The sequence below is a fragment of the Thioalkalivibrio sp. AKL8 genome (assembly GCF_000380525.1).
Classification (GTDB): domain Bacteria; phylum Pseudomonadota; class Gammaproteobacteria; order Ectothiorhodospirales; family Ectothiorhodospiraceae; genus Thioalkalivibrio; species Thioalkalivibrio versutus.
In genome coordinates, this window is record NZ_AQYF01000001.1 from 1 (window position 1) to 57,362 (window position 57,362).

51 protein-coding genes, 1 tRNA gene and 1 pseudogene (1 of these 53 running past the window's edge) are annotated in these 57,362 nt (G+C 65.8%); 34 read left to right on the top strand and 19 right to left on the bottom strand.

The genetic code is table 11. The features are described from left to right. Window positions 1-274 (top strand): transposase (locus G335_RS0100005; protein ID WP_026148227.1); only part of this gene is annotated, 274 nt, incomplete at its 5' end. A gap of 42 nt (window positions 275-316) precedes the next feature. Here G335_RS0100005 and G335_RS0100010 read toward each other — a convergent pair. Both G335_RS0100010 and moaD read right to left on the bottom strand, forming a co-directional pair. After that, entirely contained in the window at window positions 317-754 is a 438-nt protein-coding gene (locus G335_RS0100010) for a molybdenum cofactor biosynthesis protein MoaE (protein WP_018175527.1), read from the bottom strand. Between the two features lies 1 nt (window position 755). After that, entirely contained in the window at window positions 756-989 is a 234-nt protein-coding gene (gene moaD, locus G335_RS0100015; protein WP_018144868.1) for a molybdopterin converting factor subunit 1, read from the bottom strand. 45 nt (window positions 990-1,034) lie between these two features. Between moaD and moaC the strand changes: the two genes are divergently transcribed. The 7 genes from moaC (at window position 1,035) to G335_RS14110 (ending at window position 6,913) form a co-directional block, all read left to right on the top strand. Then, complete coding sequence (moaC, locus tag G335_RS0100020) at window positions 1,035-1,523, top strand: cyclic pyranopterin monophosphate synthase MoaC (protein WP_018144867.1); 489 nt, start codon at window positions 1,035-1,037, stop codon at window positions 1,521-1,523. Then, complete coding sequence (locus tag G335_RS0100025; protein ID WP_018175528.1) at window positions 1,520-3,700, top strand: AsmA family protein; 2,181 nt, start codon at window positions 1,520-1,522, stop codon at window positions 3,698-3,700. Before moaC ends, G335_RS0100025 begins: the two co-directional genes overlap by 4 nt. A 51-nt stretch (window positions 3,701-3,751) precedes the next feature. Beyond that, the gene (gene mutY / locus G335_RS0100030; RefSeq protein WP_018175529.1) at window positions 3,752-4,810 is read left to right on the top strand and encodes an A/G-specific adenine glycosylase; all 1,059 of its coding nucleotides are present in this window, start codon (window positions 3,752-3,754) and stop codon (window positions 4,808-4,810) included. Then, window positions 4,794-5,069, top strand: coding sequence for an oxidative damage protection protein (locus G335_RS0100035; protein WP_038032041.1), 276 nt, complete (start codon window positions 4,794-4,796; stop codon window positions 5,067-5,069). The genes mutY and G335_RS0100035 overlap by 17 nt, the downstream gene beginning before the upstream one ends. A gap of 111 nt (window positions 5,070-5,180) precedes the next feature. Continuing rightward, window positions 5,181-5,256, top strand: a tRNA-Phe gene (locus tag G335_RS0100040). A 30-nt stretch (window positions 5,257-5,286) separates the two neighbouring features. Beyond that, window positions 5,287-5,823 (top strand): peptide deformylase, encoded by a 537-nt coding sequence (gene def, locus G335_RS0100045; RefSeq protein WP_018175530.1) that lies wholly within the window; start codon window positions 5,287-5,289, stop codon window positions 5,821-5,823. Between the two features lie 616 nt (window positions 5,824-6,439). Then, window positions 6,440-6,913, top strand: coding sequence for a hypothetical protein (locus tag G335_RS14110; RefSeq protein ID WP_155986092.1), 474 nt, complete (start codon window positions 6,440-6,442; stop codon window positions 6,911-6,913). A 976-nt stretch (window positions 6,914-7,889) separates the two neighbouring features. On the opposite strand, the gene G335_RS0100060 is transcribed toward G335_RS14110, so the two are convergent. Both G335_RS0100060 and G335_RS14115 read right to left on the bottom strand, forming a co-directional pair. Beyond that, window positions 7,890-8,447: a zinc ribbon domain-containing protein gene (locus G335_RS0100060; protein WP_018175533.1), complete on the bottom strand. Its 558-nt coding sequence runs from the start codon at window positions 8,445-8,447 to the stop codon at window positions 7,890-7,892. A 93-nt stretch (window positions 8,448-8,540) separates the two neighbouring features. Then, the gene (locus tag G335_RS14115) at window positions 8,541-8,828 is read right to left on the bottom strand and encodes a hypothetical protein (RefSeq protein WP_155986091.1); all 288 of its coding nucleotides are present in this window, start codon (window positions 8,826-8,828) and stop codon (window positions 8,541-8,543) included. Window positions 8,829-9,741: 913 nt separating this feature from the next. Between G335_RS14115 and G335_RS0100065 the strand changes: the two genes are divergently transcribed. Beyond that, window positions 9,742-10,155: a (deoxy)nucleoside triphosphate pyrophosphohydrolase gene (locus G335_RS0100065; RefSeq protein WP_026304726.1), complete on the top strand. Its 414-nt coding sequence runs from the start codon at window positions 9,742-9,744 to the stop codon at window positions 10,153-10,155. Continuing rightward, window positions 10,152-13,352 (top strand): DEAD/DEAH box helicase, encoded by a 3,201-nt coding sequence (locus G335_RS0100070; RefSeq protein WP_018175535.1) that lies wholly within the window; start codon window positions 10,152-10,154, stop codon window positions 13,350-13,352. Before G335_RS0100065 ends, G335_RS0100070 begins: the two co-directional genes overlap by 4 nt. 49 nt (window positions 13,353-13,401) lie before the next feature. Here G335_RS0100070 and G335_RS0100075 read toward each other — a convergent pair whose 3' ends face one another. The 4 genes from G335_RS0100075 to G335_RS0100090 all read right to left on the bottom strand — a co-directional run bounded on the left by G335_RS0100075 (window position 13,402) and on the right by G335_RS0100090 (window position 15,975). Continuing rightward, entirely contained in the window at window positions 13,402-13,767 is a 366-nt protein-coding gene (locus tag G335_RS0100075) for a nucleotidyltransferase substrate binding protein (RefSeq protein WP_017941922.1), read from the bottom strand. Next, the gene (locus tag G335_RS0100080) at window positions 13,764-14,108 is read right to left on the bottom strand and encodes a nucleotidyltransferase family protein (RefSeq protein ID WP_018175536.1); all 345 of its coding nucleotides are present in this window, start codon (window positions 14,106-14,108) and stop codon (window positions 13,764-13,766) included. The genes G335_RS0100075 and G335_RS0100080 overlap by 4 nt, the downstream gene beginning before the upstream one ends. 66 nt (window positions 14,109-14,174) lie before the next feature. Beyond that, a complete protein-coding gene (gene galE, locus G335_RS0100085; protein WP_018175537.1) occupies window positions 14,175-15,155 on the bottom strand; it encodes a UDP-glucose 4-epimerase GalE in 981 nt (326 codons plus the stop codon). Between the two features lie 43 nt (window positions 15,156-15,198). Further along, window positions 15,199-15,975, bottom strand: coding sequence for a YdcF family protein (locus G335_RS0100090; RefSeq protein ID WP_018175538.1), 777 nt, complete (start codon window positions 15,973-15,975; stop codon window positions 15,199-15,201). 250 nt (window positions 15,976-16,225) lie between these two features. On the opposite strand from G335_RS0100090, the gene G335_RS0100095 reads away from it, so the two are divergent. The 5 genes from G335_RS0100095 (at window position 16,226) to G335_RS13460 (ending at window position 23,663) form a co-directional block, all read left to right on the top strand. Further along, window positions 16,226-16,873, top strand: a complete 648-nt coding sequence (locus G335_RS0100095; protein WP_018144849.1) for an XrtA/PEP-CTERM system exopolysaccharide export protein — start codon at window positions 16,226-16,228, stop codon at window positions 16,871-16,873. 159 nt (window positions 16,874-17,032) lie between these two features. Next, window positions 17,033-18,427, top strand: a complete 1,395-nt coding sequence (locus G335_RS0100100) for a TIGR03013 family XrtA/PEP-CTERM system glycosyltransferase (protein ID WP_018144848.1) — start codon at window positions 17,033-17,035, stop codon at window positions 18,425-18,427. A gap of 7 nt (window positions 18,428-18,434) precedes the next feature. After that, a complete protein-coding gene (gene prsK / locus G335_RS0100105; RefSeq protein ID WP_018144847.1) occupies window positions 18,435-20,483 on the top strand; it encodes an XrtA/PEP-CTERM system histidine kinase PrsK in 2,049 nt (682 codons plus the stop codon). Window positions 20,484-20,544: 61 nt separating this feature from the next. After that, the gene (gene prsR / locus G335_RS0100110) at window positions 20,545-21,882 is read left to right on the top strand and encodes a PEP-CTERM-box response regulator transcription factor (RefSeq protein ID WP_018144846.1); all 1,338 of its coding nucleotides are present in this window, start codon (window positions 20,545-20,547) and stop codon (window positions 21,880-21,882) included. A gap of 11 nt (window positions 21,883-21,893) precedes the next feature. Further along, on the top strand, window positions 21,894-23,663 hold the full coding sequence (locus tag G335_RS13460) for a tetratricopeptide repeat protein (protein ID WP_231368430.1): 1,770 nt from the start codon (window positions 21,894-21,896) through the stop codon (window positions 23,661-23,663). On the opposite strand, the gene G335_RS0100120 is transcribed toward G335_RS13460, so the two are convergent. From G335_RS0100120 to G335_RS0100155, 8 genes are all read right to left on the bottom strand, one after another. Then, entirely contained in the window at window positions 23,645-24,607 is a 963-nt protein-coding gene (locus G335_RS0100120; protein ID WP_026182054.1) for a PEP-CTERM sorting domain-containing protein, read from the bottom strand. The two genes, G335_RS13460 and G335_RS0100120, sit on opposite strands and share 19 nt — an antisense overlap. Window positions 24,608-25,090: 483 nt before the next feature. Next, window positions 25,091-27,349 carry an RND family transporter gene (locus G335_RS0100125; RefSeq protein WP_018144843.1) on the bottom strand — a complete coding sequence of 753 codons (2,259 nt, stop codon included), beginning with the start codon at window positions 27,347-27,349 and terminating at the stop codon, window positions 25,091-25,093. Then, window positions 27,349-29,061, bottom strand: coding sequence for a LysM peptidoglycan-binding domain-containing protein (locus G335_RS0100130; protein WP_018175540.1), 1,713 nt, complete (start codon window positions 29,059-29,061; stop codon window positions 27,349-27,351). The genes G335_RS0100125 and G335_RS0100130 overlap by 1 nt, the downstream gene beginning before the upstream one ends. Next, window positions 29,039-29,854, bottom strand: coding sequence for an outer membrane lipoprotein-sorting protein (locus tag G335_RS0100135; protein ID WP_026304727.1), 816 nt, complete (start codon window positions 29,852-29,854; stop codon window positions 29,039-29,041). The genes G335_RS0100130 and G335_RS0100135 overlap by 23 nt, the downstream gene beginning before the upstream one ends. 4 nt (window positions 29,855-29,858) lie before the next feature. Further along, window positions 29,859-30,761, bottom strand: coding sequence for a ThiF family adenylyltransferase (locus G335_RS0100140; protein WP_018175542.1), 903 nt, complete (start codon window positions 30,759-30,761; stop codon window positions 29,859-29,861). Then, window positions 30,758-31,636: a PEP-CTERM/exosortase system-associated acyltransferase gene (locus G335_RS0100145; protein ID WP_018175543.1), complete on the bottom strand. Its 879-nt coding sequence runs from the start codon at window positions 31,634-31,636 to the stop codon at window positions 30,758-30,760. The genes G335_RS0100140 and G335_RS0100145 overlap by 4 nt, the downstream gene beginning before the upstream one ends. Window positions 31,637-31,638: 2 nt before the next feature. Then, complete coding sequence (locus G335_RS0100150) at window positions 31,639-32,355, bottom strand: acyl-homoserine-lactone synthase (RefSeq protein ID WP_018144838.1); 717 nt, start codon at window positions 32,353-32,355, stop codon at window positions 31,639-31,641. Window positions 32,356-32,483: 128 nt separating this feature from the next. Beyond that, a complete protein-coding gene (locus G335_RS0100155) occupies window positions 32,484-33,056 on the bottom strand; it encodes a PilZ domain-containing protein (RefSeq protein WP_018144837.1) in 573 nt (190 codons plus the stop codon). Window positions 33,057-33,423: 367 nt separating this feature from the next. Between G335_RS0100155 and G335_RS0100160 the strand changes: the two genes are divergently transcribed. The 14 genes and pseudogenes from G335_RS0100160 (at window position 33,424) to G335_RS0100225 (ending at window position 50,879) form a co-directional block, all read left to right on the top strand. Then, complete coding sequence (locus G335_RS0100160; RefSeq protein ID WP_018144836.1) at window positions 33,424-34,944, top strand: XrtA system polysaccharide chain length determinant; 1,521 nt, start codon at window positions 33,424-33,426, stop codon at window positions 34,942-34,944. Between the two features lie 115 nt (window positions 34,945-35,059). Beyond that, on the top strand, window positions 35,060-35,956 hold the full coding sequence (locus G335_RS0100165; RefSeq protein ID WP_018175544.1) for an XrtA-associated tyrosine autokinase: 897 nt from the start codon (window positions 35,060-35,062) through the stop codon (window positions 35,954-35,956). A 22-nt stretch (window positions 35,957-35,978) separates the two neighbouring features. Then, on the top strand, window positions 35,979-37,454 hold the full coding sequence (locus G335_RS0100170) for a TIGR03016 family PEP-CTERM system-associated outer membrane protein (protein WP_018175545.1): 1,476 nt from the start codon (window positions 35,979-35,981) through the stop codon (window positions 37,452-37,454). 3 nt (window positions 37,455-37,457) lie between these two features. Further along, a complete protein-coding gene (locus G335_RS0100175; protein WP_018169317.1) occupies window positions 37,458-38,537 on the top strand; it encodes an XrtA/PEP-CTERM system-associated ATPase in 1,080 nt (359 codons plus the stop codon). Window positions 38,538-38,552: 15 nt separating this feature from the next. Beyond that, on the top strand, window positions 38,553-39,458 hold the full coding sequence (locus G335_RS0100180; RefSeq protein WP_018175546.1) for an XrtA system polysaccharide deacetylase: 906 nt from the start codon (window positions 38,553-38,555) through the stop codon (window positions 39,456-39,458). Next, window positions 39,442-40,509 carry a FemAB family XrtA/PEP-CTERM system-associated protein gene (locus tag G335_RS0100185; RefSeq protein ID WP_018175547.1) on the top strand — a complete coding sequence of 356 codons (1,068 nt, stop codon included), beginning with the start codon at window positions 39,442-39,444 and terminating at the stop codon, window positions 40,507-40,509. The genes G335_RS0100180 and G335_RS0100185 overlap by 17 nt, the downstream gene beginning before the upstream one ends. 77 nt (window positions 40,510-40,586) lie before the next feature. After that, window positions 40,587-40,865: pseudogene (locus tag G335_RS0100190) on the top strand (GxxExxY protein); the annotation flags it as partial. A gap of 50 nt (window positions 40,866-40,915) precedes the next feature. Beyond that, window positions 40,916-42,166: a TIGR03087 family PEP-CTERM/XrtA system glycosyltransferase gene (locus tag G335_RS0100195; protein ID WP_018175549.1), complete on the top strand. Its 1,251-nt coding sequence runs from the start codon at window positions 40,916-40,918 to the stop codon at window positions 42,164-42,166. Further along, window positions 42,156-43,706 (top strand): exosortase A, encoded by a 1,551-nt coding sequence (xrtA, locus tag G335_RS0100200; RefSeq protein WP_018169312.1) that lies wholly within the window; start codon window positions 42,156-42,158, stop codon window positions 43,704-43,706. The genes G335_RS0100195 and xrtA overlap by 11 nt, the downstream gene beginning before the upstream one ends. 47 nt (window positions 43,707-43,753) lie before the next feature. Next, window positions 43,754-44,878 (top strand): TIGR03088 family PEP-CTERM/XrtA system glycosyltransferase, encoded by a 1,125-nt coding sequence (locus G335_RS0100205; protein WP_026304728.1) that lies wholly within the window; start codon window positions 43,754-43,756, stop codon window positions 44,876-44,878. Between the two features lie 249 nt (window positions 44,879-45,127). Further along, window positions 45,128-47,023, top strand: coding sequence for an XrtA/PEP-CTERM system amidotransferase (locus G335_RS0100210; protein ID WP_018175551.1), 1,896 nt, complete (start codon window positions 45,128-45,130; stop codon window positions 47,021-47,023). Window positions 47,024-47,036: 13 nt separating this feature from the next. Continuing rightward, the gene (locus G335_RS0100215) at window positions 47,037-48,254 is read left to right on the top strand and encodes a TIGR04063 family PEP-CTERM/XrtA system glycosyltransferase (protein WP_018169309.1); all 1,218 of its coding nucleotides are present in this window, start codon (window positions 47,037-47,039) and stop codon (window positions 48,252-48,254) included. Beyond that, entirely contained in the window at window positions 48,244-49,503 is a 1,260-nt protein-coding gene (locus G335_RS0100220; RefSeq protein ID WP_018175552.1) for a glycosyltransferase, read from the top strand. Before G335_RS0100215 ends, G335_RS0100220 begins: the two co-directional genes overlap by 11 nt. A 2-nt stretch (window positions 49,504-49,505) precedes the next feature. After that, window positions 49,506-50,879 carry a phenylacetate--CoA ligase family protein gene (locus G335_RS0100225; RefSeq protein WP_018175553.1) on the top strand — a complete coding sequence of 458 codons (1,374 nt, stop codon included), beginning with the start codon at window positions 49,506-49,508 and terminating at the stop codon, window positions 50,877-50,879. Between the two features lie 234 nt (window positions 50,880-51,113). On the opposite strand, the gene G335_RS0100230 is transcribed toward G335_RS0100225, so the two are convergent. The 3 genes from G335_RS0100230 to G335_RS0100240 all read right to left on the bottom strand — a co-directional run bounded on the left by G335_RS0100230 (window position 51,114) and on the right by G335_RS0100240 (window position 53,841). Further along, complete coding sequence (locus tag G335_RS0100230; RefSeq protein WP_018175554.1) at window positions 51,114-51,431, bottom strand: HigA family addiction module antitoxin; 318 nt, start codon at window positions 51,429-51,431, stop codon at window positions 51,114-51,116. 9 nt (window positions 51,432-51,440) lie between these two features. Next, window positions 51,441-51,734 (bottom strand): type II toxin-antitoxin system RelE/ParE family toxin, encoded by a 294-nt coding sequence (locus tag G335_RS0100235; RefSeq protein ID WP_018175555.1) that lies wholly within the window; start codon window positions 51,732-51,734, stop codon window positions 51,441-51,443. Window positions 51,735-52,011: 277 nt separating this feature from the next. After that, a complete protein-coding gene (locus G335_RS0100240) occupies window positions 52,012-53,841 on the bottom strand; it encodes an asparagine synthase-related protein (RefSeq protein ID WP_043689659.1) in 1,830 nt (609 codons plus the stop codon). A 331-nt stretch (window positions 53,842-54,172) separates the two neighbouring features. Between G335_RS0100240 and G335_RS0100250 the strand changes: the two genes are divergently transcribed. The 5 genes from G335_RS0100250 to G335_RS0100270 form a co-directional block, all read left to right on the top strand. Beyond that, entirely contained in the window at window positions 54,173-54,424 is a 252-nt protein-coding gene (locus G335_RS0100250; protein WP_018169304.1) for a phosphopantetheine-binding protein, read from the top strand. A gap of 9 nt (window positions 54,425-54,433) precedes the next feature. Then, complete coding sequence (locus G335_RS0100255; RefSeq protein WP_018169303.1) at window positions 54,434-55,237, top strand: hydrolase 2, exosortase A system-associated; 804 nt, start codon at window positions 54,434-54,436, stop codon at window positions 55,235-55,237. Next, a complete protein-coding gene (locus tag G335_RS0100260) occupies window positions 55,234-56,121 on the top strand; it encodes a hydrolase 1, exosortase A system-associated (protein WP_018175557.1) in 888 nt (295 codons plus the stop codon). The genes G335_RS0100255 and G335_RS0100260 overlap by 4 nt, the downstream gene beginning before the upstream one ends. Further along, window positions 56,121-57,140, top strand: a complete 1,020-nt coding sequence (locus G335_RS0100265; protein ID WP_018175558.1) for a glycosyltransferase — start codon at window positions 56,121-56,123, stop codon at window positions 57,138-57,140. The genes G335_RS0100260 and G335_RS0100265 overlap by 1 nt, the downstream gene beginning before the upstream one ends. An 80-nt stretch (window positions 57,141-57,220) precedes the next feature. Then, on the top strand, window positions 57,221-57,362 hold the beginning of the coding sequence (locus G335_RS0100270) for a GNAT family N-acetyltransferase (RefSeq protein WP_018175559.1). 683 nt of this gene lie beyond the right edge of the window; the window shows 142 of its 825 coding nt (coding positions 1-142); it begins with the start codon at window positions 57,221-57,223; the stop codon falls past the right edge of the window.

Genomic DNA, 57,362 nt, shown 5'->3' on the forward strand with positions numbered 1-57,362 from the left:
GGTCCTGGAAGAATCGGGGACCACGGTCCGGCGGCCCTCGCGGTTGGCGAAGATCGGTTCCAGCCGACTGCGCAAGGCGCTCTACATGGCGGCGGTGGTGGCGACCCGGTACAACCCGGACGTGCGACACCAGCATCAACGTCTGCTGACACGCGGCAAGGCCAAGATGTCGGCGATCGGGGCGGCCATGCGCAAACTCCTGCACATCGCCTTCGGTGTGCTCAAATCCCAAACCCCGTATCAAGCCCGCCATGAAACTCCTTGCACCCCGTAGGGCAAGACGGTATCTACCGGGGATGCGAACAGGGCGGTGGGGTCAGAAGCCCGGGGTGTTTTTCTCCACCCAGCGGCTGCTGCCGTCGGTGAGGGTCTCGCGTTTCCAGAACGGGGCCTCGTGCTTCAGGCGTTCGAGGATGTCACTGCAGGCGTCGCGGGCGGCGATGCGGTGGGCGGACCAGGTGGCCACCAGCACCAGGGCATCGCCGGGACGCACATCGCCGACGCGGTGGGCCACATGGCAGCCCAGCAGCGGCCAGCGCGCCTCGGCCTCGGCGACGATGCGCTCCAGCTCGCGCTCGGTCATCCCCGGATAGTGCTCCAGGAACAGGCCGGTCACGTCCTCGTCCTCGTTGAAGTCGCGCATGCGGCCGACGAAAACGCTGGCCGCGCCGCGGGCGTTCGCCGGGATGGATTGCTCGGCCTGGCGGACGACCTCCCAGGGGTCGAAGTCGCGGGTGTGGATCTCGACCGCCACCCTAGCCCCCGGTCACCGGCGGGAAGTAGGCGACCTCGTCGCCATCGCGCACCGGGGTCTCCAGGCTCGCCTGTTCCTGGTTGACCGCGGCCATCAGGCGTTCCGGGGGGGCATCCTGGTGCAGGTGCCGCCACAGCTCGCCGACGGTCAGGCCTTCTCCGGGCAGGGCCACTTCTTCGCCCTGGCGGCCCAGTTCCTCGCGCAATCGCGCGAAATAGTGAACGCTTACGGTCATTCCGGCCCCTGTAAACATGACTGCGAGTCAAGCATTATAGCCGGCATGAACGAATTCACTCACTTCGATGCCGAAGGCCATGCGCACATGGTCGATGTTGGCGAAAAGTCCGTCACCCATCGCGTGGCGATCGCCGAGGGCCGGATCCACATGCAGCCGGACACCCTGCAGCGCATCCGCGAAGGCCGCCATGCGAAAGGGGACGTCCTGGGTATTGCCCGCGTGGCTGGCATCATGGGGGCCAAGAAGACCGGCGACCTGATCCCGCTTTGCCACCCGATCGGCCTGACCCGGGTGGCCCTGGATCTGGAGACGGAAGACACCGCCGTGCGCGTGCAGGCCACCTGCGAGGTGCACGCCCAGACCGGGGTGGAGATGGAGGCGCTGACCGCCGTATCCACTGCGCTGCTGACGGTTTATGACATGTGCAAGGCCGTGGATCGCGGCATGCAAATTGATGGTGTTCGCCTGCTCGAGAAACGCGGGGGCCGCAGTGGCACCTGGCGGGCCGAACCGAAAGGAGATTCCGAATGAAATGGATCAAGCGCCTGCTGGGCCTGATCGCCGTACTGATCCTGCTGGCCATCATCGTGGCCGCCTACCTGCTGATCACCTTCGATGCCAATGATTACAAGGAGCGCATCGAAGCGGAGGTGCAGGAAGCGACCGGGCGCGAGCTGACCCTCTCCGGGCCGATCGGCCTGACCCTGTTCCCCAGCCTTGGGCTGCGTCTGGAAGAGGTGCGCTTCGGCAATGCCGAGGGCTTTGGCGACGAGCCGTTCGCCGAGGTCGACGTGGTGGATGTCGCGGTGGCGGTGATGCCGCTGCTGCGCCGCGAGCTGGAGGTCCAGCGCGTGCAGGCCGACGGCGTGCGTCTGAACCTGGCGCGTGACGAACAGGGCCGCAACAACTGGGACGACCTGCTGGATCACGCGGGCGCCGCCCGCGACGAGGCCGTGGGTGCGGATGACGACGAGCGCACCACGACCGAGACCCGGCTGGCCCTGCAGCGCATCGACGTGGCCGGAATCTCCCTGACCAATGCCCGGGTGCACTGGGATGATCGCGAGACCGGCATGCAGGCCACCCTGGACCCGTTCGAGCTGCAGATTGGGCGCTTCCGCCCGGGCGTCGAGACGCGGCTGGATCTGGAAGCGGTCGTGCGCGCCGAGGGCGGCGATCTGGCCGAACCCGTGGAGCTCGCGCTCGACCTCGGCGGGCTGATGAACGTCGACCTGCTCAACGAGCGCTACTCCGTGCGTCGTCTGAACGCCACCCTGGGCCTCGACGGTGGTGGCTTGCCGCGCGCCGTGGGCATGACCCTGGAAACCGATGTCGCCCTGGAAATGGCCGACGCGATGTCCCTGCGCCTGGAGCGTCTGACGCTGGGTGTCGCCGGCGTGCGCATGACCGGGTTTGCCGAGCTGTCCGAGCTGGATGGCGAGCAGCCGCAGATCCGGAGCGAGATGCGCACCAACACCTTCAACCTCAAGGACGTGTTGACCGACCTGGGAATGGACGCCCCCAGAACCAGCGATCCGGATGCCCTGGCCCGGGTTGCCCTGGACCTGTCCGCCCACGGCAGCTTCCAGGCGTTGAACATGGACCCGTTCCTGATCACCGTGGATGACGCCATGCTGAGCGGTTCCGCGGGCTGGGATGGCCGCGGCGAACGTCCGCTGATTACCTTCGATGTCTCCGGCGAGCGCCTGAATCTCGACCGCTACCTGCCGCCGGAAGTGGAAGAGGCGCGCACGGAAAACGGCAATGGCAATGGCGAAGCCGACGAGGATATCGCCATCGAGTTGCCGCTGGAGGCCCTGCGCAGCGTCGATGTGGATGGCAGCGCGGCGCTGGGCCGCCTCGACGTGATGGGCATGGTCCTGCGCAACATCGAGCTGCAGATCCGCGCCGAGGCGGGCGACTGGAATATCCAGCCCCTGAATGCCGCGGCCTACGACGGCGAGCTGAGCAGCCGCCTGCGCCTGGACGCGCGCCACGATGCCCCGCGCTACGAGCTGGCAGCCGACCTGCAGGCCCTGGATATCGGGGCCCTGCTGGAAGACTTTCAGGGCGACGATGCGCGCCTGATGGGTACTGGCAACCTGGAGCTGGACATTGCCACCCGGGGCGAGCTTCTGAGCGAGCTGAAGGGTGCCCTGAACGGCTCCGGCAACATGCGCTTCGAGGATGGCGCCGTTCGCGGCATCAACGTGGCCCAGATCATCCGCCGGGCCGAGGCCCGTCTGCGCGGGGAGTCGCTGGAGGAGGAAGAACCCAACCAGACCGATTTCAGCGAACTGACCGGCAGCTTCACCATTCGCGACGGCATCGTGCGCAACGAGGACCTGGCGGCCAGCTCGCCCCTGCTGCGGGTGAGCGGCGAAGGCCAGGCCGACCTGAACGACGACACCCTCGACTACCGCGTGAACAGCACCGTGGTCGGCACGCTGGAGGGCCAGGGTGGCCGGGAACTCGACGATCTACGCGGCGTGACGCTGCCGATCCGCATCAGCGGCACGTTCACCGACCCGAGCTTCCGTCTCGACCTGGAGGACGCCCTGCGGGACCGTTACGAGGGCGAGGTCCGCGAACGCGTGCAAGAGGAAGAGGATCGTGTCCGCGAACGCCTGGACGAGGAAGAAGAGCGCGCCCGCGAGCGCATTGAGCAGGAGTCCGACCGGCTCCTGGATCGCTTCCGCAGTCGCTGATCACCCGCGGCGCCCGCCCCCGGTGCGGGTGCCGCCATGGTCGATTCGCCCATGAACGCCTTCGCCGAGCGGCTGCTCGCCTGGTTCGATCGCCACGGCCGCCAGGACCTGCCGTGGCAGCATCCGCGCACGCCCTATCGGGTGTGGGTCTCCGAGATCATGCTGCAGCAGACCCGGGTGGAGACCGTCGTCCCCTACTTCCTGCGCTTCATGGAGCAGTTCCCCGACGTGCAAAGCCTTGCCACGGCCCCGCAGGACGCTGTGCTGCACCAGTGGTCGGGGCTTGGCTATTACGCCCGTGCGCGCAACCTGCACCGCGCCGCACAGGTGGTGGTCGAGGAACACGGGGGCGTATTCCCCGCCGAGCGCGCGGGCCTGGAACAACTGCCGGGCATCGGGCGCTCCACCGCCGCCGCCATCATCGCCCAGGCGCACGACGTGCCCGAGGCCATCCTGGATGGCAATGCCAAGCGCGTACTCGCCCGTCACGCGGCGATCCACGGCTGGCCGGGCAGTACCGCCGTCCAGCGCGAACTGTGGGCCGAGGCCGAGGCGCGTACCCCTGCCACACGCTGCGCGGATTACACCCAGGCGATCATGGACCTGGGCGCCCTGCTCTGTTCTCGCAGCCGCCCCGCCTGTGAGGCCTGCCCGGTGCACGCGGACTGCGGCGCCGCGCAGCAGGGCCTGACCGGCATGCTGCCTTCGCCCCGGCCGCGCCGCGATCTGCCCACACGCACGCGTTGGGCCGCCTGTCTGCGGGCGCCGGAGGGTATCGCGTTGATCCAGCGCGAACAGGACGGTATCTGGGGCGGGCTCTACAGCCTGCCCGAGGCCGAAACCGCCGAGGCCCTGGAAGACTGGGTGCTCGTTCAGTGGCCCGGTGCTACCCCGTCCGGTGCCGATCACGGGCTCCAGCACAGCTTCAGCCACTACCGCCTGGATCTGCGCATCCGGCCCTTCGACCTCCCGGCTGGCGCGTGTGGGATCATGGAAGGGAACAGGGTGATTTGGTATAAACCCGGCACATCACGGGCGGTCGGCATCCCGGCCCCCATCCAGCGTTATCTGCACGACGACAAGGATCCCGGCAATGGCACGAACCGTTAACTGCGTGAAACTCGGCAAAGAGGCGGACGGGCTCGACTTCCCGCCCTATCCCGGCGAGATGGGCAAGAAGATCTACCTGAACGTGTCCAAGGAGGCCTGGCAGGCCTGGCTGAGCCACCAGACCATGCTGATCAACGAATACCGCCTGACCCCGGTCGACCCCAAGGCGCGCAAGTTCCTCGAAGAGGAAATGGAGAAGTTCCTGTTCGGCGACGGTTCGGAAAAGCCGGAAGGTTTCGTCGACCCGAACGCCTCCTGAGTCGCAGTTTTCCGCGGCTCGTATCGATCTGGCGGTCCCGCGCGCTTGACGTGGGGCCGCCGGACGGCTTTAATACCGCCCTTCGTCCGCAGGACGATTCCCCCGAAGTATGGCCGGGTAGCTCAGTCGGTAGAGCAGGGGATTGAAAATCCCCGTGTCGGCGGTTCGATTCCGTCCCCGGCCACCATTATTTCCCCCTTGTGGCACCATCTTTCCCATGAGCGTTCGCCATATCCTGCGCATGGGACACCCCGACCTGCGTCGCGTCTGCGACCCGGTACCCGAATCCGATTTTGACAGGCCCGACCTGCACGCCCTGGTGGACGACCTCGTCGACACCATGCACGCCAACGAAGGGCTCGGCCTGGCCGCCGCCCAGATCGGTGTGCCTCAACGCGTTGCCGTGATCGAGATCGAGCCCGGTAACAGCCGCTACCCCGATGCTGTGCCCACCGGCCGCCTGGTTCTCGTCAACCCGGCCGTGACCGTGCTCGACCCGACGCCGCAGCGCTACTGGGAAGGCTGCCTCTCCGTACCCGGCCTGCGTGGCGAAGTTGCGCGACCGCGGCACATTGCCGTGGACTACCGCGAGCCGGACGGAACGCCGTGCCATCTGGAGCCCGAAGGCTTTCTCGCCACCGTCTTCCAGCACGAGATCGACCACCTCGACGGCAAGCTCTACATCGACCGCCTCACCGACACCACGCGCCTCGCCTTCCTCGACGAATACCGCGAATTCCACGCCGCTGACTGACGGTGCGGATGATGAACTGCTACCGCTTTACGTTCGCACTTCCAGGCGAACCATCCACTCCGTCCTGGATTCCGGGACGAATCTCTATACGCAACTGATTTGCCGCTCAAAAAGGCTTAACAATCTGGTCTGGAGCCGGTGAAAGACCGTTTTTTCGCGCAAGATGCGGCGAGAGTGACCCGTCAGCCAGGACGTGGCGTTTAAGCGGTTAAAATCGCTGGCAAGCCCGAAATAAGGGATAAGGATGGATTGCGTTCATGGATCAGCAGCTTATTGTGGTCCGACCCTATTAGCCGGGAACGGCGTGGTGGGATGCTTCAGAGAGGGACGCCGCAGGGCAAAAGGCAAGGTTTGACCCCGTGGTCCACGTATGCGCTCAGCCCCTATTCCAGCTCGAAGGCACACTCATAGCCCCATAGGTAGCATGTCCACCACGGCGGTCGCTCCTGCTCCCCGTTGTCGGGCAGTTCACGAGTGTTCATTGGGCGGGACACCCGTTGCACGACTGGATCAGTTCCATGCAGACCGGGTTGCTCGGGTTTTCTAGCTTCAACGCGTATGCTTTCTCATGGAGAGTTCATCCATTGAGACCCACATAAAGAACCTAGGAGATCGCATGAAAAACCGGGCCCCTGTAGCAGTTGGTCTCGCCTTGCTTCTTGCTGCGTCAGCTCCACTGCACGCGGCAAACGAGTTTCAGTCGAGAGGTCATATACAAAACGATCGTGGTCAGAACTGCACCTACATTCAGACGACCGACCACAAGAGTAGATACTTTCACGAAACATTAACGGGTCGAGTTGGCACAATTACCTTTGACGATCCGGGGTGCATGTCAGAACACGACGTGGGGATGGATACTAATCTGATGATGATCAATAACATCATTTCTCGCTGGTACTCGCATCGTGATGCGGACTTTAAGACGAGAGCCGATGAGCTTTACCCGGGGAGCATGATGCAGAAAAGAGGATACTGCATTCAGTCGAACAAATACCCGGCTATCGGGATTACAGTGGATTATGAGATTCGTGACGCATCGATTGTACGTGTGAAGCACGGTAGCAGCGTCCAGGGGTGCACGCGCTAGCAGGTTGTTGAGTTTCAAAGGGGGGGGGGTAAAAGTGAAGCGTATAATGACATTGGTGGTATTTTCTTTTTCGGTTACCGCACTTCCTGCTTGGGGAATGCAAGGAACTACGAATGAAGGTTACGTTGCATGCCTTCAGGAGCAATGGATCCAAGATATGGTGTCATTCGTAGGTGCAGACGATATGGGCAGCTTCGAGGCCTACATAGAACAGGGGCGCTGCGTGGTCATGCAGGGAGGCCAAAAAGTAACCGTCACTGATAGCCCCGGGATGTTTGGCGGCCGAACGGGATTTGTCTTTCGAGGTACTAAGTTGTGGACCTTGAGGGAGGGGATTAGCTACGGGCAGTGAGAAAGGTCCAAAGAAGTCTCCCCGGGACGGCCCAGCGGGAGGTTACCCGCGACTTCCTCTGGCCTCCCTCCAGATGATGCCGGGGCCCATGCTAAGAATCCCCGCCGTTACCGCCCCATCGGGCGGCTTCACTGGCATACGCAACCGTCCCTCGTTTAGGCGCCGCAGGGCTACCAGGTGAAGCGCGCGGCCACATTCGGCTGCACCGACGGGCCGATGTTGCCCTCGATCTGCGCCACGTCGAGGGCGTGAAGACCAGATTGGCACGACGAAAGAGCGAGATGACGAGGCTGTTTTGGTTTATGCTGGTTAACGGTTGGTTTATCGCGTAGGGGGGGAGAGCCCTAGGTAGGCCGCCGAAGGCAGTTAAATTGAATTTCAAGGGGGAATGAGTATGAGGATCTTGATTCTAGCCGCTGTAGCAGTGTTTATGAGTCTTCCAGCATTGGCTGGGTCTGGCCCTGTAACCATGGGGTCTGGCTATCAGACTGACACCGTGTTTCATGGTGGCGGTTGTCGGAAGAGTTCACCGCCCGGCCAGTGCTGTCATAAAAATCATTCGACGGGAAGAGTGCACTGTCACTAAGGGCAAAAGGCAAGGTTCGACCCCGAAGTTCACGAAGTTCAGATCTGCTTCAGATACGTTATCAACTCTCTGGCCGCCTGCAAGGCGGCCTCAGCCTCGTCTTTGTTCGCGTGTCCGCCCCTGTGGACTATAGAGTTCCGTTTCTCGGAAGCGCTTTTGAACCGCGGCCAGAAGTACTGTCCCTCGAGTTCCACACCGGTGAGCGCGTTGTAGAGCTTTCGGTGCTTATCGTTCGCAAGGTTATGTCCGTTCATCAGGCCATCTACGGCTTCGCCCAGGGTCTCCAGATTCTTGGCCGAGTACGCAGCGTCGAAAGCGCGTTCGGCAGCAACCTCACAAGCCATTAGCAACGTCACGATCGAAATGTTGAAGTGCCCCTGATCAATCAGGCTCCGAGCAATGGTCAGCAGCGCGTTTGGGTACGTGACGACGGTAGCGGTAACGCTAGCTGAAGCGGTGACCGAATCCGTTATCTCAACTGAAAAATTCCTGCGAGTCGAGCCGCACCTGGGACAGGGCTGACGCTTCTCGACAGAAGTGCTACCCAGCTCAGTGAGCGTTTCACCACAATTCCCACAGACAGTCGAATCTGCCATGGCTTCCTTCCTTCTATAAAAGGGACGACTGGGCCTGTCCAAAACTTCACGGAACAGCTTGCCGAAAATGTTTGATAACGCGTCTGTCTGGGCCTAACGTCCGAACTCAGGTGACCGCTGGCGCGTCGCTCCTATCGTCGCGCTGCGCCAGCGGTCACCTGAAGTGCCGTGTTGGGGCAATTGTTTATGCTTCGCAAGATACTCACCGGCTTTGCCACTCTCAATCGCCTCAAATATGTGTTCTTTCGCTTCGTCAATAGTGGAGAAAACCAATTTTCCTTTGGCGCCATTCATCGCAATACGATATGAGCCATCACTTGACATTATAACGACGGAAATCTTTTTTGTTTGATTTTGTGTATATTTCCGCTTAATTTCCATCTGCTTGATTGAATGAATCGTCTTTTTCTGTCTTCATGGCGTTTTTTTGAGTCGGCGAGGTTCGAAGCGACCTCTGTGTCCGTCGAGGAGTCACAACAGTATGTTCCGACCTTCATAGTGCCCCATCTGTCATGAAACACAAAGAATTGGTGACGTAAACTACTGCCACATAACTCACAGGTGCCAATAAGATCGCCCAGATCATCATAACCAACGTATTCCCAGCCGAACCTAGGAGGTATTATCCCATGCTCTGCCGCATGGCATCCCTTGCATAGCGTAGCGCAGTCCGTGTATGCATATTCCCACGGGAGTTTGTTTGGAATATAGCGCTTGTTATGAACTTGCAAGTAAACGTCTGGCTCGCCGCGCCCACAGACACTACAAACGCTGCCATCTAGCTCAATGACTTCGTCTCTAAAGTCCTTCCAATGTTTTCGAGCGTATCCTTTCATTCTCTGATTATCGCCCTAACATTAGATTCGAGGGCGTCAGTCATATTGGTGATATGCGGGTTCTGCATGTTGCCCCGGGGGTCTCGTGTTTCAGGTAAAGCGTTATTGGTAAACCATTCTTTTATCATGGTAGTAAGTGTCGCGTCGAGTGGTAGCGCGCCACACACGCTCGGACCAGGATTAATCGGCGTTTGGTGATGTCTTACATCGGTCTGTCGGTCGAACGTGGGTGAGACTCAGGGGAAGGTTTGCGGGTGGAATGGTTCGGCTCGAGACGGGGATATCCGCGGTACGGGCGTTAGATAGCACGGTCCTAGACAGAAACGGGATATCACCGTTATCCCGGAATTGGCGTAACCGGGAAGAGAGAGCAGGCGGTCTCTGGGAGTTGGGGGTTCTGCAGTAGCCGTGGCGGCGTTCCCTGGTACGATCCGGCTGGAGTAAACGGAGAGCCGGTGTTGGAAACGCTCACGGAAGTGAATCAGGCGGTGGTGGTCTGCGGCATTCTGGAGGATGCACAGGGGCGTATCTTTCTGGCGCGTCGCGGGGCCGATCAGGCGCTGGCGGGATGTTGGGAATTCCCCGGGGGCAAGGCAGAGCCGGGCGAAAGCCTGGAGGCTGCGTTGTGCCGCGAATTCCGTGAAGAGCTCGCGATGGAGATACGGGTGGGGGAAGAGGTCGGGCGCACACCGATTCCGGGTAATGGGGGCCTTGAGCTGGTGGCGCTGCGGGCGTGGACGGAAGATGAGAGCCCGGTGCTGACGGTGCACGATCACTGGTGCTGGTTGTCGCCATTGGAGGCTCAAGGGCTCGAGCTTGCGCCTGCGGACATCCCATTGCTCGAAGCCTTTATTGCCGCACGTTCCGGATGAGCCGAGATAACGCCGCCAAATCCCTGTCCGGTGCCCAATGGGTCGGTCTGCATGAACGGTTGGATACGCCTCGGGTACGGCAGGCGCTGGAGGCCTTGGGGCTGGAGGAGCACGCCCGCTGGAGCCAGGGCCTGGAGGGCGACGATCTCGCGATGAGCCTGGTCGCCGAGCTGGCCCAGCGGCTCGGGGAGCGCGCGGGTGAGCTGCGCGAGAAGGGACACGAGGACTGGACCCGGGCCGTGCAGGGGCTGGCGGATGCGCTGGCTGCGGCGGGGCATCCGCTATCCGGGATCGAGGAAGACCTTCCCCGGCCGCCGTTTCGGCAGTTGTTGGAGGTGCGCTCTCCGGCTGCCGACCAGGTGGGGCAACAGGAGACACCGCGGCCGGACATACCGTTGGCGCTGTCCAGCCTGCTCACCGGGTCCGATCGCACGCCGAGTCTGGTGACGCAGATCGAGAAGGAGCTGGCCAGTGCGGAGCGGGCCGATTGGCTGGTGTCCTTCATCAAGTGGAGCGGGATTCGCGCCCTGCGCGAAACGCTGAAGCGCTTTACCGAAACCCCGACCGCTGATGGCGCACCCAGGCTGCGGATCGCGACGACCTCGTACCTCGGGGCCACGGATCTGAAGGCGATCGAGTTTCTGCTAAGCCTGCCGAACACGGAGATTCGGGTCTCGTACGACACGCACCGCACGCGCCTGCACGCCAAGGCCTACCTGTTTCATCGAAGCACGGGGTTCGGTAGTGCCTATATCGGCTCGGCGAATGTCTCGCGCGTGGCGATGGATGAGGGGCTGGAGTGGACGGCCAAGGTCAGCGAGTACGAGCTGCCGCACATGTGGCGCCAGATCCAGACCTCGTTCGAGGCGCATTGGGCAGACCCGGCGGAGTTCGAACCGCTCACCACCGATGACCTTCCCCGCCTGCAACAGGCACTGGAATCGGAATCCAGCTCGGGGCCCGGGGCGCAGAAAGACGCCACCGCGTTCTTCGACCTGCGGCCTTACGCTTTTCAGCAGGAGATCCTGGAGGACATCCAGCGCGAACGCCGTTCGGGCATCGACCGCCATCTGGTGATCGCCGCCACCGGGACCGGCAAGACCATGATCGCCGCGTTCGACTATCGGCGCTTTGCGCGTGAGCAGGCGGATAAGGGGCGTCCGTCGTTGTTGTTCATCGCGCACCGCGAGGAGATCCTGCGTCAGGCAATGGCGAGCTTCCGCCAAGTGCTGCAGGACCACGAATTCGGTGACTTGCTGGTGGGTGGGGCGCGCCCGAGTCAGGACCGCCATCTGTTCTGTACGGTGCAGAGCTGGAATGCGCGAGACCTCGACCGGCTGGCCCCGGAGCATTTCGATTACGTGGTGCTGGATGAGGCGCACCACAGTAGCGCCGGCAGTTACCAGCGCATCCTCGACCATGTGCGGCCCAAGTGCCTGCTGGGCCTGACGGCGACGCCGGAGCGCACGGATGCCGACGATATCCGCCAGCACTTCGGCCACCGCTACACCCATGAGATCCGCCTGCCGGATGCGATCGAGCGGCGCCTGCTGGTCCCGTTCCATTACTTCGGTGTGGCCGACCATGAGTCCGTGGATCTGAGCCGGGTGAGCTGGCGGCGCGGGGGCTATGACGCCGAAGAACTGGAAGGGGTGTTCACCGGCAACCGGGCGCGCGCCGATTGGGTCCTGCAGCAGGCCCATGAACACGCGACGGATCTCGGCTCGGTTCGCGGGTTGGGCTTTTGCATCAGTCGAGCCCATGCCCGGTTCATGGCCGAGCATTTTTCGGCCAAGCAGGTGCCCAGCGCGGTGCTAACCGGCGACAGCTCGGATCATGAGCGGCAGTCGGTACAGCGCGACCTGCGCGAGGGGCGCATCCGCTTCATCTTTACGGTGGACCTCTATAACGAAGGCGTGGACCTGCCGGAGGTGGACACCGTTTTGCTGCTGCGCCCGACCGAGAGCCTGACCGTCTACCTGCAGCAGATGGGCCGCGGACTGCGGTTGCACGAGGGCAAGCCACACCTGACCGTGCTGGATTTCGTGGCGCCGCAGGATCGGCGTTTTCGTTATGCCGATCGGTTCCGGGCCTTGAGCGCGCGGCCGGAGAAACGGGTGGATCACCAGATCCAGGAGGGCTTCCCCTGGTTGCCCAGCGGCTGCCTGATCCACCTCGACCGCCTGGCCACCCAGCGGGTCCTCGACAACATCCGTGCACAGATCAACCGCCAGCGCCCGCAGATCGTGCGCGAGCTGAAGGCCTGTTTCCAGGAGGACATCGACTCCGCGAGCCTGTCCAGGATGCTCGACTGCCTGCATATGGATGATGCCGAAGACCTGCTGCGCAAGGACCTGCCCTCCCGGCTGCGCGCAGACTGCGGAGGAGAATCGACCGAAGCCCTGGGGCCCTATGCCAGCAGCCTCAAACGCGGGCTGCAGCGCCTGGCACGGTGTGACGATCGGCAGTTGCTGGAAACCCTGCAGACCCATCTGGCGCAGCCGGCGGCGAACGTGGAACAGCTTGGCGAAGAGGATCGGCTTCGACTGGCCCTCGTCCACAGCACGCTATGGGGCAAGACACGGCCGGGGGATGGGGACCTCTCGGCCGTGGACGGTTTCGTCCGCGAACAGCGCCCCCTTTACCGGGATCTGCAGGAGGTCGCCGCTTGGCGACACGAGCGCATCGTCCCCGCCAGCGGCATCACATTCCTGGAGCAGACCGGTCCGTTGGAACTGCACGCGTCCTATACCCGCGAGCAGATCCTGCTGGCGCTCGGCCTCGGTAGCCTGGAGAAGCCCATCACTCAGCAGGAGGGTGTCCGGCACGTACCGGAACGGCGCGTGGATGCGCTGTTCGTCACCCTGGAAAAATCCGAGCAGGAGTTCTCCCCCACCACCATGTACGAGGACTACGCCCTCAACGAGCGGCGGTTCCACTGGCAGTCGCAGTCCGGCACCTCACCCAGCTCGGAAACCGGGCAGCGCTACATCTACCACGAACAGCTCGGTTACACCCCCATGCTGTTCATACGTCCGGCCAAGCGCGACACCACCGGATTGAGCCAGCCATTCACCTTCTGCGGCCCGGTGCGCTACCAGCGCCACGAAGGCAGCAAGCCGATGAGCATCGTCTGGGAGCTGGATTACGAACTGCCCGCCCGGCTCCTGCACCTCGCCCGTCGGACGGTCCTGTAAAGGAAGAAGTACAGGCTTGCTTGAGTGCTGGTTGCCTGGGGATTTGCTCTCAGGTGGGTAGCGCGGCCTGGAGCTGCCGCAAGGCGGGCAGATATCCCGGCAGCCGGGAGTAGAGTTGCTCGGCCAGCTTCTCGTCGTAGGTGTGCGAGGCGCGGTTGCGGTCATCCAGCATGGCGAGCCAGATGGCCTCATCCGATATCCAGCTCTGGCTCAGAGCCAATCGCAGGCAGGATCGTGGCGACGCGCACTCCAGCCCTTCGGGCACCGCGGCTGCCTTTACGGATTTCCACGCCAGTTCGAAGGTGAATTCGAAACGCTGGATGCTGGCATCCCGGGCCAGGTCGCTGGTGGGCGCCTGCAGGGCTTCTTCAAGCCGGCCGAGGGCCTTGCCGAAACTGTCGCGGACGGTGGTCAAAGCGGGATTCCCTCGCTTTCGATTTCCTTGCGCAATTCATCGCTGACCTCGGTCATATCCACCAGGTCGAAGGTGTAGAGGGTGCGCAGGTCCTCGATGTGCCCGCGGAGTCGGCCCCAGTCGCTGATGGAAACCTCCTTGGCAGGCAGCACGGCGAGGTCGATGTCCGAGTTCCACCGAGCGGTGCCGCGTGGCCAGGACCCGAACCAGAACACCTTTGCATCCTGGCCGAATTCTTCGCGTACGAGTTCCGCGGCCGCATGCGCGAGGTGGTTCACACGTTCGCGGGGCGGGAGTGCCTCTGCCGTGTTTCCGGTGCTGGCGTGGAGGGTCGATGCCATGTTTCGGACCGCCTTGGGCTTTGGCTCGACTATAGCATTCGGCCCTCAATGCCTGGGAGATACGGATCAGGCGGTCTGTAGCGCCGTCTTCTGTTCCCAGGCGAGGGCATGGCGGACGATGAGGTCGAGGTCGGCGTAGCGCGGTTCCCAGGCGAGGGTCTGGCGGATGCGGCGGGCGTCGGCCATCAGGGCGGGTGGGTCGCCTTCGCGGCGCGGGCCGAGGGTGACGGGGAAGTCGACGCCGCTGGCGCGTTTCACGGCGTCGATGACCTCGAGCACGCTGTAGGCGTGGCCATATCCGCAGTTGAGCACCTGCGAGTTGCCGCCACCGTTGAGGTGTTCCAGGGCGCGGACGTGGGCGGCGGCGAGGTCCTCGACGTGGATGTAGTCGCGTTCGCAGGTGCCGTCGCGGGTGGCGTAGTCGGTGCCGAATACGGTGATGCCGTCGCGCTGGCCGGTGGCGGCCTGGCAGGCGACCTTGATCAGGTGGGTGGCGTCCGGGGTGGCCTGGCCCAGCCGGCCTTCGGGGTCGGCGCCGGCGACGTTGAAGTAGCGCAGGCTGATGTAGCGCAGGTCGGAGGCGGCGCCCAGGTCCATGAGCATGCGCTCGGACATCATCTTGGAGGCGCCGTAGGGGTTGATCGGTTGTAGCGGTGCGTCCTCCGCGACCGAGACGGTGTCGGGGATACCGTAGACGGCGGCGGTGGAGGAGAACACGAAGTAGCGCACGCCGGTGGCGGCGCAGGCCTCCAGCAGGTTGAAGGTGTTGCGGGTGTTGTTGCCGTAGTACTTGATCGGGTCGGTGACCGATTCCGGCACGATGATGTGCGCGGCGAAGTGCAGCACGCCGTCGAAGCCGCGTTCGAGCGTTTCTCGCAGGCGCCCGGTATCCGCCAGGTCGCCGACGACCAGCTCGGTATTCCCCACGGCCCAGGCGTGCCCGGTGCTGAGGTTGTCGTACACGGTGACGTCGTGCCCGCCCCTGCGCAGATGCTGCAGGACATGGCTGCCGATGTATCCGGCACCGCCCGTTACCAGCAGATTCATCCGTCGCCCCCCGGTTGTGATGGGTTGGGGCTGGCGGGGCGCGTCAGGGGTCCGGCGGTGCCGGGCGACGGCCGTATTGCCAGCGATACCACAGAATACCGAGGTACTCGTGCATGGCGAGCCAGCTGGTGCGCATGGCGTTAGCCTGGGGTTTGAAGGCGCCTAACGACAGCCTCGTGTCGTGGGCGACGAAGGCGCCGGTCGGGGCCGGGATGGCCTCCAGCCCGGCGCGTTCGAATGCCGCTGTGGCGCGCGCCAGGTGGTGCGCATGGGTGACCAGCAGGACGCGTTGTATGCCGCGTTCGTGCAACAGCGCGGCCGCGTGCCGGGCATTGCCTTCCGTGTCGCGCGCACGGGTTTCCTGCCACACCGGACTGACGCCGAACTCCGCGAGGACCTCGGCCATCCAGCGGGCTTCCGGTTCCCGGTCCTCCGGGCCGCCACCGGTGGCGACCACGGGGAGTCCGGTTTGCCGGTGCAGGGCGGCGGCGTAGCGCAGTCGCACCAGGGCCAGGTCGTTGACCGTTTCGCCGGAGAATTCCACCGCACCACTGCGATACCCGGCGCCGAGCACGACGATGGCCTCGGCGTGTTCCAGCGCGGCCGTGTCGGGCGGCGAGTAGGCGGCCTGCAGCGGGGCCATGAGGGCGTGACTGACGGGCGGGATGCTGAACGCGTAGGTCAGGAGCAGCCCGCCGGTCAACAGGGCCTTGCCCGCCAGGGTCCGGTACAGAAGCAGGCCCGCCAGGGCCAGCAGGAGCGGGCCGCTGGGCGGGAGCAGAAACCAGTCGGCAAGGAAGCGGAGAGACAGAAACTCCACGGGACACTCCTGTTCGGTGGAGGTAGATGGCCCGACGTCTCCGTAACACGAACGTTAGTCCTGGAGCGCCGGGAATGAAGACCTTACGTGGACTCTGTTCATACCCGAGGCCTAACATCAAGTTGCTTGTGGAATCCGGTATTCCCGGTAAGCGTAGCCAGTTTCCGCGACCTTTGAGGTGCGGTGCGGGCCCCGTTCCCGGTCGGGTGAAGCCTCTAACAACCGCCAGAATCTCCAAGGGGGAGTCGTGATGTCCCTGATCAATGCTCCAAAGGCCGGGTCGAAGTCCGGGCCAAGGTTTGGCTTCGTCATCCTGCTGCCGGCCTTGTTGCTGGCAGGCTGTGCCACGACGGATTACCCGGAGGCCCCGACCTCCATCGAGCGCACGGTGATCGAGCAGTACATCATCGGTCCCGGCGATTCCCTGCAGGTATCCGTGCGCGGCAACCCGGATCTTTCCACCGGCGTCTCGGTACGCCCCGACGGGCAAATTACGACCCCGTTGGTCGAGGATGTCCAGGCGAGCGGGCAGACGCCCACGGAGCTGGCCCGTGTGATGGAGGAGGAGCTGTCCCGCTTCCTGCGTGACCCGATCGTCACGGTGATGGTGACCGGTTTTGCCGGGCCCTATAGTCGCCAGATCCGCGTGATCGGGCAGGCCGCCGCGCCGCAGGCGCTGCAATATCGCGAGGAGATGAGCGTGATGGATGTGATGATCGCGGTGGGCGGCATCACCGAATTTGCCGCTGGCAATCGCGCAGTGATCGTGCGTAACGAGAATGGCGAGCGCAAGCAATATGGGGTGCGCCTGGACGACCTGGTCAACGGTGGCGATATCTCGGCCAACGTGGACATGCTGCCCGGTGACACGCTGATCATTCCTGAACGACGCTTCTGACGAACCCGGAACGGGGGGCCGGTTTCCGGGTGGGTGGGCCTTTGAGGCACCGCCCGGGAACGACCGCCCCCATTGATCGGGCTCGGGGACGGTAGCCATGGACCCCCTGAAAAGGACAAACAACTCTTCTGTGCACGCGCCTCGGCGAGGCGGCTAGTCGTGCGCATCTTTGGCCACTACATCCGCCGCCGCGTCCTGATGCTCGCGGGCGCGGAGTTGCTCGTGGCGTATCTGTGCCTGTATGCGGTGCTGACCCTGCCGCCCTTCCAGCCGGAGGCTCTCAGCCTGCTGGACCCCCAGCTGATGGTGGCGACGCTGGTCGTCCTGGTCGTCCTCACTCTGGCCGGCCTGTACGAATCCGACTACCTCGCGACCCGCAGCACGCTACGGTCGCTACTGCGCCTGGTTCCGGCCATCCTGGTGGTGGGCGGGCTGCTGCTGGCCTATGGCGCCATGGTCCCGGCTGCGCTGTTTTCGCCGATCGCAGTCGGCGGCGGCGTGCTGCTCCTGCTGACCGGTCTGGTCGCCGAAAGGACCCTCTGGCGCAACTTTTCCGATGCGGATGCCTTCAAGCGCCGGGTCCTGGTGCTGGGCACCGGCAGCCGGGCCTGCGCGATCGACACGATCCATCCGGACAAGTATTCGGAAGAGCTGCCGTATCGGGTCCTCGGGTACATCGCTACCCAGGGCGAGAAGGATTGCGCGCGGGATCCGGGACGCCATTTCCAGCTCGGGAGCGATGCCAGCCTGCTGGACATGGCGCGTGAGCACCGAGTACACGAGATCGTGGTCGCGATCCGCGACCGACGCCACAACCTGCCGATCGGGCAGCTGCTTGAGTGCAAGCTCAACGGGGTTGCCGTTACCGACGTCTCGAGCTTCTTCGAGCGCGAATTGCAGAAGGTCCAGCTGGACTCGCTGAACGCCAGCTGGTTGATCTTCGGCGAAGGCTTCCGGCAGCACTGGACGCGCAACGCGGTGAAACGAACGTTCGATGTGCTGGCCAGCGCCACACTGCTGGCGGCGACCCTGCCGGTGATGCTGGCCACCGCCCTGGCGATCAAGCTGGAGAGTCGCGGCCCGGTGTTCTACTGGCAGACCCGGGTGGGTCAGGGGAACGTCCCGTTCGAGGTCTGCAAGTTCCGCAGCATGCGCGAGGACGCCGAGGTCGATGGCGTCGCGCGCTGGGCGGTGCATGACGACGACCGCATCACCCGTGTCGGGCGCATTATCCGCAAGCTGCGCATCGACGAACTGCCGCAGGTTATCAATGTCTTCCAGGGCAGCATGTCGTTCGTCGGACCGCGCCCGGAGCGGCCGGTGTTCGTCGGACAGCTCACCGAGCAGATCCCCTATTTCCCCGCGCGCCACACCATCCGTCCGGGGATCACCGGCTGGGCTCAGGTGCGGTATCCCTACGGGGCCTCGGTCGAGGATGCGCGGCAGAAGCTGCAGTACGACCTGTATTACGTGAAGAATCACACCCTGTTTCTGGACATCCTGATCCTGTTCGAGACCGTCAAGGTTGTACTGTTCGGCCGCGGGGCCCGCTGAATCCGCGATGCTGATGCCCCTGGCCGCGACGAGCTATCTGACGGCGGCACTTGCGTTCCTGGTCCTGGCCGTTGTGACCGTGGTGCGCTGGCGCAATCGCCCCTCGGCCCTGTGGATGGTGCTGGCCTCGCTGCTGTCGGTGGGATGGGCGGGATATCTGGGCTTTCTGGCCTGGCACTACGGGACCAGTGCTGCGATCTCCGGTGGGGTGATGGAGGTGGCGCGCAATGCCGGTTGGTTTGCGGTGTTGCTGGCGCTGCTCGCCGGCAGTGGCAGCCGCCCCGGGGTGGAGCCGCGTGCGTTGCGCTGGTGGGGGGCGGCCACCACGGCGTTCCTGCTGTTCATCCTGGTGCCGATGCTGTGGCCACAGTTGCTGGGCGCCATCTGGCCGGGGCTGGCAACCCTGTTGATGGCGATTGCCGGACTGGTGCTGGTGGAGCAGGTCTACCGCAACACGCCGCCGCAGAATCGCTGGGAGATCAAGTTCCTCTGCCTGGGCCTGGGGGGCCTGTTCGCGTTCGACCTGTTCCTGTTTGCGGATCTGGTGCTGTTCCAGACGATCGACAGTCCGTCCTGGCAGGCCCGCGGGTTCGTCAACGCGCTGGTGGTCCCGTTGCTCGCGGTCGCGGTGAGCCGGCGCCTGCCGCACCGCGAGGGGCCCACGGTGTCCCGCCATCTGCTGTTTCACACCGCGTCGCTGTTCGGGGCCGGGCTGTATCTGCTGGCGGTCGGGGGCGCGGGGTATTACCTGCGCCACCACGGGGGCGATCTGGGCGCGCTGCTGCAGGTCACCCTGCTGTTCGGGGCCGTGCTGCTCCTGGCGATCGTGCTGTTTTCCGGCAGCGTCCGCGCCCAGTTGCGCGTCTGGCTGGCCAAGCACTTCTTCAACTATCGCTACGACTACCGCCAGGAGTGGCTGCGGTTTACCGGCACCCTGGCGCAGACGGACCACGAGATCCCGTTTCGCCAGCGGGCCATCCAGGCCATTGGCGAGCTGGTCGAGAGTCCGGGGGGGTTGTTGTGGGTTCGTCGGGACGACAGCACCTTCGCCCTTGACGGGGTCCTGAATCTGGGCCAGCCGGACTATCCGTCAATGGAACCGGACGACCCGCTGGTGGCGTTTCTGACGCAGTCCGGCTGGGTGATCGATATTGACGAGTTCCGCCGCGATCCGGCGTTCTATCACGGGCTCGATCTGCCGCAGTGGCTGGTCGACAACCCGCGCCACTGGGCCGTGGTGCCGCTCCTGAAAAGCGATGGCCTGGAGGGCTTTGTCGTGCTCGCCCAGCCGCGGGCACGGCACCGTATCGACTGGGAGGAGCGCGACCTGCTGAAGACCGCGGGCCGTCAGCTGGCGGTCTACGTGGCCCTGGTGCAGACCGACGAGGCGCTGCTGGAGGCGCGTCAGTTCGAGACCTTCCACCGGCTGGCGGCGTTTCTGGTCCACGACCTCAAGAACGTATCGGCCCAGCTGTCCCTGATCAGCTCCAACGCCGAGCGTCACCGTGACAACCCCGAGTTCGTGGCGGACGCCTTCCGCACCGTCGGCAATGCACGCGAGCGTCTGGAACGCACCCTCGCCCAGTTGCGCAAGGCGCAACCGGGTGCCGACAGCCCGCGTCAGGCGATCGCCATGGACACCCTGTTGCGCGAGGTCGCCGGCGATAGCCGCGAGATCCATCCGCTGCCCCGAGTGGCGATCGACACATCCGCGGAGGTCCTCGGAAACCGTGATGCCCTGCGGAATGTACTGCTGCACCTGGTGCGGAATGCGCAGGAGGCCACACCGGATAACGGCGATATAACCTTGACCCTGAAAACCCGGGATCAATGGGTCATTATCGGAATCAAGGATAACGGGTCCGGCATGGACGAGGACTTCGTTCGTCGGCGGCTCTTCCGTCCGTTTCAGACCACCAAGGGAAACGCCGGCATGGGTATTGGGCTGTATGAGGCCCGCGACCTGGTGGTCCGGATGGGCGGGCGGATCGATGTTTCCAGCCGCGTCGGCGAGGGGACCACCTTCACGTTGCGCCTGCCGCAGCACGGCGCATGACAACCCTCCCCGCCGTCCACCATCACGTCCTCCCCGGGCCGGGTGCAATGTAATGGAGTCGATGCTCAAGCTTCTGATTGTCGAGGATGACACCGGCCTGCAAAGCCAGTTGCGCTGGTGTCTGGACGGCTACGAGATCCTCCAGGCCCAGGATCGTGCCAGCGCGATGTCCCACATGCGCCGTCACGAGCCCGAGCTGGTCACGCTGGACCTGGGTCTGCCCCCGGACCCCGCAAACGCCACCGAGGGCCTGGCACTCCTGGAGGAGATCCTGGCGTTCAATCCCGGGGTCAAGGTGATCGTGGTCACCGGCAACGATGATCGCGAGAACGCCCTGAAGGCCGTTGCCCTGGGGGCCTACGATTTCTATATCAAGCCCGTGGACGCCGAACTCCTGCGTCTGATCGTGGACCGCGCCGCGCGGCTGTACGAGCTCGAGGAGGAGAATCGGCGCCTGGCCCGTGGCGGCGTCTCTTCGCTGTCCGGGCTCATCACTGCGGATCCGCGCATGCTTCAGGTCTGCCGCATGGTGGAACGCGTGGCGCCCTCCGACGCGACGGTGCTGTTGCTGGGTGACAGCGGCACCGGCAAGGAGGTCCTGGCGCGCGCCGTCCATGACCTGAGTAACCGCGCCAAGGAGCGCTTTGTTGCGATCAACTGCGCCGCGATCCCCGAGAACCTCCTGGAAAGCGAGCTGTTCGGCTACGAGAAGGGCGCCTTCACCGGTGCTACCCGCCAGACTATCGGCAAGATCGAACACGCCGACAAGGGCACGTTGTTCCTGGACGAGATCGGCGATCTTCCGCAGAGCCTGCAGGCCAAGCTCCTGCGCTTTCTGCAGGAGCGCACGGTCGAGCGTCTGGGCGGGCGCAACGAGATCCCGGTGGATGTGCGCATCATCGGTGCGACCAATCAGGACCTCCAGGCGCTGATCCGCTCGGGCGATTTTCGCGAGGACCTGTTCTATCGCATTAGCGAGATCGCCATCGACATCCCCCCGGTACGCGAACGTCAGGGTGACGCAACCCTGTTGGCGCATGCGCTTCTGGAACGCTTCGCCCGCGAGCAGGGCAAACCCCGCCGCGGCTTCACTGCCGATGCGCTGCGGGCGATCGAGGGCCACAGCTGGCCCGGCAACGTGCGCGAGATGGAGAACCTGATCCGGCGCGCCGTAATCATGGCCGACGGCAATCTGGTGACCGCGGAAGATCTCGGCTTGCAGGACCGGGATCAGGATCCGCCGCCGGAGCGCCTGCGCGAGGCCCGTGACCGGGCCGAATATCAATCCGTAATCAAGGCGATGGGGCGCACGAACGGCAACATCGCCCAGGCAGCCGACACTCTCGGCATTACCCGTCCAACGCTCTACGGCCTGCTCGACAAGTACGGGCTCAGATGAGGAGCACCATAGTGACTACCCGATACATGCAAGAAGACGCCGGGCTCGCCCGGCCCCGCCCCATCCGGATACCGAACGGGCGGCTGAAGCCCCTGGCCCTGGCCGTGGTGCTGGCCACCGGTGTGGGTCTGGCCGGCTGCGACCAGATCGGGGCGGGCAGCGAACAGGACTACCTCGAACGCGCCCAGGCCCTGCAGGAGAAGGGCGACTACCAGGGCGCGCGCATCGAGTACCGCAATGCCCTGCAGCTGAATACCGATGCCCCCGCCACTCGGCAAAGGCTCGGGGTGGTGTACCTGCAGTTGAACAACCCCGAGGAGGCGCTGCGTCAGCTGGAGCGGGCGCAGTCGCTCGGGATCCCGGACGCTCAGGTGGCGTTGCCGCTGGCCGAGGCGTGGTTCGCGACCGATCGTCTTGTGCGCATCCGTGAGCAGGAGGTGCCGGAGGACCTGGCGGCGGAGGAGCGGCCGCGGCTGCACGCCTTGCGGGCCGTCGCCTTCGCGGCCGTCGGCGAGCGCGAGGCGGCGGAAGGCGAGCTGGCGCAGATTGGAGAGCGCGAGCAGGAGCCGCTACAGGCCCTGGCGCATGCCCACCTGTCGATGGCCCAGGGCGATGCCGAGCACGCGATCGCATCCCTGGAGCGGGCCCTTGACCTGCAGCCCGAGCTGGGACAGGCCTGGAGTCTCCTGGGCGAGTATCGGCGCATCACCGGCGACCCCGAGGGTGCGGAAGAGGCCTTCAGTCGAGCCATCGAAGTGCGCCCGGCCTCGGGGCGCGATCACATGGCGCGGGCGATGGTGCGTCTGAATGCCGGTGATTACGAGGGTGCGCGGGCGGATGTCGACGGCCTGAAGCAAGGCGGCTCGTCGCATCCGGGCGTGCATTATCTGGACGGGATGCTCCTGATGGAGCAGGAGCGGCATAGCGAAGCGCGGGCGAGTTTCGAGCAGGCCCTGGCCGGCAATCGCTCCTACAGCCCGGCGCTTCTGGGCCTCGGCCTGGCTCATCGCAGTCTCGGCAACATGGAGCAGTCCGAACACAACCTCAATCGTCATGTTCAGGAGAGCCCCGGATCGCTGCAGGGCATTCGTACGCTGACGGCGATCTATCTGGAACAGGATCGCGTGGAGGATGCCCTGCAGTTCGTGGAGCGGGCAAGCCGTGACTACACCGGCGAGCCGGCCGACATGGCCGAGCTGCGCGGGCGACTGCTGCTGGTTGCCGGCGATTCCGAAGCCGGCATCGATGCGTTGCGCGACGCGGCGGCGTCGAGCCCGGGTTCGCAGGGTCTCCAGGAATTGCTGGCGGTGGCGCTGCTCCGGGGCGGGGAGACGGAAGAAGGTCTGGATGCGCTGCGCGCCGCCGGAGGCGGCGAGGCCTCGGCCCAGCAGGTGGATACCACGCTGGTGCTGTACCTGTTGCAGACAGGACGCTACGACGAGGCACTCGAGCGGGCACAGCGTCTGCAGGAGCTCCAGCCGGAAGCGGCCGGTCCGTTGAGCCTGCAGGACGGCGACGAGGGGGCAACCGACAGCACGCTTCTCCAGCTCCTCGATCGCATGCTCATCATTCCACCAATCGATGTGCCCACCATGATTGGACCAGCACACTGGACGGTTGGTGGCTGGTTCGCACTAGGGTCCATGAGGGCGGTAGTACCGGGCCGCGGATCGCGGAACAAAAAAAGGGCTCCCCGAAGGGAGCCCTCAACTCGATGCCCCGGGGGGAGGGCCATCAAGACTAGAAAGCGTTCTAGCGTCGGTTATGCGGCCTGGCGGTAGGCGGAGCGGCGGCGGATGCCACCGACCCCGATGAAGCCGGCCAGGATCAGCAGGGACAGGCCCATCAGCGCCAGGGTGCCCGGTTCCGGCACTGCGAAGCGCAGGCTGCCATCGTGGGTGGACTGGGTTTCGCTGAACAGGGACTGGCCTTCGCGGGTGTCGCCGTACACGTTGTTGGCATCGTCACCGAAGAAGGTCTCCGGCGGCGGTTCCTGGATGGTGCCGGCGCTGGCGAAGGCGGAGACGATGAAGGTCGGATTGCCTTCTTCGTCTTCCAGCAGGTCGGCGAAGTCGATGCCGTCGCTGGTAAACCAGAAGCCCGGCAGCACGTTCACCACCTCGAATTCGAAGGTGAAGGTCCCCTCGATGAAGGCCCCGCCCTGGCTGTCGAATTCCAGGATGCTGTTGCCGGACTTCAGGGCCATCTCCATGACCTGTTCGCCGGCGCTGTAGTGTGCCGCCGCCGCTTCATAGTCCTGACCGAAACCGGGCGTCACGCCGGACATGAACAGCTGGAAGTTGTCGGTGCCTACCGCGGTGTAGTTGGCGTTGACGACGTAATTGCCGCCGACTGTATCGGTGCCGGTCACCACGCCGCGGAGTTCGTCCCAGAGGAGCCCCATGGAGTAGTCGTTACCAAGGATGTCGCCGGACTGGGGTGCGGCCGCGTTGGTGACGGTTCGGTAGGACGTGGCATCGCCGTACCCGCGGTCATAGAACACATCGCCGACCTGAACCGGGTTGTTCGGGTCCTGAATGTACTGGAAGGTCTGAGTGTTCAGGTCGAACTGGATCCGGCGGACGTTTTCGACCGATCCGCTGTAGTTTGCGGTGGCGTCGAGGTTCATGTCGAAGTCGATCACCTCCGCTGCCGTCGCGGTACTCGCACCTGCGGCGAAAATGCCGACGCAGAGCGAAGCAAGAAGTACTTTTTTCGCGTTCAAGGTATTTCTCCTGATGCTCAATTTAAAACGATTCAACCATCGCCGGGGTTTGGCCTGGTGGCCGAGTCTGTTGCTGTCGCAGTTATTACAAAGCAGATGCCGTGCCAATCTTGGGCTTGAGAATTGATAGCTCATAACCCATTGTTGTTGCGATAGATATTTAAGGGGCTTGGCGGCGGGTTTTGCATTCGCCGCCGTGTGCGGGTGGTTTGCCCGCGATCTCGGGGCGGAACTGTAAAGGGGGTCGACGAAGGCTGGCGTGGGTTCGGGGCTTCAGGCCGATGGGCAGGGGTCCATGGGCAACAAGTTCCATAAAATCAGTGACCTGCCGGAAATGGCTACTTGTAAAGCCTATCGACAACGGGCCACGGGAGGCCCTTGGGACCGGCAAAGGACCGGGGCGACGGGCCGTTTGCGAGGGGGCGTGATGTGCGGGGTACGCGAACACCGAAAGACCGGTCGGGTCTGGCGGGCGCGACGGGTCTAGGCGGTACGCGCCCGCGACAGTCGATGCGCGACGACCAGCATGGCGGGGAGTACCAGCAGGTCGAACAGCAGGGCCGCGATCAGCCCGAAGGCGGTCAGCCAGCCAAAGGCGGCCGTGGGCTGGAAGTCGGACAGCGCCAGCAGCAGGAACTGAGCCACCAGCACGATGGTGGTGGCGGTAATCGCGCGACCGCTGCGGCGGAAGCTCCGGGCGAGGGCCCAGGCAACCGGGCTGCCACGCCCGCGGCGCTGGCGATAGTTGTGCAGGATGTGGATGGTGTCGTCCACTGCGATCCCGATGGCGACACTGGCAATCATGGCCGTGGCCATGTCCAGCCAGATGCCCAGCAGGCCCATCAGGGCGAAGATCATCGCCACCGGAGCCAGGTTGGGGATCATGCTGAGGAGGGTCAGGGGAACGGAGCGCCACATCAGCAGCATCAGCAGCGTGATCATCGCTGCCACGGCATACAGGCTGTGGAGCTGGCCTTGAATCAGCAGGCGTTCCTGATCCGCAAACAGCCTTGCCATGCCGGCCATGTCCCACTCGAGATCGGCCGGTGGGTTGGCCTCCAGATACCCCCGCAGATCGTCCATCAGCGCGTTGATGGACCGGGCGCCGTGGGCGTTCAGGTTGAGCAGGATGCGGCTGCGTTCGAAGTCGCGGTCCACGGCATCGAACAGATCGCGGCCGTCGTAGATGAACAGGTACTGGGCGACCAGGTTGGGGTCGTCGGGGATCCGGCGGTAGTCCGGATCTTCCTCGTTGAAGGCCCAGTGCATCTCCGCGACCAGGTCCGGCAGGGACAGGCTGTAGTCGACCTCCGGTCGCTGGTCCAGCCAGTGCTGTACGCGCTGGATCGCCTGCAGTCGGCCCGGATCCTGGAGGCTGTCCCAGTCCGGGCCGTCGAACACCACCTCCAGTGCCATCACCCCGGAGAGTTCGCTCTCCACCGCGCGGGTGGCCTGGGTAATCGAGTGGTTGTCGTCAAAGAAGGCGTACAGATCGGTCTCGACCTCGACGTGTCGGATCTGCGGGATCGCCAGGGCCAGGAGGATGGCCGTGGCCAGCAGCACCCAGCCAGCCCGGCGGATTGCCAGGTGTGCCGCCAGCGCGGTCACGCGGTCGAGCAGGAGCAATCCGCGCTTGGGCGTGAGCCAGTCGCCGCGGTCCCAGCGTCCCATGATCGCCGGCAGCAGCAGCAGCACAATCGCCGCGGCGAGGAGGACGCCAAAGGCCCCGATCAGGCCAAAGGTCTCGATCGGCCGGATGCTGCTGACCTGCAGCGAGGCAAGCCCCGCCGCGGTGGTCAGCGCCATGAACCACGTGGGCCGGGCCACGGCGGCAAGCGCCGCTTCCACGCGCGCGCGCCCCTGATGGCCGCGTTGCGCGGCGTGCAGCATGGCGTTGAAGAAGTGCATCAGCATCGCCACCGTGAGCGCCGTCAGCAACGGCGGCAGGATGGCGGAGATCAGCGTGAACGGGCGGTCCAGTAGGATCAGTAGGGCGATCGCGGGGCCGGTCACCGCACTGATGGTGGCGGCGGACAGTACGACCACCAGCGGACGCCGGAACAGCCACCACAGGAGCAGGAGGCTCACGGTCATGGTGCCCGGAACCAGGAAGGCGAGGTCCTTGACCATCGCCCGGAGCTGGGCGACATCCAGGGCAATGTGTCCGGCAATGGCCGCCAGCTCGTCTTCCAGGTCATGTGCGCCGATCCGGTCGCGCAGCAGGCGTTCCAGTTGCAGGCGTTGCAGGCTGTTGTCGAGGGCGTGCGGGCGCACGATCACGGCGAGGGCCTCGCCTCCGGTGCCGGCCACCAGGCCGGGGGCGAAGCGATCGCGCAGCACCCGTTCGCGCCATTGTTCCGGGGTGCGTTCGTCCAGCGCCCGGCCGTCGACCAGACGATCCACCGTGAAGCCGTCCGCCGTCGCCCGGATGTGATCCAGGGTGGTGACCGACAGCACCCGTTCGACGGTCGGGTCGGCCTCCATGTCCTGTGCCAGCGCATCGATGCGCTCCAGGAAGTCCGTCTCGAACAGATCGCTTCCGGTGAACAGGCCGACCAGCACCTGATCCTGGGGGAAGCGTTCGCGCAGTTCACGATCGAAGGTGACGGCCGGGGCGTCCTCGGGGAAATAGGATTCTGGGGCGTTGTCCAGATTGACCTGCAGCAGGACGGGGCCGGGCAGGAGGATCAGAAGGGCCAGGATGCCCAGCGCGAGCAGGGGGTGCCCTCGGAGCCAGCGCATCAGAACTGACCCCGCCAGCCCGTTACCAGCATGCGGTTATCGCGATAGAAGCCCCCGGCGGTACCCTCGGCACCGTCCAGCCAGTGCAGGCCGATATAGAACTCCATGGGCTCGCGGGCAATCCACGCGAGTTCCGGGTTCAGGTAGATGTCGCGCCGGTTCAGGCCGACCGAGTACCGCATGCGGGCGCGCCAGTTGTGGCCGCCGAACGGGCTTTCCAGTTCCCCGGTCAGGAAGTAGCTCTCCCGGGCATCCAGCATGTCCCCGGCATTCAGCAGGTGCTGGCCGGCCAGTTGCGTGGTCATGCGGAAATCCCCGTCCCCGGGGAAGCCCTCGGCACCGATCACCCAGTCGACGCCTTCCACCGTGGTCTGGCGCAGATCGTCCGCGCGGGTGACCGGCACATCGCTGAGCCAGGCGGCCTCGGCCCGCCAGGTCCAGGCGCCGGTGGCAAAGGCGGTGTCGCCGCCGACCACCCAGGTGCGCGGGTGCACGGCCTCCAGCGTCGGGTCCCCGGCGGGCTGGCCGGTCAGGATGGCCTGGCGGGTATCGCCATCGAAGCGGTAGTAGGGCTGCGAGTGCCGGGCGCGCTGGATTGTCACGGCAAAGTCGGCGCCCCGCCCGGAGCGTCCCAGCCGCACCCCGGCGCCGCCGTTTCCGGAGACATCGTCGTCGAGCGTGGCCTGTTCGATCAGGGGCGCCAGTGCCGGGTCCTGCGGTAGCCCCAGCAGGCGGCCGCGGTTGCGGTCCACCGGGTGCCAGAGGCTGTCGCGATCGGGCAGCTCCGCCGGCCGGAAGATGGGCAGGAACACCAGGTCGGCGTGCCAGGGCCCCTCGAAGAATTCCGCGCGGATGGCGGGATTCGCGCGTCGGCGTTCGCCGTAGGGGTCCAGCCCGAAGCGGGTCAGATCCTTGGTGCTGAGCCGGTCGGTGGGTGGAATCTCGTCCACCCGTCCCCACAGGATGCGCTGGGTGCCGACCGTGATGCGCGTGCGGTCGCCGCGGTAACGCAGGAAGTTCTCGTCGTAGTCGGCGCGGGCCCGCGTCGTGCGCGGATAGTCGCCACCCTGTTGCGCCTGGACGTCCATGCGGGCGCCCAGGCGCAGGTCCCAGTCCTCGTTCAGGTTGCGCCGGGCGCTGACCACGGCGCGCCCGTGCTGCACGTAATCCACGGGGCGCCCGGAGGTGCCCAGGACCCCGAGTTCGACCATCGCCTCGTCGACGCGCAGGTCCCAGGCGGAGGTGCCGGTTTCGGTTTCCGCCTCTGTGTCCTCGTCCGGCCTGTCGCCAAATACAAATTCGCGCCGTGTTTCGCCGCCGGGGGCGGCCGCCACGCTGTCCGCCGATGCCGAGTCGGTGGGCTGGGGGTCTCGCGGAGGTGCGGCGTGCGCTGGGTCGGCGGCCCTGGCCTGGCCGGCAGGGGTATCCGGGCTCGACAGGACGGCGCCCACCTGCAGGGTGCGTTCGTCGCCGGTGAAGGCGTGCGGATTGTGCTCGAACAGAAGCCGGACCGTTTCCTGGATGGAGGTGTGTTGGTCCGGGCGCAGGTGCGCGGCCAAGTCCCAGAGGGTGTCGCCCGGCTGAACCGTATAGGGACCCGGAGAGGCGGCCGCCAGGGGCAGGGGGCCCAGCACCAGCAACGCGGCGAGGGCCAGGGCGGGGTGCCCCCCGGCCCGGAGGCCGTCGGCGTTATGGGCGATAGGGGCGCGCAAGGCTCGGGTCCGACAGGCCGCGGATGGTGAACAACTCGCTCGGCAGGCCGCTGTTGTAGGTCACGTCCTCGACCTCGAGGATGGTGGTGCGGTCGCTGGCGAGATCGGTCATGGCGCTACGGGTGACCGTCCAGTAGCCCTGGATGTCCTCGATCCGCTGGACCTCCAGGCGTTTGGACGGTTCGTCCCCCCCTTCGTACAGGTCAATTCGCAGCGGCAGCAGGGTCTCCTTGTGGATCCAGCTGACGCGCTTGCTGTAGACGGAGTTGCCGGAGTCCACGGGGATGCTTTCGAGGATAGTGACGGGCGCCCCTTCGTAGGTTTCCTCGCCGAGGATGCGATGGTGGTCCTTGTGTGGTTCGCGGTCTTCCAGATCCTCGAAATAGAGTTCCGACTGCACGAAGCTGCCGCCCCGGTTCTCGCTGCTGATGCGGCGCTCGCGCTGGATGGCGGGGAGATACAACCACTGATCGACGTTACCCCCGGGGTGGTTGTGGATCAGGATGGCGGTGTCGGCGATGTTGCGCGGCGAGGTGAAGCGGATGAGGTTGCGGCTGGCGCCGGGCTCGTCGCCTTCCAGGCGGTATTCGTAGCTTTCGCGTACCCGCTCGCGGCGGCCGCCGCCGGTGAGGGTCATGATCCCGCGGGTGACGGCGTCGTCGCCGTCCGGGCGTTCGTGCACCGCGCGCGCCAGATCGCGTGCCGCGGATTCCTCGGCCAGGGCCGCGGTGGGGAGGACGGCGGCCGACAGCAGCAGGGCCGTGCCGGCGAACATGGCGATTCGGTTCATCATGGCGTCATTGTACCCCCGGGGTCGCGGCCCGCTGTTGGGCGCGCTGGGCGTGCAGTCGCTTGCGGGCCATGCGGATCAGCAGGCGATGCAGCGGGTTGCGATTGCCGCCCGGGCGCCACGTCCGCGCGAGGCGCTGGCGGTAGGCATCGAAATGCACGCCCCGCGGGGCCCACGTGACCGTCCCGCGGCCCAGCAAGAGCTTGAGCACCTCGGTTCCCATGACGCCGGCGCACAGGTCGCAGGCCATGGGGGTGGAGGGCCCGCGCCGCGCGGCCAGGTCGACGGCTGACGGGTCGGCCAGGTAGCCCATCTGCAGCATGGCGGGGGCCAGGCCGATCATGAAACGAAGCGCCAGCTCCTCGTCGTCCAGGCCGTCGTGCAGGTCGAAGTAGGCATCGAAGCTCATCCCGCCGGGACGGAAGTTCAGGAGCGCCGCCCCCATACCGAGGGGCGCCACCGTGACGGCCGGGATGCCGCGCTCGGCGCAGGCCGCGAACACCTGGCGCCGGATGTCGAAGGCGAAGAAGTCGAGGCCATCGACATAGACATCCACGCCGGCGAGGAATGCATCGAGGTTGCCCGGATTGATGCCCTGCGGGAACGCGTCGATCTCGAGCTCCGGGTTGATGTCCCGGGCCATCTCTTCCAGCACCTCGACCTTGGGCCGGTCCAGGCGCGACAGGGCCGCCCCAACCTGGCGGTTCATGTTGTGCAGTTCGAAGATATCCGGATCGGCGATGCGGAAGTGGCCGATCCCGAGGCGTACGAGTGTCAGCAGATGGGCACCGCCAACACCGCCCAGGCCCGCGATTGCAATCCGCGCCCCACGCATCCGCTGCAGTTCGCTGGTGGTCACCCAGCCGACGGTGCGGGCGAATGCCGTCTGGTAGTCGAAGGCGGAGCTCAATTCCTCAACCCGTGGTATCCATTTTCAGGCCTCGTTGGTCGCGGGCGCCACGCCTGTCCGGCGGCCGGCAAGCCCGCGGCGCGCATGGGGGCGACGCGTGGCCGGGTGGCCTTCATCGGCGTGGCGGCGGGGAGTGGATGAGGTCTGCGCAGCAGGGTCGATTCCACGTGCCGGCACAGCTCGCTCAGGGCACTGGATTGCCGGATGCTTTCGTACGCCTCCCCGGAGTCGATATAGAACGCTGCGCGCTTGCCGTGATAGTGCACGATCTCGCCAATTTGAGTGAACTCGAGTCCGGTGTGGCGCAGGATGCGGGCGAGTGCTGGCTCCATCATGGCAAAGGCATGCTGCTTGCGGTGGTGCACGCAGAGCAGGGTCGCGGCCACGAACAGGCTGACCGCCAGGATCGGGAATACGCGAACCTGGTCGGGCGAGATTTCCAGTGCCTCGATGTCGCCGAACGGTGTGGCGGTCTCGCCATGGCGCCGCCGAAACATGCCGTGGACGGCGAGGCGGGATACCTCGCAGATGTTGTCGCGGTCCAGCCGGTCGGGGCGCCAGGCGCTGTCGAAAAAACTCTCGCTGCAATGGCGTTCCATCGGCAATTGCGTGATCGAATCATGGGCGTCGACATGGACCACTCGCACACACCCGGCCGCCATGGCGCTGGGCTTGTGTTCCAGCAGGCAGTGCCAGGCCTGGGTGTCGTACTCGTCGATCTCCTTGTGCCCCGGGCAGTCTTCTTCACGCTCGAAGCCGAACTCCTTGCAGTACACCTGATAGCGAAGATGCTGGATCTCCTCCAGGCTTTGCCCGGTGCGCGTGGAGAGGTCGAAGTACCGATTGAACGCACTGACTACCGAGTCGCTTTCCACGACTAGTTTCCTCCTGCTACGAGCCCCGCCGTATCCGAGGGCGGACCCCATGGCTCGGGAGCTTCCGCATGGCGCGGCGTGCATTCCGGTCCGGGACTCTCCCATGCAGTGTAGTGCGGAACTTCCGAAAGTGCCGGAAGCTGCAATCGCTGCCGCCAGGCCTTCAGGGCCTCGCCCGCTTCGTCCGTGTGCGTCAGGCAGGGTATGCGTGTGCCCCGATGCCGGTGTGGCGAGCCACAGACCTCGACGGGCAAGCCATGGCATCGCAGCAGTCGCGCGAGCGCCGGGCGCACCAGAAAGAACATGCGCAGGTATCCATGCCGTCGTGCGTATTCCTGCGAGGCCTGACACAGGTGATAAAGCACCTCGGGCGAGGCCCCGCGTACGATCAGTCGCGAAACTTCCACTGCCGGAACATCGGCGTCGGCCTCCACCTCCGGGAACAGTCGGCAGTTTGTCGTGGTCGGCAGTGGGCGCTTGCCCGGGAGGATCAGGCGCATCGCGCCGACCCAGCGCGTTTCCGGCGGGCGACCCTCGTGGCTGATCAGGAAGTGTTCGGCATGTTCGTCGTAGGCGTCGCGCTCAATGCCCTCCGGGTGCTGCTCGGCGGGTTCGAACCCGGTTTCGCGGCAGTACACCTCGTAACGCAGCCGGTAATGAATGCGTCGGGCGGCCTCCGACCGGGCGAGGTAGGTGCGGATCCGGCCGGGGCTATCCATCTGATCGGGCGCGTCCGAAATCGGACGCGACGAGCGGTTGCGGGGACGCTTTTGCGATTTCTGCCTGAATGGTCGTCCAGTGATTCATCTGTCTGCTCCCGTGGGTTGGAGATTAGTAGCCGCTCGCTTCAGGCGGCGGCATTCGCGAACTGCAGCCCGACCCCCCGTGGACTGGAAAACACAACGACGCCGTCGCGGGCGCCGTCATTCGGCACGATTACCCGGATGGCGGTCCCGGGCGGTGGCCGTGGCTGGTAGCGCAGCGGCATGACGCGCGCGCCGGAGCGCGAGATGTCCATCAGACGGCAGTGAGCCGGCCGTCCCTGGATCCACATTTCCGTGCGCAGGTTGACCGCCTCGCGCGGCCAGCGCCGTCGTTCCCTCTGCTCGCTAGTGGCCTCGTCGGCCTCTTGTCCCTCGCCGAATTGCCACGCGATGGCTGCGCCCCAGTGCTGCTCCTCCGCCGATCCGGCGTAGATCTGTGCCTGTGCCGGTTCGGTGATCGGGGGCGACCCCAGCCGGTTGATCAACGCCGCGACGAAGCTGGCGGAGACCTGTTCGTACTCCCCGGCGGTTTCCAGGTCCTGGTATAGCTGGCCATGGATCTCGTCGAGGATGCGGAGACGTTCTGCCCATGTCTCGTTCACGATTGCGGGGAACCAGAAGTCCGCGAGCTCCAGTGCCAACTTTTCGTGACTCATCAGCGATCCTTGATGGTCGGTGCAGGGGCCGCTGCGGATGTGAAACTCTACCCTGTGTGTGCAGCAGCAAACTCTGTACCAGTACACAGAAATGACAGGGATTCGCTCATCCTCGCGCGAGTCGCCTGCGCCGTGATTTGCCCGTCAGTTCGCCAGCTGTAAACAATCCCGACATCTGTGGACAGTCCCTGGCAAACCCACTTCAATGAACCTGGGATTTCTCCCAACCCGGCCTCGCCGGCACGCCGGTGTCGAGCCCGGGGGGTCCCGGCGCAAGGCAGGCGCGTCCGGGGGGACAGGTATTTGTTAGCAGATCGGCCCGCGAGCGCTACTAGGCGCCGGTGCGGTCGGCGGGAAGCTGGGTTGTATGGAAAAGATCGTTCAAGAGCTCTGGCAGCATGTTCGCTCCACTTGGCGCAAGCGCTGGTGGATCCTGCCCATTGCATGGCTGGTCTGTCTGGGCGGCTGGGCCTACGCCCACAACCTGCCCGATACCTATCAGGCAGATGCCCGGGTCTATGTGAATACCCAGTCGGTGCTGGATCCGCTGCTGCGCGGGATGACGGTGCGGCCGAACACCGAGCAGCGCCTGCTCATGATCACCCGTACCCTGTTCAGTCGTGACAACCTCGAGGAGATCGCCCGCGAGAGCGACCTCGACGTTCTGACCGGCAACTCCAACCTGGATGCCCAGATCGCGTTGCTGCGCGCACGGCTGACGCTGGACGTCGGCGAGCGCGACAACATCTACAGCGTGAGTTTCCGTCACGGAAACCCCGAGGTGGCCTATCGCGTGGTTCGCGAGACGGTCGATCTGTTCATGGCTCGCGGCATGGGCGACTCGCGCCTCGATCTCACCACCTCGCAGGCGTTCATCGAACGCCAGCTCGAGAACTACGAGCAGCAGCTGCAGGAGAAGGAGGCCAAGATCGAGCAGTTCAAGCGCGACAATGCGCGCTTCCTCAGCGGCGACGGCAACTTTTACTCGCGTCTCGAGCGCACCCGTGACCAGCTGCAGCAAGCACGCTTGCAAAAGCGGGAGGCGCAGAGCCGGTTGCAAACCCTCGTGCGGCGAGCCGGAAGCGGACCGGGGAGTTACGAGAACGCGGAGCTGGATCGGCGTATCAGCGACCTGCAGCAAAGCATCGATTCGATGCGTCTGCACTACACCGACGAGCACCCGGATTTGGTCTCGTCACGGCGCATTCTGGAGGAGCTGGAGGCGCGTCGTGAACAAGAGACGCAGAACCCGCAGGCGATCCAGCGCCCGGGCAGCGGTAACGAGGTACTGCAAAATGCCATCAGCGAAACCGAAAGCGAGATCGCGTCACTGACGACCCGGATCGCCGAATTCGAGGACCGGGTTGCGCGGCTGGAGGGCGACGTGGATCGCGCACCGGCGGTGGAGTCCGAGCTGACCTCCCTGACCCGCAATTACGACGTCATGCGCAACTCCTATCGCCAGTTGCAGGATCGCCGCGAGCAGGCGGTGATGTCGGGGGCCGTCGAAAGCCAGACCGACGCGGTCGACTTCCGTGTGCTCGAGCCGCCGCGTCAGCCCACAGCCCCGGCCTCGCCGGATCGACCCATGCTGGCCACGGCCGTACTCCTGGTCGGTCTGGGTGCGGGCACCGGCTTTGCGTTCCTGCTGTCGCAGCTGCGCCGAACGATCAGTAGCAGCCACCAGCTGGCGGCGGTCACCGGCCGCCCGGTTCTGGGCAGTGTCTCGCGGGTGCGTACGCCGATGAGCCGCCATCGCCGGTTGTCCGAGCTGATGGTGTTCACCGCCGCATTGGGGGCGCTGGTGCTGGTATATGCCGTGGTTATGGGACTTTACGCGACCGGATCGGAAGCCCTTCTGGACGATCTCCTGGGGCTGTTGCGATGACGGAACCGCGCAGGTGCGGGATGGGATGCCCCGGCAATTCGGTGGCGTGCCGACTATCTTTCAGGGAACCGGCCGACTCGACGGAGTCGGTTGCCGGCAAGGGGCTGACAGCATAATGAGCATTATCGAGAAGGCACTGGACAAGAACCGGGCGCGTCAGCCGGTCCCTGAAACAACGGCCGAACAGGCGGCCGCCCCCGAAGCCGCCACGCGCGAGCCCGAACGCTGGCGAGAGCCGGTGTCGCAGGAAGTCAGCATCGATTTTGCCTGGCTGCGCAAGCAGGGACTCATCGTTCCGGGGGATCAGCGTTCCAGTGTGGCGGAAGAGTTCCGCATGATGAAACGCCCCCTGTTGAACAATGCATTCGGGCGTCATGCCGCGATGCGTGTGCCCAAGGGCCGGCTGATCATGATCACTAGCTCCCTGCCAGGGGAAGGCAAGACCTTCACCAGCGTAAATCTGGCCCTGAGCATGGCGATGGAGCTGGAGCGCACCGTGCTGCTGGTGGATGCCGATGTATCACGACCGGCTATCCCCCGCACCCTTGGGTTTCACGCTGATCTCGGGCTCATGGATGTCCTCAGCGAACCCGACATCCAGATCCGCGATGTCCTGCTGCGAACCAACGTGGAAAACCTGACCGTTTTGCCGGCAGGCCGCCCCCACGGACGCTCGACCGAGATCCTGGCGAGCGACGTGATGCGGGATCTGGTCGATGACCTGCATGACCGGTACGAGGATCGCATCATCCTGTTCGACTCCCCGCCCCTGCTGGCCACCAGCGAGCCGGGCGTCCTGGCGACGCACATGGGGCAGGTCGTGATGGTAGTGGAGGCCGATCGCACCCCGGCGAGCACGGTGGAGCGAGCCATGCATCAGCTGGATTCCTGCGGCGTCGTGCTCACCTCCCTCAACCGCGCGACGCCCGGTATCGGCATCGGCGGTCAATATTACGGGGGTAGCTACTATGGCATCGAGCGTGATCATGTCGCCGACACCTCGGCCCGCTAGCTTCCAGCGCCCGGGGCGGCCGTTGCCGGCCCGCTGGTGGCTGGTCGGCACGGCGGTGGTCGCGCTGGCATCGCCCGCAAGTGCGCTGGCTGTCGAGTGGACATTGACCCCGCGGGTCACGGTGTCGGCCGAGGTCACCGACAACGCCCGTCTGGCCCCGCGAGGCCAGGAGGAAGCGGACCTGATCGGTACCGTCAGCCCCGGATTTACGCTGCGCGGGGAAGGCGCACGCAGCGATACCCGTATCGATTACCGCCTGAACTCGCGCTTTTATCTCGACGACTCGCGCCAGGGGCGCACGACGCACGCCCTGCGCGGGCGCAGCAACTGGGAGCTGGTGGACGACACCTTCTTTGTCAATGCCGGGGCCTCGCGTACCGAGCAGGTGGCGTCGCTCCTTGACCCGGTAGGCATCGGTAGCAGTACCCCGCGCGGAAACCTGCAGGAGACCACCGCCTACAGCGTCTCGCCGATGCTGCGGACCCGTTACGGCAGTTTCGCCACGCAGGAGGTCCGCTACACCTATGGCGCGACCCTGTACCACCAGAGCAACCGCCAGGACAGCGACTTCCACCGGGGCGAGTACGTCCTCAACAGCGGAGCTGCCTTCAACCGCCCGTTCTGGCAGGTCGCCGGGTTCTACGAGGAGGAGCGCTTCGACAATGGCCTGGAGGGCGAGTTCGGGCAGGTCAGCGGGACGCTCGGCTATCGTTTCGGGCGGTCCCTGCGTCTGTTCGGCGTGGTGGGCGAGGACTTCAATGATTACGCGACGACCCGCGAAGACGATGACGGCAGTTTCTGGCAGGTCGGCGCAGGCTGGGCCCCGACCCGGGTCACCAACATCGAGGCGCGTTACGGCGAGCGCTATTTCGGCAAGAACCGCGCGCTGTCCGTGAATCATCGCAGTCGCCGCTCGACCTACCGCCTCAGCTACGACGAGGGGGTGAGCTCGACCCGGCAGCGGCGTGAGGGCCCCTTTGCCCAGTTGGCGGAGGATGCGCAGTTCATGACCATCGACGAGTTGCTGGAGAACTACACCCTGGAGGAGATCTTCCTGTTCGCCCTCAATCCGCAGCTGGGCGACGAGGCGTTCGTCGAGGGCTACTACTTTACGCGGAGCTGGCGTGCGGGCTGGAGCTATGACACCGGTCGCAGCGTATTCGGGATCAACCTGGTGCAGACCGAGCGTGAATCCGAGACCCAGACCAATGTCGGCCTGTTCGAGGACAACCGGATCCAGCGCGGGGCCAATGCCTTCTGGCAATGGCGGTATGGCCCGCGTACGACGTCCCTGGTGAGCGCTGGCGTCACCCAGACCGATTTTACCGACAGCGATCGCGAGGACGACCTCTGGTACCTGCGTGCCAGTGTCAGCCGTCAGCTGGCCCCGGACACCACCGCGAGCCTGGCCGTCCGGCACCAGCGTCGGGAGTCGAACAGCGCGGACAACGAGTATCGCGAGAACGCGATCATCGGCACGCTGACCAAGGAGTTCTGAGGCATGTACGAAGAATTCTACGGCTTCACCGGCCGCCCCTTTGCCCTGAGCCCCGATCCGCGTTTTTTCTATGCCAGCAAGGGCCATAGTCGGGCGATGGCGTATCTCGAATACGGCGTGCAGCTGGAGGAGGGCTTCATCGTTATTACCGGCGAGGTCGGGGCCGGCAAGACGACGTTGGTGCGCAGTCTGTTCGAGACCCTGAGTGACAAGCCCCTGGTGGCGGCGCAGTTGGTCAGCACCCAGCTGGATGCAGAAGACTTGCTGCGTTCGGTCTGTCTCGCGTTCGGGCTGGACGATGCTCCCAGTCACAAGGCCGGCCAGCTGCGCCGTCTGGAGACCTTCCTGCGCGATACCCGGGCGCGTGGCCAGCGCGCGCTGCTGGTGGTCGACGAGGCGCAGAACCTGGGCCCCGATGCCGTTGAGGAGCTGCGCATGCTCTCCAATTTCCAGGGCGAGGACGGGCCGCTGCTGCAGAGCTTCCTGCTCGGGCAGCCGGAATTCCGGCGCCTGCTGCGGAGCGAGGACATGCAGCAGCTGCGCCAGCGGGTGATCGCGACCTACCACCTGGGGCCGATGGACGCAGACGATACCCGGGCCTACGTCGAGCACCGGCTCGCTCGGGTCGGCTGGGACGAGCGGCCGCATTTCGACGACGACATCTGGGCGCGCATCCACGACTACACCAGCGGCATCCCGCGCAAGGTAAACACCTTCTGTGACCGCCTGCTGCTGATGGGGTACCTGGAGGAATGTACCGACCTGGATGCCGCGCGGGCGCAGCAGGTGATCGACGAGATCGAGGAAGACCTGGAAGGGGTCCTGCTGGATGAGGGGCCGGCTGCCACGGTACGCCCCGAAGCCGGGTCGGGGGCGGACGGCCTGGATGATCGCCTGGTGGCCAGCCAGGTCTCCATGCTGCGGATCGAACAGGATATCGAGGCACTGGAGGAACGCCTGCAGCGGATCGAGCGCAATCTCCTGGTCAACTTCCGGGCGACCCAGGAGGTGCTGAAGATCGTGCGCGACGAGGGCTACGAAACGGAGGCGCTGGCGCCCGTTTCCAGTGCCGCGCAGTCGTAGCGGCCGAGGCCTGACATGCAGACGCAAAGTGCCGATCGGCCCAACGCCCTGACCGTCGATGTGGAGGATTACTTCCAGGTCTCGGCACTGGCCCCGCGCATCCCGCGCGATACCTGGGACACCCGCGAATGCCGCATCGAGCGCAACCTTGATCGCATCCTCCAGCTGTTCGATCAGAGCGGCGCGCAGGCGACCTTCTTCACCCTCGGCTGGATCGCCGAGCGTTACCCGCACGCGATCCGCCGCATCGTCGACGCCGGCCATGAGCTGGCGAGTCACGGCTACGGCCACGAGCGGGTCACGGATCTGGCGCCCGCCGCCTTCCGCGCCGATATCGAGCGCGCCCAGCGCATCCTCGAAGACCTCTCCGGAGCCCCGGTCCGCGGCTATCGCGCGCCCAGCTTCTCGATCGGCGAGGGCAATCTCTGGGCGCTGGAGGTGCTGCGCGAGGCGGGGCTGGAGTACAGCTCGAGTATCTACCCGGTGCATCACGATCACTACGGTATGCCGAAGGCCCCGCGACACCCGCATCGCCCGATGCCTGCCGGGGTCCTGGAGCTGCCCCCGGCGACCCTCCGCATGGGCGGGCGCAACCTCCCGGCGGCCGGTGGCGGCTATTTCCGGTTGCTGCCTTATGTGATGTCGCGCGGGGCCCTTCGGCGTATCGGGGCACGGGACGGGATGCCGGCGGTTTTCTACTTCCACCCCTGGGAGATCGATCCCGATCAGCCGCGGGTGTCCGGGCTCGGGGCGCGGAGCCGTTTCCGGCACTACGTGAACCTGCACCGGATGGAGTCGCGTCTGAAGCGTCTTCTGCAGGACTTTCGCTGGGATCGCATGGACCGCGTGTTTGCCGCGGAACTGGCGGCACCCGGGGACCATGCAAGAGTGACAGGGGAAGACAATGTACGAACCGCCTGATCAACGTGCCAGCGGTACCGGTGCCCTGCAGGTCCGGAAGCTGTGTGCGGCCGACCATGCGCGCTGGGATGCGTTCGTGGAGAACTGTCCGCAGGCCACCTTCTTCCACCGCGCAGGCTGGTCGACCGTTTTGCGCGAGGCGTTCGGACACGAGACGCACTTCCTCTATGCCGAGGTGGATGGCGCCATACAGGGCGTGCTGCCGCTGGCCCGTATCCGTTCCCGTCTGTTTGGGGACTCGCTGTCATCGCTGCCGTTCTGTGTCTACGGTGGTGTGGCCGCAGTCACCGACGGCGCGGCTGCGGCGCTGGATGCCCGAGCACAGGAGCTCGCCCGCCGCCTGAATGTTGATTATCTCGAGTATCGCCAGCGCGAACCGAGGCACCCGGACTGGCCGACCAAGAGCGAGCTCTACTTCACCTTCCGCCGCCTTCTGGATCCGGATGTCGACGAGAACATGAATGCGATCCCGCGCAAACAGCGGCGCATGGTGCGCAAGGGCATCAAGGCGGGCCTGGTCAGCGAGGTCGAACATGACATCGACCGCTTCTACCCGATTTACGCGGCCAATGTCCGGCGCATGGGGACCCCGGTCTTCGGCCCGAATTACTTTCGCAAATTGCTCGACGTGTTCGGTGATGATTGCGACGTGCTGACGGTGACGCATGAGGGCGAAGCGATCGCCAGCGTGGTCAGCTTCTGGTTCCGCAACGAGGTGCTGCCCTACTACGGCGCGGGAACCCCGCGCGCCCGCGAAGTGGCGGGCTACGACTTCCTCTATTGGGAGCTGATGCGCCGTGCCTGCGAGGCGGGCTACCGGGTATTCGATTTCGGCCGCAGCAAGCGCGATACCGGGTCTTTCAGCTTCAAGAAGAACTGGGGCTTCGAGCCGCAGCCGTTGTACTACGAATACGACCTGGTGCGTGCCCGCGAGATGCCGGACGTCAATCCCCTCAACCCGAAGTACCGCTACTTCATCGCCGCCTGGCAGCGCCTGCCGCTGCCCGTGGCCAACTGGCTGGGCCCCAAGATCTCCCGCTCCCTCGGCTGAAGGGCCTTTTCACCACAGGGCCAAAGAGAACACTGAGCAGGTCAAGGGCGGATTGACCATGAAGGTCGGTTTACGAGAACTGCCGGGTGCACGAAATGCTGGAATCGGGCCTGTCCTGCGTCTCTCAGGTTCCGATACCCGTCACTTACAAGGGGCAGACGCTGGATTGTGGATGCCGTATCGACATCCTGGTCGAGGACAGACTGATGATGGAATTGAAAAGTGTGGATGACCTGCAACGGGTTCACGAGACCCAAACCCTCAGGTACATGAAACTCGCGAATAGCGCGCAAGCCCTGTTGATCCATTTCAACAGCGTGCGCCTCAACGATGGCCTCAAACGCCTGGTTCTTTGATTTGAATGCCCTTCTTCGTGCCTTCGCGAGCTTCGTGGTGAACAAGCCTTATGGATGATCTGTTGTATCTGGTGCACCGGATTCCGTGGCCGCCCAACAAGGGGGACAAGATCCGCTCGCACCACATCCTGCGCTATCTGGCGCAGCACTATCGCGTGCATCTCGGCACGTTCATCGATGACCCGGCCGACGCTGCCTACCTGCCCGAACTCGAAGGGCTGTGCGCCAGTGTCTGTGCCCGTCCATTGCCGCGCCGCCGTGCCCAGTTGCGCGCCCTGAGCGGCTTGCTGAGTGGCGAGGCGCTCAGCGTGCCGTGGTATCGCGACCGGGAACTGGCGCGCTGGGTCCGTGCAACGCTGGCAAGGCAGCCGGTCGCCCGAGCCCTGGCCTTTTCCTCGGCGATGGCCCAGTACCTGCCGGAGGGGGGCGGGCTGACCCGGGTGGTCGACTTCGTGGACGTGGATTCCGACAAGTGGACGCAGTATGCGCCGACGCGGCGCTGGCCCATGAGCGCCATATATCGGCGCGAAGGGCGGCGGCTGCTGGCATACGAGCGACAGGTCGCGCAGGCCAGTGACGCCAGCCTGTTCGTGTCGCCGGCCGAGGCGGACACCTTTCGCGAGCAAGCACCGGAAGTGGCAGGCCGGGTGCATGCCCTGAACAACGGTGTCGATGCCGCCTTCTTCTCGCCCGATGCGGTTGCGGCACCCGGTCCCTATGCGGAGGGGGTGCGCACCGTGGTGTTCTCGGGGGCGATGGATTACTGGCCCAATGTCGATGCCGTGATCTGGTTCGCCGACCACGTCCTGCCTGCGCTGCGGCTCGAACATCCCGGTGTGGAGTTCTGCATCGTTGGCAGCCGGCCGGCCCCGGAGGTGATGGCGCTGGCGGATCGCCCCGGTGTCACGGTGACCGGATTCGTGGACGACGTGCGACCGTGGATCGCGCACGCGACCGTCGTCATTGCACCCCTGCGAATTGCCCGTGGGGTGCAGAACAAGGTCCTGGAGGCGATGGCCCTGGCGCGCCCGGTCGTGGCCAGCCCGCAGGCTCTGGAAGGCCTGACCGCGATGGCTGGGCGCGAGGTGATCCGTGCCGAGGCCGAACCGGGCGCGTTTCTGCAGGCCGTTTCCGGATATCTGCGTGCACCGGATCCGGCGCTCGGGCACGCGGCGCGCACCCGGGTGCTGGCGGACTATGACTGGGCGCGCAATCTCGCGCACCTGGGCGAGTTTCTCCGCCTGCACCCCGGCGGGGTCCCCGGCGCCGAGCCGGTCCCGGAGGCTGCCCATGGACGCTGAAACGCTCAACATCCGGGCGTCCGTGCGCGGCTCGTCCTGGTGGCTGGCCGGGCCGGTGCTGGTGCTGGGTTTGGTCGTGCTGGGATGGATGTTCTACCCGACGTTCGAATCCATTGTGGCCGTCTGGAACCGTTCGGAGACCTTTGCTCATGGTTTCCTGATTGTCCCCATCGTGCTGTTTCTGTTGTTTCTCAAGCGCGAGGAGGTGCTGGCCCTGGAGCCGCGTCCTTCCTGGTGGGCGCTGTTGCCCTTGCTGGGCTTTTCGCTGGTCTGGGTGGCGGGAGAGCTGGTGGATGTGGTGTCCGTGCGTCAGTTCGCGGCCGTCCTGATGATCCCCGCGCTGTTCTGGCTCGTGCTGGGCAATGCGATCACCTGGCGCTTGCAATTCCCTCTGGCGTACCTGCTGTTCGCGGTCCCGTTCGGTGAGTTCCTGGTGCCGCCGCTGATGGATTTCACCGCGGACTTCACCGTAACGGCGGTACAGCTCACCGGGATCCCGGTCTATCGCGACGGGTTGTATTTCGATCTGCCCACGGGCCGCTGGTCGGTAGTCGAGGCCTGCAGTGGCGTGCGCTATCTGATCGCGTCGGTCGCGCTCGGTACCCTGTACGCCTATCTCATGTATCGCAGCCCCTGGCGGCGGCTCGTGTTTGTCGGCGTCTCCATCGTGGTGCCGATCGTCGCCAATGGCCTGCGGGCCTACATGATCGTGATGATTGGTCATCTGAGCGACATGGAGTATGCGGCCGGGGTCGATCACCTGATCTATGGGTGGATCTTCTTCGGGGTGGTCATTGCGCTGATGTTCGGGATCGGGGCCTTCTGGCGCGAAGATATGGACCCGCCCACCGCACGCGTGCACACGCCGAAACAGCGACGCTCGTTGCAGGCCGGACCGTTCGCCGTGGCGGCCCTGCTGGCGGTGGTGCTGGCCAGCGTGGCCCCGCTGTATGCGGATTGGATGAACCAGCGTGATCTCGGTCCGGTGGCGGGTCTGGGCGTGGGCCCGTTGGCCCCGCCCGGCTGGCGGGTGCTGGAGGATCAGGCCGATGCCTGGGAGCCGGGTTATCGCGGCGCCCGCGATGGCCGGGGTGGCCTCGTCACGGCGGAATATGGCGGGCCGCCGGTGGGCATGCACGTGCTGTTCTACCGCGAACAGCACCATTACGGGAACATGGTGGGCTGGAGCAATACCCTGGCCGGGCGTCACCGCGTGGGGTCCTGGTCGCAATCCCATCGCGGGCAGGCCACGGTCGACGGTTACCCCAATCCCGAACGTTTCCTGTTGCATGGGCCCGGGCAGCAACTGCTGGTCTGGCGCTGGTATTGGGTGGACGGCCAGCTGACCACGTTGCCGCATACGGTCAAGGCTCGCGAGGCGCTGAACCGCCTGGTGGGAGGCCGCGATGACGCGGCCCTGGTCGTGCTCTATGTGCCCTATGGCTCCGAGCCCGGGGAAGAGGAGGCGACGCTACAGGCCTATGCGGCCGACGTCCTGCCCGAGCTCCTCGAGCAGCTCGCCGCTGTCGCGCGACAGTGACGGGCGCATCCGCCAAGACCGTCCGGGATGGTGACCCGCGACCCTGCGTGGCGCATATCATCCATCGCCTGGACATCGGCGGGATGGAGAACGGGCTGGTCAACCTGATCAACCACATGCCCGCGGACCGCTTCCGGCACGCCATCATCTGCATGACGGACTACACCGATTTTCGCCTGCGCATCCGGCGCGACGATGTCAGTCTGCATGCCCTGCACAAGCGCGAAGGCAAGGACCCGCAGGTCCACGTTCGCCTATGGCGACTGCTGCGTGCCCTGCAACCGGATATCGTCCATACCCGGAACTTCGGCACGCTGGAGGCGCAGGTGACCGCCGCGCTATCCGGCGTGCGCGCGCGCGTGCATGGCGAACACGGTTGGGATGTCGGCGACCTGGACGGCACGCGCGACCGCAACCGCCGATTGCGCCGGCTGATGCGGCCACTGGTCCGACACTACATTGCCCTTTCGCAGCATCAAAAGGGATACCTGCGGGATGCGATCGGGGTGCCCACAGCGCGTCTTTCGCACATCTTCAATGGTGTGGATACCGGCCGTTTCGCACCAACGTCAGAGGCGTTCGTGCCCCCGTTTCCAGAGGGCTTCCGGGGCCCCGGCACCTTCGTGATCGGCTCGGTCATGCGCATGCAGGCGGTCAAGGCGCCGCTGGACCTGGCACGGGCCTTTGTCGCACTGCGCGAACGGATGCCGACGGAATTTCCGCGCCTGCGTCTGGCGATGATCGGGGACGGCCCGCTGCGCGGGGAGGTCCGCCAGCTGCTGGAGCAGTCCGGGGTGGCCGGCCAGGCCTGGATCCCCGGTGCCCGGGAGGATATCCCCGACTGCCTGCGGGCGCTGGACCTCTTCGTCCTTCCCTCGCTGGCCGAAGGCATCTGCAACACCATCCTCGAGGCGATGGCCACCGGGCTCCCGGTGGTCGCGACGGATGTCGGGGGGAACCCGGACCTCGTCCAGCCGGGGGTGACCGGGGTGCTGGTCCCGGCGGGCGATCCGGACGCGATTGCGGCCGCGCTGATGGCCTATCCCGGCGACCCGGCACGGACCGCACGGCAAGGTGTGGCCGCTCGTGCGCGGGCCGAGGCGGAGTTCAGCATGGACGCGATGGTCGCGGGGTACATGGGGGTGTACGACCGGGTGTTAGGTAGATGCTGATCCATCGACGCGACTGCGTGGATGGATCAGCGCCTACCTTGGCGGCACAGAACGCGGGTCGGCGCCGCCGTTAGTTCCGGCGCTAACGCCAGGGGCCCTGTGGCGCGTATCGCGGTCGGTCCGCGGCGGGGTTGTCGTTTATGCTGAATTTTCCGTGATGGTGCGGCGGGGCTTGCCCCGATCAGGGCCTCCCCGGGGGTACCGTCCGGCGTCACTTGGCCTCGGCAAGGAAGCGATCAGGAACCCGACATGTGCGGCATTACCGGCATCTTCGATCTGCGCGACCGGCAGCCGATCAATCGGTCCCTGCTGGAGGCGATGAACGAGACCCAGTTTCACCGCGGTCCGGACGAGGGGGGTGTGCACCTGGAGCCGGGCGTCGGGCTGGCGCATCGTCGCCTGTCGATCATCGACCTCTCCGGCGGGCAGCAGCCGCTGTTCAACGAAGACGAGACCGTCGTTGTGACCTACAACGGCGAGATCTACAACTTCCCGGAGTTGACCGCCGAGTTGCAGCAGGCGGGGCACCGGTTCCGCTCCCACTGCGATACCGAAGTGATCGTGCATGCCTGGGAGGAGTGGGGCGAGGCCTGCGTACAGCGCTTTCGTGGCATGTTCGCGTTCGCCGTCTGGGATCGCAATCGCGACACCCTGTTCCTCGCCCGCGACCGCCTGGGGATCAAGCCGCTGTACTACAGTGCGCTGGCGGACGGGCACCTGATCTTCGGCTCGGAGCTCAAGGCGTTGATGGCGCATCCGGGGATGCCGCGACATATGGACCCGCATGCGGTGGAGGACTATTTCGCCTTCGGTTACGTGCCGGAGCCGCGCAGTATCTTCCGGGGCGTGCACAAGCTGCCGCCCGGCCACACGCTGACCGTGCGCCGCGGACAGGGCAACCTGAGCGAGCCGCGCGAATACTGGGACATCCCGTTCGGCGACAGTGGTGTGGCGGATGCCGACAGCGCCGCGGAGGAACTCACGGCGCGCCTGCGCGAGGCAGTGGACGTCCGCATGGTCGCGGAGGTCCCGCTGGGGGCCTTCCTCTCGGGCGGGGTGGACTCCAGCGCGGTGGTCGCGATGATGGCGGGTCTGTCCGACGACCCGGTGCGCACCAGTTCCATCGGCTTCGCCGATCCGGCCTACGACGAATCCCGCTACGCGCGGATGGTCGCCGAGCGCTACCACACGGATCACCGCACGCAGGAGGTCGATCCCGACGACTTTGCGCTGCTGGACCGCCTGAGCGGGCTCTACGATGAACCGTTTGCCGACAGTTCCGCGCTGCCGACCTATCGGGTCTGCGAACAGGCACGCCAGCAGGTCGTGGTTGCGCTGTCCGGGGACGGCGGCGACGAGAACCTGGCCGGCTATCGGCGCTATCGCCATCACCTGGCGGAGGAACGCCTGCGCGCGCCGCTGCCCCTGGGGCTTCGGCGGGCCGTGTTCGGGACCCTGGCGCGGTGGTATCCCAAGGCCGACTGGGCACCGCGCCCGTTCCGCGCCCGCGCCACCTTCCAGGCCCTGGCGCGGGACTCGGTCGAGGGCTATTTCCAGGGGGTATCCATCCTGCGCGACGATCTGCGCGCGCACCTGTTTTCGCCAGCGTTCCGGCGCTCGCTTCAGGGCTACAGCGCGGTGGAGGTCCTGCGTCGGCATGCGGCGCGCGCTCCCACCGAGCACCCGCTGTCGCTGGTGCAGTACCTGGACATGAAGACCTACCTGCCGGGCGACATCCTGACCAAGGTCGACCGCGCGAGCATGGCGCATTCGCTGGAGGTCCGGGTGCCCCTGCTCGACCACCAGCTGGTCGAGTGGACCTCGGGCCTGCCCCCGGATCTCAAGCTGCGGGGGACGGAGGGCAAGTACGTGCTGAAAAAGGCCATGGAGCCCTACCTGCCGGAGGAAATCCTCTATCGGCGCAAGAAGGGCTTCGCCGTCCCGGTCGCCGAGTGGTTTCGCGGACCGCTGCGTGAACGCATGCGGGCGCAGGTGCTGGGGCCGCGCATCGCCGACTCCGGCATCTTCGACATGGACTATCTCAAGACCCTCGTGGACCAGCACACCAGTGGCGCCCGCGACCACAGCCCGGCCCTGTGGTCGCTGTTGATGTTCGAGGGCTTCCTGGCCCGGTCGACGGCCTGATGCGGGGGTGGCAATGAAGATCCTGCATGTCCTTGATCACTCCATCCCGCTGCACAGTGGGTATACCTTCCGCACGGCCGCCATCCTGCGCGAGCAGCACCGGCTCGGCTGGGAGACGTTTCATTTGACCAGCCCCAAGCAGGGTGCGGTGGATGCGGACGAGGAGGATGTCGACGGCCTGCACTTCTACCGCACGCGCTATCGCCCCGGGACGCTGCCGGGGCTTGGCGAATGGGGGTTGATGCGTGCCCTGACCCGGCGCCTGGAGGCCGTGGCGCGGGAGGTGCAACCGGATGTGCTGCATGCCCATTCCCCGGTTCTCAATGCCCTGCCGGCGCTGCGGGTCGGCCGGCGTCTCGGCATCCCCGTAGTCTACGAGGTGCGGGCCTTCTGGGAGGATGCCGCGGTGGATCACGGGACCAGCCGCGAACACGGGCTGCGCTACCGCATGACGCGCGGTTTCGAGTCGTACGTGTTCCGCCGGGTGGACCACGTGACGACCATCTGCGAAGGCCTGCGGCGGGACATCGTCGCCCGGGGTATCCCGCAGGACCGGGTCACCGTGATCCCGAATGCGGTGGATGCCGAGGCCTTCCGCCTGGGCGGGGCGCCGGACGCCGAGCTCAAGGCGCAGCTCGGGCTGGCCAATGCCCGGGTGCTGGGCTTTATCGGCTCGTTCTATGCCTACGAGGGGCTGGACCTGCTGCTGGAGGCCTTTCCGCGCATCCGGGCGCAGGCCCCGGATGTACGCATCCTGCTGGTGGGTGGCGGGCCGCAGGCGGAACGCCTGCAGGAGCAGGCCCGGCGCCTGGGCATCGCCGATCAGGTCGTCTTTGCGGGTCGGGTGCCGCATGACCAGGTGCAGCGCTACTACGACCTGGTGGATCTGCTGGTTTACCCACGGCACTCGATGCGGCTGACCGAGCTGGTGACCCCGCTCAAGCCGCTGGAGGCGATGGCCCAGGGGCGACTGCTGGTGGCCTCGGACGTCGGCGGACACCAGGAACTGATCCGGCACGGCGAAACCGGCTGGCTGTTCCCCGCCGACGACCCGGGGGCGCTGGCGGACACGGTGCTCGACACCCTGGCCCGCGAGCCCGAATGGGATGCGGTACGCGCCGCGGGGCGCCGCTTTGTCGAGCAGGAACGCACCTGGGCGAGGAGTGTTGCCCGATACCAGGCGATTTACGAACGTCTGCGGGGTGTCGTGGAGCCCGCCCATGCCCGGTGACCGGCGTCACGCTGGCCGGCGCCCGCGCCTGGTGGTGTTCACCCGCGTCTACCCCAACGCGGCGCAACCCAACCTGGGGCTGTTCGTGCGCGAACGCATGCGGCGGGTGGCCGAACACCTGGACCTGGTCGTCGTGGCGCCGGCCCCGTGGTTCCCCTTCCAGGGGCTGCTCGGGCGTCTCCGGCCGCACTCGCGCCCGCCGCTGCCGCGCTACGAGGAGCAGGACGGCATTGTGGTCTATCACCCGCGGTTCTTCTGTTTTCCGGGCGTGCTCAAGTGGACCGACGGGTTCTTCCTGGCGCTGGGCAGTTTCTGGCTGATGCGGCGGTTGCGGCGCGATTTCCGGTTTGAGCTGATCGACGCCCACTTTGTCTATCCCGATGGCGTGGCCGCGCGCTGGCTGGCGCGCTGGTTGCGCTGCCCCTACACCATCACCCTGCGCGGCAGCCTCGTGCGCTTCGCCGGCAGCGCCCTGCATCGGCGCCAGATCAACCGGGCGATGAGCGCGGCGGCGCGGGTGTTCTCGGTGGCGGACTCGCTGCGGCAGGATGCGATCGCCTGGGGGCAGGCCCCCGGGCATGTGCAGGTCGTCGGCAACGGCGCGGACCTGCGGCGTTTCCATCCCGAGGACCGGGCCGGGGCCCGCCAGCGCCTGGGTCTGCCGCAGGAGGGCCGCTTCCTCGTGTCGGTGGGGGGGCTGACCGAGCGCAAGGGCTTTCACCGGGTGATCGCGACCCTCCCCGAATTGCTGCGCACGCAACCCGACCTGCACCTGGTCATTGCCGGCGGCGCGACCCCCGAGGGCAACAACGAGGCCGAGTTGCGCCAGCAGGTAAAGAGCCTGGGTCTGGAAGGCCGGGTCTGGTTCCTGGGGCAGGTATCGCCGGAAGACCTGCGTTTCGTCTATTCGGCTGGCGATGTGTTCGTCCTGGCCACCCGGTTCGAGGGGTGGGCGAATGTCTTCCTCGAGGCGTCGGCCTGCGCCCTGCCGATCGTGACCACCCGGGTCGGGGGCAACGCCGAGGTGGTGAATTCCGATCAGGTCGGGATCGTGGTCCCGTACGGCGACCATGACGCGCTGCGCGACGCCCTGCTGGAGGCGCTCGAGCGCGAATGGGACCGCGAGGCCATCCTGGCCCATGCGCGGGCGAATGCCTGGGAGACGCGGATCCCGGAGCTGGTTGCAGCCTTCGAGCAGATCGCGGCCGCGGATACCGCGACGGCCCCCGGGACCGCGCGGTCCGGCTGAACATGGGGCTTTATACCCAATGGGTGGCGCGCGGCCTGTTCCCGCTGCAGGAGCGGCTCAAGGGTCACCCCACGGTGGCGTGGCACAAGGCCCTGGAAGCCACTCAGTGGTGGACGCCGGAGGCCCTGCAGAGCCTGCAGCAGCAGCGGCTGCAGGGGCTTCTGGAACGTGTCGCGCGGCAGGTGCCGTTCTACCGGGAATGGTTTGCGCAACAGGCCTGGTCGCCTGCGGCGTTCTCCGGCATCGCGGACCTTCAGCGCCTCCCGGTCGTCGACAAGGCGCTGATCCGCGAACAGGGCGCGGCCTGGCGCGCGGAGGGCGCGAGGAACCTCGAAGAGCAGCACACCAGCGGGTCGTCCGGCGAACCTCTGAGGTTCTGGCTGGGCGCGGATCGCATCGGTATGGATATCGCCGCAAAGTGGCGGGCAACCCGCTGGTGGGGCGTGGACGTGGGCGACCGCGAACTGGTCCTGTGGGGATCCGCCGTCGAGAACGAGGCCCAGAACGGCATGCGTGCCTGGCGCGATCGCCTGTTCCGTTCGTACCTGGTGCCGGCCCGCGACCTGAATCTGGCGCGGCTCGACCGCATCATCGAGCAGATCCGCCAGCGGCGTCCGCGCATGCTGTTCGGGTATCCGTCGGCATTGTCCCGCGTGGCATGGCGGGCGCGCGAGCGGGGGCAGCGGCTGGATGATCTCGGGATTCGTGTCGCCTTCACGACCTCCGAGGTGTTGCGCCCGGAGTGGCGCGCGGTGATCGGCGAGGTGATGGGCTGTGGGGTCGCCAACGAGTACGGCGCGCGCGACGCCGGATTCATCGCCCGCGAATGTCCGGCGGGGGGCATGCACATCACGGCCGAGGCCCTGATCGTCGAGATCCTGGATGCGGAGGATCGACCGGTGCCGCCCGGCGCGACCGGAAACATCGTCATCACTAACCTGGTGGGCCCGGAATTCCCGTTCATCCGCTATCGCACCGGGGACCGGGGCGCTCTGGACCCGCGTCCCTGCCCCTGCGGGCGCGGCCTGCCGCTGCTGCGCGACATCGACGGCCGTGCCAACGACGGCCTGATCGCGACGGACGGTTCCTGGATCCACGGCAGCCGCTTCAACTACCTGATGCGCGACCTGCCCGGGCTGCGCGCCTACAAGGTCATCCAAAACGACCGACACCACGTCGAGGTGCTGCTGAGCCTGGTCGCCGCACTGCCGGCGGCCGCCGAGGAGCGCCTGCGCCGTGCATTGGTCGACGCGCTGGGGCAGGCGGTCCAGGTGGATGTGCGGGCGGTGGATGCCATCCCGCCGGACCCCAACGGCAAGCACCGCCATGTCGTCTGCCGCGTTCCCGATACCGATCAGCCAGCCCGGAACGCCTGAGTACTCACCACGAAGCGCACGAAGATACGAAGAAGGGCTAGTTAACAGGAAGCGGGGAAAACGGGAAGATTCGTGACGGTGGCGCTGGGACGTGCCGGGCGATCATAATAGCCCCCAGTGCGGCGCGTGCAGGTGAACCGACCGGGAAGCCGGTGTCTCGTGCGTGGGCGTGGTTGGAGGCCGAGATGCGTTTCGCTGCGCTCAACACATCCTACCCGCTACTGGGAACCCGGCTCAGGCAGTTTGTTTCCACGAACGGAATTCCCGGATCTGTTTCAGGTCCGCCTGTTCCGATTGCTCCGCCTTGAACAAATCCCAGCGCACCTGAAGGTTCAACCAGAAATCGGGCGACATGCCGAAAAAGCGTGCTAGACGCAGCGACGTGCTTGGCGTAATGCCGCGCTTCTGGTTCACGAGCTCGTTGATGCGCTGATACGGAACATGGAGCGCGTCCGCCAACTGGCGCTGGGAGATATGCATCGGCTCCAGGAACTCTTTCGCCAGCATTTCACCGGGGTGGGTCGGCTGTCGGTGGGTAGGGATGCGGACCATGATTGTGCCTCAGTGGTAATCCGTGATTTCGACCTGGTCGGGCCCGGAGTCTGTCCAGGCGAAGCAGATCCGATATTGCTCGTTGATTCGAATGCTGTATTGGCCTTTTCGCTCTCCCGCCAGGGCCTCCAGCCGGTTACCCGGCGGGACTCTCAGCTCCTCAACGTTCATGGCCGAATCCAGCAATTCCAGCTTTCTTGCGGCAACCCGCCATACAGATTGTGGGCAGACCTTGCGAGCAGCCTTCGACGAAAGCCCGTTGAAGATATCCTCAGTGCCTCGATCCTTGAAGCATACAATCATGGAAACACGGTATCACGGGTTCCATGCTATTCCAAAACCTGAAAAGGGCGGGGCGAAGGGCGCGTGGGTGTCACGGCCTGGAGATCCCGGCTCTCCGCTTCGCTGCGGCCGGGATGACGATGGTGGTGTGCTGCGGCCCGGATGACGGGGATATGGAAACCGTTGCAGTCGGGACTGCCCCAAGCGGTCGATCGCGGGCCATTTCGTCCAGAGCATTCGCGCGTTTCCCGCCTTCCTGTGACCCGCCCTTGCGTCGTGTCTTCGTGCGCTTCTTGGTTCATGCCAGGCGGGCGGCGGGGTGCGATTCGAGCCAGAGGTCGAGCATCATCAGGATCCAGACGAAGTCGCCGTAATAGGCTGCGTGGCCCTCGCGGTGCAGGCGGATCAGTTCGTCGATGAAGTCGTCGCGGAGGAAATTGCGGCCCTTCAGTCGCAGCAGGCTGTCGTATGCCAGCTCCCGCAGCGGCGCGTGCTCCTGCATCCAGACGCCGAACGGCAGGCCGAAGCCGTGTTTTTTCTTGTCGATGATGGCGTCGGGCAGGAAACCGGTAAACGCCTCCTTGTAGAAGTGGCGCAGCCGGCCGTTGCGCAGCTTCAGGTCCGATGGTACGCGGCAGGAGAACTCGACCAGATCGTCGTCCAGCATCGGGAAGGCGACATCGACGCCGGCCAGCTGGCACATCCCGGTCACCTTGCGCAGGTCGTTGTCGGCCAGGGTTTGCTGCCAGTCCAGGTACATCATGCGGTTGAGGGACGACGCCGATTGGGGCTGCGCGTAGATCCCGCGCATCAACTCCCAGGGGGCCTCGCGGTCCACCGCCGCGAGAAACTCCGGTGCGAACATCGTCTCCGGCGCCAGGCGGTGCAGGTAGTTGTAGGTCTGCAGTCGATCCGGCAGCGGGATACGCGCCTGTTCCACGTAGCTGCGGGCCTTGCCGGCCAGCGGCAGGCCGCGCGGTAGGCGGGTGAACAGCGGATCCAGCAGGTGGTGGCGCAGCGGCGCGGGGATCCGGCCCCAGTGTTCGAATACGCCCTGCTTGGCGTAGCGCGCATTCCCCGCGAACAGCTCGTCGCCGCCATCCCCGGCCAGTAGCCGGGTGATGCCGGCGTCGGCCGCCATGCGGGCGCAGAAATAGGCCGGCAGGGCCGACGAATTACCGAAGGGCTCGTCGTAGCTGCCGGCGATCCGGGGCACGGCGTCGACGACGTCCTCCGGCGTCACGTAGTACTCGTGCGCCTGGGTCCCGAAGTGCCGCGAGGCGATGCGCGCGTACTCCATCTCGTCGTATCCGGGCGCATCAAAGCCGATGCTGAAGCTGTCGGCCCCGGGGTGCATGCCGGCGAGCATCCCGGCCACCGTCGAGCTGTCCAGGCCGCCGCTCAGAAAGGCGCCGGGGCGGGGGGAGTCCGCACGTCGTTCCACCGCTGCTTGCGCGTGTTCGTGCAGGGCATGTTCCAGGGCCTCGGGCGTGGCCGCGCTGTCTTCCTCGAAGCGCGGGCGCCAGTAGCGGGACACCTCGGCCCGGTCGCCGTTGTGGGTCAGGCGGTGGGCGCCCGGCAGTTTCTCCAGCCCGGAGAACAGGCTGACCGGGGCCGGAAGCATGTGGAAGAAACAGTAGTGGTAGAGCCCCTCGCGGGTCACCTCGGTGGCAACCGCCGGGTGTGCGGCCACGCATCCGGCACTGGTGCCGAAGGCCACGCCGCCATCCAGGTGCGCAAAGTGAAGCGGTGTCTGGCCCAGGCGGTCGATGCCGGCCACCAGGCGGCCGTGCCCGGAATCCACGATGGCCAGTGCATAGTCGCCGCCAACCTGCTCGAAGAGGCCGATGCCGTGCTGCCGCCAGGCCTCCAGCAGGGCTTGCGCCGGGTCGTGCTCTCGCGCCCGTCGGGCCAGGGCAGGGTCCCGCCATTGCGGATGGCCGGTGATGGCGGCAATGACGTCGGCCTCCTGCGCGATCCAGCCGCCCCGGACCCGGCAGCCGCCCAGGCGGTTCGTGCATTGGGCGTCAGGCGCCCCGGAGAGCCCCGGGAGCGCCTGTCCCTGGGCCTCAAGGGCGCCGGCCGGTGATGCGGCATTCACCGCGAACCATCCACAAAGTCCCGCCATCCGTCCGCCTGTTGCCTGGTCGGGCCAGGGAAACGTTGATTGATGTATGCGTTCGCGCTCGAGTCGTTGTTGCTTGCTGACAAGGCGCGGGATGCGCGGGGCGAGGCCGCGCGCACTGCTCGCGAGCACGAATCCGTGCCGTGCTGGACCTCATTCTACGTGCGGGTCCGGGTGCGCGCGGTGGTCCGAGGCCCAGGGGCTTAACGAGCCGATCACGCAGGGGGCGCCGTCTGCCGGCGCCGATCTGGACAGCCCGTGCAGATGCGGTAACCTGCCGGACAATCCCGCATCCCGGCCGGGCAGGGATACCCGACCTTCAGGAACCCGTCATATGTCGACCCTCGATCACACCAAGAACCTGCTGGACAGTGCCCTGAGTCTGAACGGGAGAGCGCAGCACTTCGATCGCAAGACCACGCTGTTGGGTGGCGTACCGGAGCTGGACTCGATGGCGGTCGTTTCGCTGATCACCTCGATCGAGAGCCATTTCGACATCGTGATCGATGATGACGATGTCAGCGCCGAGACCTTCGAGACGCTCGGCACTCTGGTCGATTTCATCGACTCCAAGCTCGACAGCTAGGCGCGCGGCATGGAAGCCGGGTTCCTGGAGGGCAAGGCCGGGCCGGTATTCCATGTGCTCCATCTGCCGGATGGTCCCTCCATCCGGGGTGCTGTGCTGTTTGTCCCGCCCCTGGCCGAGGAGCTCAACAAGGCTCGCCGTATGGTGAATCTGCAAGCGCGCCGCCTGGCGCAGGCGGGCTACGCCGTGTTGATCCCGGACCTCTACGGGTGCGGCGATAGCGGCGGTGACTTTGGCGACGCGGACTGGGATCTCTGGTTGGACGACCTCGCACGCTGCAGCGAACACCTCGAGACGCGTTGCCCGGCGCCGTTCATGGTCTGGGGAGTGCGGGCGGGTTGCCTGCTCGCAGGTGACTTCCTGGCTACACGTGCGCAACCGGCGACGGCCGTGATCTTCTGGGCCCCGGTCACGAATGGCGAACAGCACCTGACCCAGTTCCTGCGCCTGCGCATGGCCGCCGGGCTGATGGGTGGACAGAAGGAAGGTACCGCCCAGCTGCGGGCCCAACTGGATGCGGGAGAGCCGCTGGAAGTCGCCGGGTATACCCTGGCGCCCGGGCTGGCCGCGCGCCTGGCGGCGGCCCGTCTGCAGCGGCCGCACGCGGAGGCGATCGAATGGTTCGAGGTGGCCGTGCAGGAGACCGCACCGCTGCCGCCGGCGAGCGAACGTCTGATCGAGCGCTGGCGAGAGGAGGGCGCCGCGGTCACCGCGACGGTCGTTGCTGGCGATGCCTTCTGGTCCACCCAGGACATCGTCGAGGTGCCGCAATTGTTGGAGGCGACCATGCAACGCCTGGAGGCTCTCCCATGAGCGAGCGCGCCGTCGTCTTCCATGTGGGGGAGGACGAACTCCTCGGGATCCTGCATCCCGGCGCGGAGGGCGCCCGGCGTGGCGTGCTGATCGCCGTGGGCGGGCCGCAGTACCGGGTAGGCAGCCACCGCCAGTTCCTGCTCCTGGCCCGACACCTCGCGGCGCGGGGGATACCCGTTTTCCGCTTCGACTTCCGCGGCATGGGCGATTCTTCCGGTGCCCAGCGGACGTTCCACGACGTGCACGACGACCTGCATGCGGCCGTCGATGCCTTTGCAGGCGAGGTGCCGGGGATGCGCGAGGTGACCCTATGGGGTCTGTGTGGCGCGGCCTCTGCGGCGTTGTTCTATGCCTGGCGCGACCCCCGTGTGACAGGCCTGGTGCTGGTCAACCCCTGGGCCCGCACCGAGGAAGGGCTGGCTCGGGCCTACCTGAAGACCTACTACCTCCAGCGCCTGTTCTCGCGCGATTTCTGGTCCGGGGCCCTCAAGGGGCGTTTTAACCCCTGGGTGTCCCTGCGCTCCCTGGGGCGCATGGTCGACACTGCGGTTGGTTCCGGTTCCGGTGGGGCTTCCGGCGAGCCCGACAACACAAGCCCGGATCGCATCGACAAAGGCCCCCTGCCGGACCGGATGGCCGAGGGCTGGCGGCGCTTCCAGGGACCCGTCCTGGTGATCCTGAGCGGCGATGACCTGACCGCGGCCGAGTTTCGCGATGTGGCGACGAACGCGCCGGAATGGAGTGGATTGCTGCAGGAGCCGCGCGTGACCCTCCGCGAACTGCCCGGTGCCAACCACACCTTTTCTCGCCGCGTGTGGCGCGACCAGGTGGCGCTGTGGACGCATGACTGGCTACAGACATTGCCGGAACGAGGGCGGGAGTGATGTCGTCCGTGGAGCAAGCCCGGACGAGCAGCAGGGCCCCGGCCGCGCCGGAGGGTCGTGACCGCAAGCCCCTGGTGTCGGTGATCATGCCGGCCTACAACACGGCCGCATATATTGCCGAGTCCGTCGACAGTGTTCTGGATCAGGACTACCCGGGCATCGAGCTGATCGTGGTAGACGACGGCTCGACCGACGGGACGCTCGACATCCTGCGCGGATATGGTGACCGCCTGACACTGCTGACCCAGCAGAACCAGGGGGCGGCCGTGGCCCGCAATGCCGGCGTCGCGAGGGCGGGCGGTGACTACATCGCCTTTATCGATTCCGACGATGTCTGGTTGCCGGGAAAGGTCGCGGCTCAGGTGGATTACATGGACCGGCATCCCGGGATCGGGATGACCTTTACCGCCTGGGCCACATGGAAGCCCGATCCGTCTGGCACGTTCCTGAAACCTGATGCGGCCAAGGGTGCGTACCCGATGACCCCTGACGGCAAATCGCTTGTGGATCGCGGGTCCGGATGGCTTTACAACCGTCTGCTCTTCGGCTCGCTGCCTCACACCATCACGGTGATGATGCGACGCGACCTGGTGGAACGTGTCGGACAGTTCGACCCTGATCTCAAAAGGGGGCAGGACTACGATTACTGGTTGCGGGCGTCGCGCTTGACCGAGATCCACCAACTGAACCTCGTGACGGCTCTCTACCGGCTTCATGGCGAGGGCTGCATCACCAAGTACCCCGACACGAATTACGAATTCGAGGTCGTCCGCAAGGCGCTCGGCCGCTGGGGTCGGGTTGGCCCGGGCGGAGAGCAGACGTCACGCGGCGCGATTCGCAGGCGCCTTGCCGAGACCTGCTTCAGTTTCGGCTATCACCATTACTGGGAGGGGGATCCGAGGCTGGCGGCACGATCGTTCCTGCAGTCGACGCTTCGGGACCCCTGGTCCGTGTCCACCTGGGCCTACCTGGTCCTGAGTGCCGGGAAGAGTGTGGCAGGGAGACGCAAGGCGCGGTGAGGCATTGGGCCGGGCCCGGCATCGTCCGGGGTGATTAAGGGCCCTCGGCAAGACCCAAGCCGGAGACAGAAGGAGGTTCCATGACTGAAGATCCATCTTCCGCCCAGGCCGAGCGGGTCGAGGCCGAGGCCTACGAGAGCATGATGCAGCTGGCCGAAAGCGCGGGCATCCCGGGCTTTCGAGCGGTCCGTAGCGGGACGCATGTTGCCCTGATCGCCCCGG

Excerpts from the sequence above, each read along its gene's own strand:
- moaD (WP_018144868.1), bottom strand. The coding sequence starts at position 989 with ATGACCGTAAGCGTTCACTATTTCGCGCGATTGCGCGAGGAACTGGGC.
- moaC (WP_018144867.1), top strand. The coding sequence starts at position 1,035 with ATGAACGAATTCACTCACTTCGATGCCGAAGGCCATGCGCACATGGTC.
- G335_RS0100025 (WP_018175528.1), top strand. The coding sequence starts at position 1,520 with ATGAAATGGATCAAGCGCCTGCTGGGCCTGATCGCCGTACTGATCCTG.
- mutY (WP_018175529.1), top strand. The coding sequence starts at position 3,752 with ATGAACGCCTTCGCCGAGCGGCTGCTCGCCTGGTTCGATCGCCACGGC.
- G335_RS0100035 (WP_038032041.1), top strand. The coding sequence starts at position 4,794 with ATGGCACGAACCGTTAACTGCGTGAAACTCGGCAAAGAGGCGGACGGG.
- def (WP_018175530.1), top strand. The coding sequence starts at position 5,287 with ATGAGCGTTCGCCATATCCTGCGCATGGGACACCCCGACCTGCGTCGC.
- G335_RS14110 (WP_155986092.1), top strand. The coding sequence starts at position 6,440 with ATGAAAAACCGGGCCCCTGTAGCAGTTGGTCTCGCCTTGCTTCTTGCT.
- G335_RS0100060 (WP_018175533.1), bottom strand. The coding sequence starts at position 8,447 with ATGGCAGATTCGACTGTCTGTGGGAATTGTGGTGAAACGCTCACTGAG.
- G335_RS14115 (WP_155986091.1), bottom strand. The coding sequence starts at position 8,828 with ATGGAAATTAAGCGGAAATATACACAAAATCAAACAAAAAAGATTTCC.
- G335_RS0100070 (WP_018175535.1), top strand. The coding sequence starts at position 10,152 with ATGAGCCGAGATAACGCCGCCAAATCCCTGTCCGGTGCCCAATGGGTC.
- G335_RS0100080 (WP_018175536.1), bottom strand. The coding sequence starts at position 14,108 with ATGGCATCGACCCTCCACGCCAGCACCGGAAACACGGCAGAGGCACTC.
- galE (WP_018175537.1), bottom strand. The coding sequence starts at position 15,155 with ATGAATCTGCTGGTAACGGGCGGTGCCGGATACATCGGCAGCCATGTC.
- G335_RS0100095 (WP_018144849.1), top strand. The coding sequence starts at position 16,226 with ATGTCCCTGATCAATGCTCCAAAGGCCGGGTCGAAGTCCGGGCCAAGG.
- prsK (WP_018144847.1), top strand. The coding sequence starts at position 18,435 with ATGCTGATGCCCCTGGCCGCGACGAGCTATCTGACGGCGGCACTTGCG.
- prsR (WP_018144846.1), top strand. The coding sequence starts at position 20,545 with ATGCTCAAGCTTCTGATTGTCGAGGATGACACCGGCCTGCAAAGCCAG.
- G335_RS0100125 (WP_018144843.1), bottom strand. The coding sequence starts at position 27,349 with ATGCGCTGGCTCCGAGGGCACCCCCTGCTCGCGCTGGGCATCCTGGCC.
- G335_RS0100135 (WP_026304727.1), bottom strand. The coding sequence starts at position 29,854 with ATGATGAACCGAATCGCCATGTTCGCCGGCACGGCCCTGCTGCTGTCG.
- G335_RS0100150 (WP_018144838.1), bottom strand. The coding sequence starts at position 32,355 with ATGGATAGCCCCGGCCGGATCCGCACCTACCTCGCCCGGTCGGAGGCC.
- G335_RS0100155 (WP_018144837.1), bottom strand. The coding sequence starts at position 33,056 with ATGAGTCACGAAAAGTTGGCACTGGAGCTCGCGGACTTCTGGTTCCCC.
- G335_RS0100160 (WP_018144836.1), top strand. The coding sequence starts at position 33,424 with ATGGAAAAGATCGTTCAAGAGCTCTGGCAGCATGTTCGCTCCACTTGG.
- G335_RS0100165 (WP_018175544.1), top strand. The coding sequence starts at position 35,060 with ATGAGCATTATCGAGAAGGCACTGGACAAGAACCGGGCGCGTCAGCCG.
- G335_RS0100175 (WP_018169317.1), top strand. The coding sequence starts at position 37,458 with ATGTACGAAGAATTCTACGGCTTCACCGGCCGCCCCTTTGCCCTGAGC.
- G335_RS0100180 (WP_018175546.1), top strand. The coding sequence starts at position 38,553 with ATGCAGACGCAAAGTGCCGATCGGCCCAACGCCCTGACCGTCGATGTG.
- G335_RS0100185 (WP_018175547.1), top strand. The coding sequence starts at position 39,442 with ATGTACGAACCGCCTGATCAACGTGCCAGCGGTACCGGTGCCCTGCAG.
- G335_RS0100195 (WP_018175549.1), top strand. The coding sequence starts at position 40,916 with ATGGATGATCTGTTGTATCTGGTGCACCGGATTCCGTGGCCGCCCAAC.
- xrtA (WP_018169312.1), top strand. The coding sequence starts at position 42,156 with ATGGACGCTGAAACGCTCAACATCCGGGCGTCCGTGCGCGGCTCGTCC.
- G335_RS0100210 (WP_018175551.1), top strand. The coding sequence starts at position 45,128 with ATGTGCGGCATTACCGGCATCTTCGATCTGCGCGACCGGCAGCCGATC.
- G335_RS0100215 (WP_018169309.1), top strand. The coding sequence starts at position 47,037 with ATGAAGATCCTGCATGTCCTTGATCACTCCATCCCGCTGCACAGTGGG.
- G335_RS0100220 (WP_018175552.1), top strand. The coding sequence starts at position 48,244 with ATGCCCGGTGACCGGCGTCACGCTGGCCGGCGCCCGCGCCTGGTGGTG.
- G335_RS0100225 (WP_018175553.1), top strand. The coding sequence starts at position 49,506 with ATGGGGCTTTATACCCAATGGGTGGCGCGCGGCCTGTTCCCGCTGCAG.
- G335_RS0100230 (WP_018175554.1), bottom strand. The coding sequence starts at position 51,431 with ATGGTCCGCATCCCTACCCACCGACAGCCGACCCACCCCGGTGAAATG.
- G335_RS0100235 (WP_018175555.1), bottom strand. The coding sequence starts at position 51,734 with ATGATTGTATGCTTCAAGGATCGAGGCACTGAGGATATCTTCAACGGG.
- G335_RS0100240 (WP_043689659.1), bottom strand. The coding sequence starts at position 53,841 with ATGGCGGGACTTTGTGGATGGTTCGCGGTGAATGCCGCATCACCGGCC.
- G335_RS0100250 (WP_018169304.1), top strand. The coding sequence starts at position 54,173 with ATGTCGACCCTCGATCACACCAAGAACCTGCTGGACAGTGCCCTGAGT.
- G335_RS0100255 (WP_018169303.1), top strand. The coding sequence starts at position 54,434 with ATGGAAGCCGGGTTCCTGGAGGGCAAGGCCGGGCCGGTATTCCATGTG.
- G335_RS0100260 (WP_018175557.1), top strand. The coding sequence starts at position 55,234 with ATGAGCGAGCGCGCCGTCGTCTTCCATGTGGGGGAGGACGAACTCCTC.
- G335_RS0100265 (WP_018175558.1), top strand. The coding sequence starts at position 56,121 with ATGTCGTCCGTGGAGCAAGCCCGGACGAGCAGCAGGGCCCCGGCCGCG.